Here is a 57,671-nt window from a genome sequence, read left to right as displayed (position 1 = left end):
TCTTCATCTCCGTGCGGCACCGATAGACGCGCCGTAAAATTAACCGTGTTTACGCTGCGCGAAAATCACACGTGCCAGAATATTTAGCAACAACACACAGAAGGTAATAATCAGTACCCCTGCCCAGGCCAGTTGCTGCCATTCGGCAAACGGGCTCATAGCAAATTTGAAAATCGTCACCGGCAGGTTAGCAATAGGCTGCATCATATCCGTGCTCCAGAACTGATTGGAGAGCGAGGTAAACAGCAGAGGTGCCGTTTCACCTGCGATACGCGCTATCGCTAATAAAACACCGGTGACAATTCCTGACACCGAGGCTTTAAGGGTAATCGCCGAGATCATTTTCCATTTCGGGGTTCCCAGTGCATAGGCTGCTTCTCGCAGGCTATCCGGGACCAGCTTCATCATGTTTTCTGTGGTACGAATAACAATCGGAACTTGCAGTAATGCCAGCGCTATGACCCCGGCCCAGCCAGAGAAATGCCCCATTTTTAGCACCACTACGGTGTAGACAAACAAGCCAACAACAATAGAGGGCGCTGAAAGTAAGATGTCGTTAATAAAACGAATCACTTCAGCCAGCATGGACTTACGGCCATATTCGGCCAGGTAAATACCCGCCATAATCCCTAATGGGGTCCCGATTACTGTCGCCCATAATATTAATAAGCCACTACCGACAATGGCATTAGCCAGACCGCCACCAGGAGTGTTCGGTGGTGGTGTCATTTCGGTAAACAGTGCCAGTGACATGCCATCAATACCGCGGGTAACGGTAGAGAAAAGGATCCAGACTAACCAGAACAGACCAAAAGCCATGGTTGCCATAGACAGCATTAAGGCTATTTTATTGAAAAGACTGCGCCTGGCCTGCATTTTACGGCGGCTCTCGATCAGCAGGGCAATACTTTGTGCATCAGTCTTACTCATGAGCGAGCTCCTTCACTTTTAGCCAGACGCATAATCATGAATTTCGAGATGGCTAACACAATAAAGGTAATAACAAACAGAATCAGACCCAGTTCCATCAGTGCTGCGGTATGTAAGCCCGATTCGGCTTCAGCAAACTCATTAGCAAGGGCAGAGGTGATACTGTTGCCCGGCATATACAGTGAGAGACTGTCCAACTGGTAGGTATTACCGATAACAAAGGTAACTGCCATGGTCTCACCCAAAGCACGCCCCAGCCCCAGCATGACGCCACCAATAACACCGTTTTTGGTGAACGGTAAAACGATACGCCAGATAACTTCCCAGGTAGTACAGCCGATTCCGTAGGCTGACTCTTTCATCATTACTGGAGTCTGTTCAAATACATCGCGCATCACAGAGGCAATGTACGGAATAATCATAATCGCGAGAATAACGCCAGCGGCGAGAATACCGATACCGAATGCAGGACCTGAGAACAGTTCACCGACAATAGGAATCGATGACATCACATTACCAACAGGGATCTGGAAATAAGTCGCAAACAGTGGCGCAAAAATAAATAAACCCCACATACCGTAAACGATACTGGGAATAGCAGCCAGGAGTTCAATTGCGATACCCAGCGGACGTCTTAGCCAGTTTGGTGCCAGTTCCGTCAGGAACAAAGCAATACCAAAACTCACAGGTACGGCAATCAGCAGGGCAATAAATGAGGTAACCAGTGTTCCGTAGATAGGAACCAGAGCGCCATAAATATTGTTAGGTGCATCCCACTCTTTGGTCCACAGGAAAGAAAAACCAAATTTTTGAATGCTTGGCCATGAGGAAATTATCAGGGAGATAATAATCCCGCCCAGCAGAAATAGCACAATCAGCGCAGACAGTTTTACCAGTGCACTGAAGATGATGTCGCCCTGTTTACCAGGCGCTTTGAATGTCGGCTTGGTCACTGCCATAGCGTACTCTTTATCGTGGCTGAATTAACCGGGATAACATACAGTTATCCCGGATTTTTACAATCAGTACAGCGCTTTACCAGAGCTGTCTTTGATGTTTGTTTTCCATGCTGCACGAATTTGCTCAACCACTGACTCCGGGAGAGTTGCGTAGTCAAGAGCATTCGCTTCTTTAGCACCGTCTTTGTAAGCCCAGTCAAAGAATTTCAGTACTTCAGCACCCTGCTCTGGCTTCTTCTGCTCTTTGTGAATCAGAATGAAGGTAGTAGAGGTGATTGGCCATGCATCTGCACCTTTCTGATTCGTCAGGTCCTGGGCAAAAGTTTTGCTCCAGTCAGCGCCTTTAGCTGCATTAGCAAAGTTTTCTTCTGTTGGTCTGATTGCTGAACCATCAGCAGAAACCAGTTTGGTATAAGCGAGATTATTTTGCTTAGCGTAAGCATACTCAACATAACCAATTGAACCAGGCAGACGTTGTACGAAAGCGGCGATGCCGTCGTTACCCTTGCCACCCAGACCTGTCGGCCAGTTTACTGTTGAACCTGCACCAATCTTTTCTTTCCACTCAGGGTTTACTTTCGCCAGGTAGCTGGTGAAAACATATGAAGTACCGGAGCCGTCAGCACGACGAACAACCGCAATATCCTGCTCAGGTAACTTGTAACCCGGGTTTAACTTAGCAATTGCCGGGTCGTTCCACTTCTTGATATTACCAAGATAGATGTCACCCAGAGTTTTACCGTCCAGAACTAACTCACCTGATTTCAGACCCGGTAAGTTAACAGCCATCACCACTCCACCGATAACGGTAGGGAACTGGAACAGGCCATCTTCTTTTAATTTCTCATCTGACAGTGGCGCATCAGAAGCACCAAAATCAACGGTATGAGCAAGAATTTGCTTCACGCCACCAGAAGAACCGATACCCTGGTAGTTTACTTTATTACCAGTCGATTTTTGGTAAGTGTCAGCCCATTTGGCATACACTGGCGCAGGGAATGTTGCACCTGCACCGGTCAGGCTTGCAGCGGCAAATGCTGCGGTAGAGCTCATGGCCAGCGCCGCGGTAACAACCGTTGCGACAGTAGTACGGATAACGTTCATAATGTCTCCTGCCAGATGTTCGTAAGATATTGTTAAGTTGAATACAGGGTAGAAAGTAGGACAATTTAGTGACAACTATATGTACGTTTTATGACAGTTTTATGACTCGGAAATAGAAAAGTAACAATCAACCGCATATCCACAGTAAACAAATGGATTATAAAATAATTTAATCCAATAAATTAATGAGTTAATGAATCAGGATATTTTGAAATGACGTCACAAAAAGATCCGCTGAACCAGGACTGGCTGGATCTGCGACGTAATGATGAAACCGGCATTGAAAGTATTAACGCCCATTTTAGGGGCCATGCTTACGATGCACATGACCATGATGAGTTGCTGGTTGGTGTCACAGTGCAAGGTCTGCAGCGCTTTAATTGCCATCGTTTTTTACACACCAGTACCCCAGGCAGGGCCATACTGATTGAACCCGGTGCAGTACATGACGGTCATGCGATTGATGATAATGGCTTCACCTATATGATGTTGTATCTGCCCCAGGACTGGGTATCAACCATGATGCAGCGCCGTGGTTTAGGCGATATCTCCAGAATAGAGTCCGCTTTCAGCAATACTCTGACTGATGATCCGCTGTTAATCTCAGCTATTCAGCAGGCATTTTGCGCTATTCATCAGCAAGAAGGACGACTGGCACGAGACCAGGGGTTAGATAACCTGATGACTCTGCTGTCCCGCCATATTATTCAAAAACCACAGTCGCTTTTAAGCAATTCACCACGCCAGATAGAAAAGCTAAGAGACTATTTACATGAGAATATCGCTTCCGATATGGGGCTGGATGAACTGTCTCATCAGTTAGGCATTGATCGTTTTAGGTTAAGCCGTCAGTTTAAAAAACATTACGGGCTATCACCCCATGCTTATCTGGTCCGTCTCAGACTCCGTACTGCACGGGTATTACTGGCAAAAGGTATCGAACCTGTACTGGTCGCCGATCGGGTAGGCTTTTCCGATCAAAGCCATATGGGACGCTGGTTCCAGCGCGCATACAGATTAAGTCCGGCGGCCTATCAGCGACGGTGCACAAACATTCTAGACTGAGATACCGGTAATTTCTGATGATGTCGGTCTTAACGGACATAACCAGAGATATCCCATCATGTTTGATACCAAAATAGCCTTTATCGTGCGTAATGATTTAGCCACCTGGCAGCGTTTAAATGTCGTCGCCTTTCTGGCTACAGGGATTGTATCTTCAGTCCCGGAAATTATCGGGCAGCCCTATGTTGATGCTCTGAATCGCCAGTATGGTGCTATTTCTGGTCAGCCGATGCTGGTTTTTGAAGCAAGCCGGGACGAGTTACAGAAAGTACACCGTAAAGGGCTGGAACGAGAGCTATGTGTTATTCCTTATATCTATGCCATGTTTTCTACCGGACACGATGAAGCTAACCGTGAAGTCTTTATGGCTGAGAATGCTGAAAATATGGATTTTGTAGGCATTGCGATTCAGGGACCTAAAAAAGATGTCGATAAAGTCCTGAAGGGATTAGCGCTACATAAATAAGAGATATGCTACAGATCTTGAGTCTGTAGCATCATTTTTGATTGGGATAGAACATATAAGATAAAAGAATAGAATATAACTCACAAAAAAAATAGAGAGCTGTAATAAGAAATAGAGCTTGTCACTAAGTGGATCAGTGCACAATTAAAGAAAAATAAAGAATCTTATTAAATTTCTCTGCTAGAGTGAGGGTGTTGTTATTTTCTTACTTTTCCTATGGAGTATTGATATGACTGACACCTCTGCACCACAACCTATCCGTGGTTCTCACGGCGCTGACGATCCGGGCCCACGTAATATTGCCCTGGATAAAATGAACCCTAATATTCTCCTCCCGCCAGCAACAGATAATGGCGGCATGCCTAATCTGAAATTTCCTTTCTCAATGGCGCATAACCGTTTAGAAGATGGCGGCTGGGCTCGTGAGGTTACGGTTCGTGAATGTCCTGCACTCGAAGAGCTGGCAATTGTGAATATGCGCCTGGGGCCGGGTGTAGTACGTGAACTACACTGGCACAAAGAAGCTGAATGGGCTTATGTTACCCAGGGACGTGTCCGTTTTTATCTGGTTGATGACCAACGTAATACGCTGGTGGAAGATTTAGAAGTCGGGGATCTCTGGTTTGCTCCCGCAGGTTTCCCTCATGCTATTCAGGGGTTAGACGAAGGTACTGAATTTGTTCTGATTTTCAATGACGGTAATTTCTCTGAGAACGAAACATTACTGGTAACTGAGTTATTCGCCCATACACCGAAAGAAGTGTTAGCGAAAAACTTTGGTGTACCTGAAAGTGCCTTTGACAATATCCCAGCAAAAGAAAAGTATATTTTCAGACAGCCTGTTCCTCAAGATATCGAACAAGTAAGAAAAGAACTGGGTGCCGCGTCAATGACCGGGAAATACGTTTTCCGCGGTAAAGATATCCCGGCAACCCAATGGCCAGGCGGAGCAACTAAAGTTATTGATGTAAAAAACTTTGATGTCACCAGTATGGCCATGCTGATGATTGAAATTAAGCCAGGCGGCATGCGTGAGATTCACTGGCACCCTGATGCTGATGAAATTCAGTATTACCTCACCGGGCAAGCCCGTATGACGGTATTCAACTCAGTGGCTAACGCCAGAACCTTCGATTATACCGCCGGTGATGTGGGCTATGTCCCTAAAAACCTTGCTCACTATATCGAAAATACCGGAACCGAAACGGTTCATGTCCTGAATGTTTTCAATCGCGCTGACTACCGTGATATTTCATTGAACCAATGGCTGGCATTAACGCCACCAGCATTAGTTCAGGGACATCTTGATGTTGATGACAGATTGATGAATTCGTTACGTGCAGCACGCTGTCCGGTCGTAAAATAATTATTATCTCTCTATATCGCCACCTCTGGTGGCGATAACTAACTCAGCAAATCTTACTTTTATTATCATGAATTCACGCGACTTCTATGTGTCCATAGATAAAGGATTCACGAATGGAACAATTCATCTCAAAGATGCTCGTCTCAGATCTTATTCCAATAATTGTTATTATGTTAATTGGTTATATTTCTGGAAGAACCAATGAATTTAAGTCGGATCAGGCGAGAATATTCAATAAACTGGTTTTAAATTTTGCCTTACCTGCCGCGTTATTTATCTCAATTGTGCGCGCAGATCGTGAAATGTTAGCCCAGAACGCGACTCTGGGAGTCATCAGTTTTGTCGGGTTAGTAGGATTATTTATGGTTTCCTATTTTACCCTTCAGTGGTTTTTTAAAAGAACCAAAGCAGAGGCAGCTGTTTGTGCCCTGATTGCCGGTTCACCAACAATAGGCTTTTTAGGTTTCGCTATCCTGGACCCACTTTATGGCACCGGAGTTGAAACCGGTTTAGTTATCGCTATCGTCGCCATCGTGGTTAACGCGATTACTATTCCAATAGGGTTATATTTACTGAATGCGGGTAATAAAACAAAATCCCCGGATGCCGCATCGACTAGCAGCACACTCCTTTCCGTTATCAAAGAGCCTGTAGTCTGGGCGCCTGTCCTTGCGGTTATTTTAGTTTTGATCGGTATAAAAGTCCCCCCTGAGGTTGACCCGACTTTTGTATTACTGGCAAAAGCAAACTCAAGCGTTGCCGTTTTTGCCGCAGGCTTAACCTTGTCAGCCTATAAGATAGAGCTGGATGCTGAGGTTGCCTACAATACCTTCTTCAAACTGATCCTGATGCCTGGCATATTTCTTCTTGCCGGGTGGGCATGTGGTCTCGACTCACATATCCTGCAAATGTTGGTCCTGAGCGTAGCCTTACCTCCGGCATTCTCAGGCATTATCATCTCAAGTAGTTACCAGGTTTATACTCGAACCGGTACTTCATCCTTAGCCGTTTCGGTGATCGGTTTTATTATTGCTGCACCGATATGGGTTTATCTGGCGAGAGTTATCAGCACTTAAATTTTTTGCCATAACTAAATAAACCAGAAGAGACCGCAATCTAAAATTGCGGTCTCTTAAACGCTAAAGATAAGAAATCAGGCAATACCCGTCGTCACCCTAAAGGTCCGTGTTTGCTGAGGTTCTAGCTCGAGCAAAGTACCGTTACGTTCTGCAGCAAGATATCCTTCCGGGCGACAAGTGGCAGGCAAGGCAAAGGCCGCGACTTGCTGGTCGCCGTTATAGAGGATCCAGCGCGTTACATAGTTCAGTTCTTCACTCGAGAATCGAGTAACAAAGGTCGTGCCATCGGGCGCAACCATACTGAACTCTGGCTTATCGGTCCAGGTATCTAGCTTGTCAGCAAAAAAGACTATCTCCGGGTCGTAAAACTCAGGCTGATTCAAGGTATCTGCGTGAGCTTCTCCCTGTAGAATTCGCTGATTAAATGCCAGCCACTGCTCCGTCGGCTTCACGTGGGCCGGAATTGACTCACGGAGTTTCAGCGCCTCGTCAGGAATGTTCTGCTTGAAAGTCGCATCGGCTACATAAGCGTAATTCATATGGCACATATACTGTAGCGGCATGACAACGGATGCCAGATTCTTCACCGTCATCTGAATATCAAACAGGCTACTGGCTTTATGCATCACCACCTCAGGAGATGCCTGATAGTGATGCCCGAATCCCATCACATATTCATAGCTTCCACCGATACTCAACACATCGCCATCAAGTGTAAGCCAGGCTTCATCCATTGTCGCGCAAGCCATTTCACCATGCAGAGGATGGGTATCTTCCGGGGACGGGCAGCCGTTGGCTAACAGACCGGAGTGGAATGCGAAGCAGCCATAGGTTCCTACTACTTCCGAGGTCGGCTTTGGCTGTTTAAACATATTACGCATTGTCAGATCGTGACCGTCAAACTTCGCATCCCAGATCATCTGCCCCATCCAGGGCAGAATCACTAATTCACCGCGGCTATTTTGTATCCTGACCGCCTCAACACCACTGGCATAACAAAATGCAGTGACCTTAAAGTCTTCATTTTCCAGCAAGATGCGGGGGTATTCACTAAAACCAGCCCGCCAAAGAGGAATACGCGTCGTCATCATTATTCTCCTTAGGATTCTGTCGCTTCAACCAGCGTCTGGCTGACTTTACTTTCACGCCAGAAGTAAATGCCGACAAAGACAAAGCATAGCATTGAGACCAGGAATGAAAGCTGCAGTGAGTGGAACATATCTGCGATATAGCCCTGAACTACAGGCACAACCGCTGCACCGACGATGGCCATCACAATCACTGCACCCGCCATCTCAGTATGTTCATTATCTACGGTATTCAGCGTACCCGCATAAATCGTTGCCCAGCAAGGTCCGAACAATACACTGACCAGGACTGCGACATACACCACACTAAAGTTAGGAACCAGGGCAACATACGCAAGGAATATGGCACCGATAACCGAGTAGGCAATCAGAACTTTTTCGGCATTAAAGCGCGTCATCAAAATGTTGGCGATAAACTTACCAATAAAGAAGCAAGCAAAGCTATACACCATAAAGTTAGAGGCATCGCGTTCGTTAATATCACCTAATTCCAGCGCCAGGCGAATGGTGAATGACCAGACAGCAACCTGCATACCCACATATAAGAACTGAGCGATGACTCCACGACGGAAACGAGAGTTGCTTGCCAGGTAGCGCAGAGTATCCATAGCGGATGGGCGTTTGTGGGTCACAGTCTGCTCAACTTTACAGGCCGGGAAGCGGACCAGCAGGAACAGCACCATCACCACCACTAAAACCATGATCATGTACTTATAAGGCTCGAGTGTATTTTCCAGCATCAGCACTTTAAAATCGTGGAGCTGTTCTGCAGTCATTCCTGCCATCTGCTTCTCCAGACTCTCTCCTTCGGAGAAGACCAGATATTTACCCAGCAGGATGCCTGCGATTGCGCCAATCGGATAAAAAGTCTGGCTGATATTCAGACGCAACGTGGAAGTGGCTTTCGGGCCAATCATCGAGCTATAGGTATTGGCGGCTGTTTCCAGGAAGCTCAGGCCTATGGCTATCGCAAAAATAGCGGCAAGGAACATGGTATAGGTTGCCATATGCGATGCCGGGAAAAAGAGGGTACAACCGACGATATACAGCATTAAGCCAATCAATATCGCCGTTTTATAACTGGTTTTCTTAATCACTAAAGAAGCTGGAATAGCAATTAAAAAATAACCGCCATAAAAGGCACTTTGTACCAGAGCAGAGGCAAAGTTACTTAATTCAAATACACTTTTAAATTGTGTAATAAGAATATCATTGAGTGCCGCTGCACATCCCCATAACGGGAATAAACAGGATAACAAAATAAACTGGAACAGTGGGGTATTATTCAGATAGCCATCAGGCATCTGAATGATTTTTTTATTATTCATAGTGCTACCTTTTATAGTGTTATACCCATTCTTTATCAAGCTGCCCGAAGGCAACTTGAATTATTCAGGGTATATAATGTAGGGTGGACAATTAATTACTCGTTTAATGCGAGATATTCATTAAATTGTTCGATACTCGGATAAGAAGATTGCGTGCCTTTACCCATAACGCTGAATGCGGCAAAGAGTACGGCTTTTTTCATCGCGGCTTCAACATCACCGCCCTGAACATAATAATGTACAAAACAACCAATGAAGGCATCGCCAGCACCACTGGTATCAACAGCATTCACTTTGAATGCAGGAACATGCACTTGCTGGTCGCGAGTCAGCCAGAGAGCCCCTTTTTCACCCATAGTGACAATAATATTATTCAGCCCTTTATCAACTAATGAGCGCGCTGCTGCACAAATATTCTCATAAGTATCAACAGGCATACCGGTTAATATTTCCAGTTCAGTTTCGTTCGGAACAAAGAAATCACATTTACAGGCATAGCTCATATCTAATTCACGTAATGCAGGTGCCGGGTTTAATAACACTTTAATACCGTGTTTCTTACCAAATTCTATTGCGTGATAAACAGTTTCCAGCTGAACTTCAAGCTGTAAAACAATTAGCTGGCATTTTTTCAAATCTTCCGCAGCGCGGTCAATATCTTCCGGAGAAAGGAATTTATTCGCACCTTTAATAATCAAAATACTATTATTTGAACTGGCGTTAACGAATATCGGTGCCACACCGCTGCTGGTGCAAGGGACCTTTTCGACATAGGTAGTATTGATACCCCAGGACTCCAGATTACGAATGGTGTTATCGGCAAAAATATCGTCGCCAACTTTGGTCAGCATCAGTACCTTAGAATTAAGCTTTGCAGCAGCAACGGCCTGATTCGCACCTTTTCCGCCGCAGCCGATTTTGAATGCTGGCGCTTCCAGCGTTTCACCTTCTTTAGGCATCTGGTTGATATAGGTAATGAGATCAACCATGTTGGAGCCGATAACCGCGATATCCATTTTACTACCTCTCGAAAACTGCCACACGAAAATGATATTTTAGTAACATTATCATGTTTCAAAAGTATCATTTGTGACTGTGATCGCGACTTCAGAATCATTTTTGTTATTTTGTTGTTAACAAAAAAGTGACTAAAAGAACATATAAAAACCAAGAGAAAACAACACAATCAACTGAAATATAACTAATTATATTAATAATAACGTGAGCGATAGCACTATTAATTTCTGGTATCCCGCAGTATAGTAATGTTCTAAAAAACACAAAATGTAACCCTGGTAACAGGAACAAACAGTATTGCGTAGAGGAAAAGGATGAATGGAGACTAAGAAAAAAGAACGGATCCGGCGTCTGATGGAGCTACTGAAAAAAACCGACCGCATTCATCTCAAAGAAGCAGCCCGGATGCTAGAAGTCTCCGTAATGACGATTCGACGCGATTTCAGCCAGGATGATGAGCCATTACCGCTGACGTTACTTGGCGGCTATATTGTGATGGTCAATAAACCAGCTCCGCTGAATCAGACACCAAATGTTAACCGCAAACTCCATCACCAGAATGATTTACCTATAGCCATTCTTGCCGCTGGGCTGGTCAGTGAAAACGATCTGATCTTTTTTGACAATGGCCCGGAAATGCCGCTGGTTATCAGTATGATCCCGGACGACATTACCTTTACTGGTATTTGCTACTCACACCGGGTCTTTGTCGCGCTAAATGAAAAACCCAACGCAACACCGATTCTCTGCGGCGGAACCTACCGCGCCAAAAGTGACGCTTTCTATGATGCGAATAACCCGTCAGCGTTAGACTCACTTAACCCACGCAAAGTGTTTATCTCCGCCAGCGGTGTTCATAAAAACTTCGGTGTTAGCTGGTTTAACCCCGACGATCTGGCTACCAAACATAAAGCCATGGATCGCGGGTTACGTAAAATTCTGCTGGCACGCCATGCCCTGTTTGACGAAGTCGCCCCCGCCAGTATGGGTCCGTTGTCAAAATTTGACGTACTGATCAGCGACTGCCCGCTGGAAGAAGATTATCTCACCTATTGTCGGAATGGCTCAGTGAAGGTTATTACGCCGGATTCGGAAGAGAATTAACCCGCTAATGAATTTATTCTGGCGAGAGAAAATAGCATCCTGAGATATATTTTTTAGCGTTGGAGGAGCCATCATGATAAGTCACAATGGCTCTAAGAAAGTGCATAACTCATTTAGTTAGAAATTATAATCTATCATCATTTTATACTCTGTTGAGAGTGATTTCCCGTTAGTAGCCCAATTTCCACTTTGCTTCAAATCAGTACCGGTAACTTCTCCTGATAGGGTAAATCGATGGGTAACAGGATAATTAGCTGAAAGTTTTATAAATTTATAACGCGTATTTTGAAATGTTTCTGAGATATTTTGACGGGCGTTGTACTTACTATAATGTCCATACCCACCACTAAACGTAGTCGATAATTTACCCCAGTTGTGCCATACCCCAGCAGAAGTAGTCCACTCCTTATTTTTAATATCCCCCCATTGTTCGCGTTCGAGTCGGCCTGAAGAGAACAAATTTCTGAACCAGACCCCTGTTGAATCATTAATAATATACTGGGCACCAGGCTCAAACTGGAATGAGTTTACATCTCTGTCATTCTGCGAGCCCCCGCTGCGTCTATGGTCTGTTTGCTGATAAGCATAACCAAAAATAGATACACGTTTGGTGATCTGTAAGTCGGCAAATATTTTTGCGCGTGCCTGCCAGCGATCGTCCAGGGAGACACTGCCTCCCATAACATCCCAGCCATAGCGTAATTGCTTATAGAAAGATTCATGCCCGAGGATAACTTGAGTCCATTGATCCTGGCTGATGTACGTCTGGCTTTCCCAGCTACCGTCATAATTTGTTTTTCGACCACTGGTGAAGGCCAGATACCAGTCAGGCAAGGCGTCAGAACGCATGACACCCTGAACAAAGGTAAACGTATCGCTGCCATCATGCTGATGACTGTGACGCCAGTTATTATCTTTAATCGCATATTTAACTTTCAAAACACCATGCACCTTACCCCCATTTGGATTAGAGGAACGCGCAGAAGTCCACATCACACTCTCATCAATATATGACCAAGGATCGACCGCAACCACATGACCTGCATTATCTTTAATAATGCTCATACTCGCTGCTGCCATGCCAGGAGAAAGTAATAAAGTCATAAAAGCAGAAGTAATATACTTTTTCATAACACTCTCCTGTTAAGGCATTTTTTTAAGGGTGAAGGATGACTGAATACTATCTCCGGCCGGTAAACTAACGCTCCAGGGTTTGCCTGGCATATTGTACATTCTGGTCGTGAAGGCTTTACGATTATCGATATAAAAGACTGCGATAGAGTTTTCATAAATAACTTTAAGGTCTACTTTGTCACCCAACGGGATATCTATCCAGGACTCTGCCTTGGACTTATTGATTCCATTTAATTCTGTATTAAAGAAATAGATTTTATTTTTTTTCTTATTAAAGACCAGATTAGGATAAGCAAGACCAGGGTTTCCAGCATTAACACCAAAACTGATTATCATTCCGTCAGAAGGAAGCGCGACGGTCCCCGTTATAACCCCCTTGTCTGGTAATGGTGCATAAATATCAGACTTTAATTGACCAAAACTGAAGTCGCTCTCGACGGTCTTAATGCTTTTTAACGTCTGGATATCACTCTGACTCTCAGCAATTTTCGCCTCTATTTCCTGAGGAATAACGCTTTTTAATTGGCCATTTTTTTCAGCGATCAATTCATGAACAACTAAATTTCCAGCCCAGTCAATATTACCTTTATCACTATTTCCAGATTTTGTCGGCACCCAGCCAAACATGAACAGTCGATCATCTTTTAAGGTCATTTTCCCAGCATAGAAACCTGCGCTATCAACAGCAAAATCATCCAGTTTATGCCATGGGCCTTCTGGTTTATCCGCCACGCGGTACTGAGTTAAACGCAGAGGCCACTGATCGCTAAAGGTCAGATACCAGCGTCCATTGAAATAGACTAATGTAGGACATTCTAAATTTGAGTCAGGGGCTATGGTATCGTTATCGAAAAATATCCCTTGGTCCTGCCAGTGCTTAAGATCTTTAGAACTATAACGCGCAATAATGCCCCGCCCATTGCTACGGGTCGTTATCAGCATCCAGTACTCCTGACGCTCCGGGATCCAGACAACGTGAGGATCCCGAAAATCATTACCTCGGTAATTTTTACCCGGCAAGAGGGTATCTTCAGGATGCTTAGTCCAGCTAAGTTTATCTTTACTGGTGGCATGCATAACAGATTCTACCGGGAAAACGTTTTGGTTATGTGCGGTATACCATGCATGCCAGGTGTCCCCCACCTTAATGATGGAACCTGTACCAATTAAAAGCTCAGGATCATCAACGTCATTAATATAAGGAATGACTTCTGAATGATTTTTATAATCATATAAATCATTGCTTGATAATAGATGAATAGCATGAACGCCTAAATCACCTCCACCTCGAATATCATTCAGGTAAAAAACATTAAATTCACCCTCATCATAATTTGGCATGGGATCGCCAATAAAAGAGCCATCAACCCTAGGGAAAAAGCTTTTAATCGCGGTTATTTTTTTATTTTCTAACGTTTCTTTGCCCATCTGGGCATAGGAAGCGTGGGTTAATATACATGAGCTTAATGCTACTAACAGAATATGAGAAAGTATCTTTTTCATATTATTTCCTTAATTTAGAAATTATAGACGACGCCGATAATAGTAAATGGACTCCAGAAAGAACCTTTTTGCGCCCAATCACCATCCTCTTTACCGAAAGTAGCCTTAAACTCACCATATAATCTTAAATCGTCAATAATAGGATAACTTAGTGTCCCACCTATATATTTATAACGACTATTATAAAAGAGAATACTTGCATCACTCGCATTGGTTGTTTTTTTCTGACCGATACCTAAATAGACAGATGATAACAGTGGATACCAGTTACGCCACATACCCATGCTCGCTTTCCATTCCTGCTCCACAATATCGCCCCAATTCTCCCTTCCCTGACGTTTGTAAGAATAGAAAGGACGGAGGTAGATCCCCGTATCTGGATTAACCCGATATTGTAGAACAGGCTCTGTCTCAAGAATCTGCTGGGATAAATCATTATTTCCTGGCTGGCTATTTTGCGGTTGGTCTTCGCCAAATATATACCCTGCCACACTCCACTTACTCGATATCCGTAAATCCTGCCAGAGTTTAAGGCGATATTTCCAGCGTTTCGTTCCGGTCTCAGAACCGCCCATCAGTTCGGTACCGATATTTCCACGCCAGGTTTCAAATATATGACCAACAAATATTTCGTTAATGGTATTCGAACCACTATAGTCTTGGTTCGTGTACATTCCTTTATAATTATCTTCTCGGGCATTATAAAACCCAAAATACCAGTTAGGTAATTCATCATGCCTGAGAAAGGCTTGTATCGTAGCTAGCTTGAACTTACCACTATTTTTAGCATTATCACTGCGCCGATTATCCTCAATTTCTATTTGAGATCCTATATTGCCATGGAGGCCACCGGCATCCATATTATTACCAATGTTATCCCAGTGTACCGGAAGCTCATTCTGCCTGAGACGCAGCACACTCACTTGATTCTCAGGTTTTTCCTTTTGCACAGTGACTGCTGTTGCAGCAGGAGCACTTATCACATCATCGACTTTATCCTCGGGCAATGCCGGCTTCATGGTAACGGGCTGCTGCTGGCTCACTACCGCGACATCAGGATTAGTTTTAGCCTGAGGTACGCTGACGTTAGCATTATTATCAAAATAACTTTGATAATGTCTGGTATAGACCGAATTATCACTGTATGCAAAGGAAGAAAAAACCGAAAGAATAAGTAGCATTTTTTTATTCTTATGCTTACTTACCCTCTGTGATTTTAAATATAAAAAACTAGAATAACTCGCTATTCTATTCATTTTATAGTTCTCATCAAAGGTGCGCGATCGCACCTGTTAATTTATAAATTAATTGATATAAAGTTAACTAAACTTGAGCTATTCCTTTATAGTCCAACACTCTAAATTAGTTAATAAAGCCTGACCATGATGAGCAAACAAAGTAATGTCAGTTTGTTTTTCATCAGGGTAAATTCGACTACTCAAACAATACTCACCATTATTAACAAATACTTCTACCGATGAACGATCGATAAATATTTGTAGCGATAACAACTCTGAATCTAAGAGTGGAATACTTCTCGTACCTTCAATTTTAAATTTCGGATAGCTACGTTCAATGAATAAGCGGTTGGACTGACTATCAACATAAATACTCAAACCGTTTGCCAGTGAAATACCGTATTTTTCAGCTCCGGATGCAACAAGATCCCATGATAATTGTAATTCGAAAGCATCACTCTGAAGTGCCATGCTTTGTTTCTCACTGTTCAGTACGGTCTTGCCTTGAATACGGTGATCGGTACGCAAAGATGCCAGTTCTGATATCGGTTTACTCAACAGACGATTATTTTTATCAAGAACAAGTTCACGAGGCACAGAAAGTAACCCAGACCAACCATCCTGCTGCTCTGGCATGGCTGATTCCCACATATTAAGCCAGCCAATAACGATACGCCTACCATCAGGCGCTTGAAGGCTCTGCGGAGCATAAAAATCATGCCCGTGGTCTATTTCTTTAAAATCATTATCGTGAATAAAGGGCTGGCCAGGGGCCCAGTCACCAATCAAGTATCCGCTTTGGAATAAGTTACGGTTGTTATAGCCATCAGCAGCAATACCCTGAGGCGAAAACATAAGAACGTATTTATCACCTAGTTTAAAGAAGTCAGGACATTCCCACATATAGCCCATACCGGGCTCGGACTGTGCCAAAATCCCTTCATCTTGCCACTGATACAGGTCTGATGAACGATAGAGACGTACTTGGCCACAGTCACCTACACGAGCACCGACGACCATATACCAGCTATCATCCTCTCGCCATACTTTAGGATCACGGAAATGATGCAGACCCTGTGGCGTATCAATGATTATCCCTTGTCGCTCAAAGATAATACCGTCTGTACTTCTGGCCATGCACTGAACCTGCAACAGTGCATCATCCTCTCTGGAATCACCTTCAAACTTATGTCCGGTATAGATAAGAGCAAGGGTATTACCGTCAACAACAGCAGAGCCAGAAAAACAGCCGTCTTTATCCTCCGGACCTTCTGGTGCCAGCGCAACCGGTAGCGTCTCCCAGTGAACTAAGTCTTTACTACGGACATGCCCCCAGTGCATAGGCCCCCAGTGGGTAGAATAGGGATGGAACTGATAAAAGACATGGTACCACCCATCAAACCAGACTAAACCGTTGGGGTCATTTATCCAGCCAGCCGGAGCCGCAATATGAAAGACCGGATACCATCTTTTATCGACGTTATGTTTATTTTTCTCTACGGCCGCTTCTGCCTGCTGCAATAATGAAGTCATAAAATAGTCCTGGTAAATTTATACGGGTTTAGCTTGCGTGACAGACTGCTCAGGGGAAGCTTGAGCTGAACGCAAAAGAAAGATTGAAATAAATGTCGTAGTGAACACCATCGAGCCCATAATCAAATAGGACTGAGCAAAACCGAATGTCTCATAGCTCCACCCTGCAATAGGCGATAGCAAGGTACCAATAATTGAACTGGTACAGGCAAAACCGACTAAATAAAGCGTTGAAGATAATCGTTTATCAAAATTCAAATTGTTGTATTTGAAAATAGAGATAAGAAGAACAGGCAGTTCAACAGCATGTAATAGCTTAGTTATCGAAATGAGTAATGGACCTTCGACTAGTCCAGAAGAAATAATGCGTATTGCCATGACCATACCAGCAAAAATTAATCCATTTTTAGCCCCAATACGGTTAACAAACCATGGAGCGCAGAACATACCCGCGGCTTCTAAAAAAACCTGAAATGAATTCAGGTAGCCAAACATCGCATTACCTTCTTTCAGGGTAGGAAACTGTGAAGAAAAATAGACAGGAAACTGTTGGTCGTAAACACCATATATACAGGTTCCGACAAAGAAAAAAACTAAGGCCCAAAAACGAGGAAGCGTTAATAGAGAGAAAGCATCTTCGATTGAAATTTTACTGTGTTGAGTATTTAAAGATGCAGCATCAGTAGAATACTTCACGTTCAGTTTTGTCAGTAAAAAGAAAAATATTAATCCGGATACTGAGGCAGCATAAAAATTTAAGCGTGGATCAATATTAAATAATAGTCCGGCAAAAAATGTTGCCGCAGCCCAACCCAGCGACCCCCACATTCTTGCTCGGCCAAATTCAAAATTACTATTTCGTGCTGCCCTGTCGGTATAGGTTTCCAGGACACCGATACCACCGTTAAAGGTAAGGCCAATAAATAACCCGCCAAATATGCTACCTAAGATAATGTTTATTTTAAGTAAATACCCAAAAAACAAATAAGCAGGGCCCGATAATATCAATAGCATTGCGACAAACCAGAGCAGGTTTTTACGCAATCCCAATTTATCCTGAATGAATCCATAAAAAATTTGTGCAAAAAAAGCTGATATCGACAGTACCGAAAAAATAATTCCGGTATCAGTAGGCTTAAGACCTATTTCCTGACTTAACCAAATTGACAGTAAAGAACTTGAGGAGGACCAAGTTACAAAGAAAAAAAACAGAAGTGCACTTAAAAGAAAATAAGCATGCGAAGCACGTTCCTTTTTCATGTCATATACCTGAAGTGTTATTTTTTTCAGAGTTAACGTTAACTTCTTCCGATCGTCATCCTTTTCTTGGTTTTTTTTAGATGTTAATCATAAAAGTTAACGTTAACATGGGTGGATTGTGATCCGCCTCAAATTTTTTCTGAAATTTTTTTTAGCCCCGAAGAAGGGATGTTATTAGGTAGCTATATCAACAATGAGGAGTTATCTGGATGTCGTCTCTGAAAGCTGTTGCTCAGCTTGCTAATGTTTCTCTTATGACCGTTTCTCGTGCCATTAATACACCAGAGAAACTCAATCCTGATACCTTAGTTAAGGTACAGTTAGCAATTAAACAGCTTAATTATGTTCCTAATATCTCTGCATTGAAGATAAGAGGAGCCAGAGCTACGCCGAATTCGATTGGCGTTCTGGCATTAGATACGGTAACCACTCCATTTTCTGTTGATATTACCCTGGCGATTGAAGAGACTGCGCGGGCGCATGGCTGGCACAGTTTTGTTATCAACATGCTGAAGCATGATGACCCAGAGGACATAACCAAGCTGCTTTTATCCCACAGACCCTCAGGAATAATCTATACCACCATGGGATTACGCAAAGTAAAGGTCCCGACGACACTACTAAACTATCCCTGTGTCCTGGCTAACTGTGAAAGTGATAATGTAAAATTAGCCAGCTATATTCCAGATGACAGACAGGGGCAATATGATGCAGTACAAGCCCTTATCAAAGCAGGATACAGAAAACCTCTATGCCTGCATCTTCCCTATGGACTGGTCGCCAGTAACCGTCGCAGAAAAGGGCTTGAACAAGCATTTCGTGAAAATAATATTGATCCCGACACACTGACACATATTTATATAGAAGATGGTGACATCTACTATTTGGATATCCCAAAAAAAATAATATCTAATATTATCGATGGTAAATCATCATTCGACTCTATTATTTGTTGTAATGACCGAATGGCTTTTGTCGTTTATCAAACATTATTATCACATAATATCAAGATCCCTGATGATATTGCTGTCGTTGGCTATGACAACATGGTTGGAGTAGGTAATCTTTTTATTCCTGCATTATCAACCGTTCAACTCCCTCATTATGAAATTGGCCGCATGAGTGCTCTTCATATCATCAACTCTGAACAACATACAGAGACTATAAAAATCAACAGTGATTATTTAGCTCGTGACTCACTGTAATAGCCAATAGGAACAGAAAATATACTCTGATGGCTAGCATCCTCCCGACTGTATACCGTCGGGAGGATGCTAGCCCACCTGGAAATACACAACCAAAATATATCATATACACAAAATCCCTCATTAAAAATAGAAAATACACTAGCGTTTTTTTATAGATATTTTTTATTAGTAGTTAATACTCTATAGCCGTGATCAATGATTCCCACTTAGACTTCGCGGTTAAAAAATGAACTCATAATATAAGTTATATGGCTTTTTTGTCGGACTGACGGTTACTATAATGATAACCTGTGATACGTTAGTTTATAAAGTTTTTGATATCTATCAGTTTAAAATAACGGCTAGCGGAATAATATTTTCTCTCTGTTTTCTTATATCGACCATACTGGCAGAAGTCTATGGTTACCGTATGGCAGCCTTACTATTAACATCCTATCCTATTAGCCTGTCTGGAAAATACAGTTTAAATCAGCTTATCAATATCATATCTACTACTTGGTCATACAAGGTAATAATATCAATAATACTCCTTCCTATTGCTATATGGTTGGTCTCTATTGTAAAAAAAATAGAAAAAACCGATCATTATGACTGGGACGAGTCATACAATCCGATGAAAGTATTTAACAATAAAAAATAAGGTATCTTTTAAATGCGTATTCTTCAGCTTACAGATCTACACTTATCATCAGATAATAACAGCCAGTATGACAATCACTTCACCGCTGCCATCAACTTTATCAAACAACGAAAAACAGAATTAAAGATAGATTTTATTGTCGTTACGGGTGATATCTCGCATGAAGGACAAGCCAGCTCTTATCGGTTCTTTTTTGATGAAATAGATAAGCTGGACCTACCTTATTCGATAATAGGGGGTAATCATGATAATAATGAAACATTACAATCCTGCTCATCAGGTCGTAACAAACTCAAGAATATTGAACATTTTTCCAATAGTGTATGGCGCTTGTACAGCCTTGATACTGTAGTCACAGGTGAAGATTTTGGTGTTATCTTGGATAGTGAGATTTTACGCTTAACCACTGCACTCGCGGCAGTAAAAGATCAGAAAATAGCCTTATTTATGCATCACCATCCGCTCTCAGTAGGCACTCCGCTGGTCGATTCCTGCAAATTACTTAACCCGGAAGCTTTACTCAAACTCTGTCAGGATTATCCCATTCATTTCTTAGGAACCGGACATGCGCATACTCTGAGTCAGCAGAAATTAGGGCATACCCTTATCTCCGTCGCCCCAGCGTTAAGTTCACAGTGGGTAAACGGAACCAGTGAAGTGAAGAACATTATGGCCAGTGGCTTTAATATTATTTCTCTCACTGACAGGGTTTATACGGAAACGCATTTTATTTAATTTAACGGTTACTGCTGATAATCCGGGAATCTGCCACTAGTCTCATGCAACCTCGACCTATTACGACCTGAATACAGTGGCGATTAACCTACCGGTCAGATCTTTTTCTGTCAGTTATCCAGATATATAATTTAAATACAGGATTATAAACAGAATGATATTAATACAAAAAGTCAACTGAATAAATTAGTTTGTGTTTTCGCTCTTACCACATTTAATTTATCGTCGTTTTCTTATAGTTTACAATCAACCATTAATAATACATTACCATTCAAGTAATAAGAATTATTTTCTGTCGAGCTATTTTAACTAAAAAATAATTTATTTAATTATATGATTAACCTCTCAGAATAAAAAATCAATTTGAGGTAACTCAGCCCCCAAAATCATGCTACCTGATACAGAAAATTCTTAATAAAGAGATAGAGTAACTATGTCGTGGGAATATTTTTAATAACGCATTAACTAACCGGTAACTGAGTTAATTGGACTCTGTTTCCATTATTACATTCATTTGAAGCGTTTCAGTTCTTATTTTCATATTAATAAGACAATCTAGTGCAATTAATTGTAACCACACTGTTATTATGGCTTTGTTGATTATCACCACAGAGAGCAAAACGACAAGCTGTCGTGCATTGATCTAAAAGGACATTGTAATGAAAACTGCACTCTTCAAAACGCTTTATTTTCAGGTACTAATAGCGATTACGCTGGGTATTTTGTTAGGCCATTTTTATCCGGATCTCGGCGCTCAAATGAAACCCTTGGGTGATGGATTCGTTAAGTTAATAAAAATGATTATTGCTCCGGTTATTTTCTGTACCGTCGTAACGGGTATTGCGGGTATGGAAAGCATGAAAGCGGTTGGCAGAACGGGCGGTATCGCACTGCTCTATTTTGAAGTGGTCAGTACTATTGCACTCATCATTGGCCTGGTGATAGTGAACGTCGTAAAACCCGGAGCCGGAATGAATATTGACCCGGCAACCCTCGATACTAAAGCGGTGGCCGTTTACGCAGAGCAGGCCTCTCAACAAGGGATTATCCCCTTTATACTCGATATTATTCCCGGTAGCGTCATTGGTGCTTTTGCCAGCGGCAATATTTTACAAGTACTGATGTTTGCCGTCCTGTTTGGTTTCGCCCTGCATCATTTGGGTGAAAAAGGTCAGCTTATCTTCAATGTTATCGAAAGTTTCTCTCGGGTTATCTTCGGTATTATCAATATGATTATGCGCCTGGCACCTATTGGTGCATTTGGTGCCATGGCCTTTACGATAGGTAAATATGGCGTAGGCAGCCTGGTTCAACTGGGCCAGTTGATTATTTGCTTCTATATTACCTGTGTCCTGTTTGTCGTGGTCATTCTTGGTTCTATCGCGAGATATACGGGTTTCAATATATTCAAATTCATTCGTTATATAAAAGAAGAGTTACTTATCGTATTAGGAACATCCTCTTCAGAGTCCGTGTTACCGCGTATGCTAGAAAAGATGGAGAAAGCGGGATGTAATAAGTCTGTAGTCGGGTTGGTTATTCCGACCGGTTACTCATTTAACCTGGACGGGACCTCTATATATCTGACCATGGCAGCGATATTTATCGCACAGGCCACCAATACGCAGATGGATATTATTCATCAGGTCACCTTGCTCGTCGTACTCTTGCTCTCCTCAAAAGGCGCTGCAGGCGTCACTGGCAGCGGCTTTATTGTGCTGGCAGCAAGTATCTCTGCGGTCGGGCATTTACCCTTAGCAGGACTGGCATTGATTCTGGGTATCGACCGTTTTATGTCAGAAGCCCGCGCGTTAACTAACCTGGTGGGGAATGGCGTTGCCACTATTGTGGTCGCAAAATGGTGTAAGCAGTTGGATAACAATCAACTACAAGCAGCGCTATCAAATGAAACGCCCGCTGATGATGAAATTAAAAGCAGCTCATCAATGATGGCTGAACGCAGAAATAAATGATTTATCCTGCCAAAACTTCTGGCAAAGAAACTAAGTAGCAAAATAATTTCATCATAAAAAAACCCAGTATGCTTTTTAAACAGCACCACTGGGTTTTCTTACTTCAGAACGACTCTGTTATGTTTAGCTACGCTAAACCTTACTCAACCGTCACTGATTTCGCCAGGTTACGTGGCTGGTCAACATCGGTGCCTTTGATCAAGGCAACATGGTAGGACAGTAGCTGTAATGGCACGGTATAGAAAATCGGTGCAATGACTTCTTCAACGTGCGGCATCTCGATGATGTGCATATTGTCGCTGCTGGTGAAATTTGCATCACGGTCAGCAAAGACATACAGCTCGCCGCCACGGGCACGGACTTCTTCGATGTTGGATTTCAGTTTTTCCAGCAGATCGTTATTAGGTGCAACGACAATGACTGGCATATCTGCATCAATCAGTGCCAGTGGACCATGTTTCAGTTCACCTGCGGCATAGGCTTCAGCATGAATATAGGAGATCTCTTTCAGCTTCAGAGCCCCTTCCATCGCAATCGGATACTGGTCGCCACGGCCAAGGAACAGCGCATGATGTTTATCAGAGAAGTTTTCTGCAAGAGCTTCAATGCGCTTGTCCTGAGACAGCATCTGCTCAATACGGCTTGGCAGAGCTTGCAGGCCATGAACAATTTCATGCTCAACGGACGCATCAACGCCTCTCAGACGGCCTATCTTCGCCACCAGCATCAGCAATACTGTCAGCTGGGTAGTAAAGGCTTTGGTTGAGGCCACGCCAATTTCAGTACCGGCGTTGGTCATCAATGCCAGGTCTGACTCACGTACCAGAGAAGAACCCGCTACGTTACATACTGCCAGTGAACCAAGGTATCCCAGTTCTTTAGCCAGACGTAAGGCCGCCAGGGTATCTGCTGTTTCGCCAGACTGAGAAAGCGTAATAATCAGGCTGTTACGGCGTACAGCAGACTTGCGATAGCGGAATTCAGAAGCTATCTCAACGTCACAAGGAATACCTGCCAGTGACTCAAACCAGTAACGTGAAACCATACCGGAGTTATAAGAGGTTCCGCAGGCAACAATTTGAATATGTTCAACCTGAGCCAGCAGCTCATTGGCTTTTGGTCCCAGCTCGCTTAAATCAACTTCACCGTGGCTGATACGCCCGGTAAGGGTATTTTTGATGGCGTTAGGCTGCTCGTAAATCTCTTTTTGCATGTAGTGGCGGTAGATACCTTTATCACCCGCGTCATACTGCAAATTAGACTCGATATCCGGACGTTGAACTTCTTCACCCTGGTTATCAAAAATAGTCACATGACGACGGGTGACTTCAGCGATATCGCCTTCTTCAAGGAAGATAAAGCGACGGGTCACCGGCAGTAATGCCAGCTGATCGGAAGCAATAAAGTTTTCACCAACGCCAAGGCCGATAACCATCGGGCTACCTGAACGTGCCGCTAACAGTACATGAGGATCACGTGAGTCGAGGATAACTGTACCGTAAGCACCACGTAATTGTGGAATGGTACGGAGTACCGCTTCACGCAAAGTACCGCCCTGCTCAAGCTCCCAATGAACTAAGTGAGCAATCACTTCGGTATCAGTTTCTGAGGCAAAGATATAGCCACGCTCTTTCAGAAGCTCGCGTAACGGCTCATAGTTTTCAATGATACCGTTATGAACTACCGCAATCGGGCCTGAAACATGTGGGTGAGCATTCGCTTCGGAAGGTTCACCATGGGTTGCCCAGCGAGTATGTGCAATACCAATTCCGCCGTTCAGCGCAGTTTCTGCTGCCGCTTCTGCCAGATTATGTACTTTACCCAGACGACGTAAACGCGTCATCTTTCCTGCATCATCGACTACGGCAAGACCTGCTGAGTCATATCCACGGTATTCCAGACGACGAAGACCTTCGATCAAAATTTCTGAGATATCACGCTGCGCTACTGCGCCAACAATTCCACACATAAGTTGTAAGTCCTGATAATGACGTTTCCGTCATAGGTTGTTGTCGCTTGACCTGCATATTCCGGTATTCCCGGACCCCGAGCCTTGTAGAGAGTGGGGTTATTATTTTTACTGCTGGCGGAACGGGCCATTTTCGAGAACAGCCTTCATTCCTGACTCCTGCCTGAACAGCAGGAGAATATAAAAAACCTATTTCTTTTTGACCGGACGCCGCCAGTCACGATTCTGACTTTGTGTTACCCGACTGATAACCAGTCCAGGTTCATAAACATCACGGGTAACCGTGGTACCGGCAGCAATAGTCACACCATCAGCCACACTGACTGGCGCAACCAGCTGAGTATCAGAGCCGACAAAGACGTCATTACCAATCACGGTTTTATGCTTATTCGCACCATCGTAGTTACAGGTGATAGTTCCGGCACCGATATTAACGTTATCGCCAATTTCAGCATCACCGAGATAGCTCAGGTGACCTGCTTTAGATCCTTTACCCAGGCGCGCTTTTTTCATTTCGACAAAGTTACCAACATGGGCACCTTCAGCCAGCTCAGCACCCGGGCGCAGACGCGCAAATGGGCCGATAGTACAGGAGGCTTCAAGTCGAGCATCTTCAACCACGCTGTACGGGCTGATTTCACAGTCGTCGCCAATCACTGCATTTTTTATCACGCAGCCAGTGCCAATTTTCACACGATTACCCAGCACAACTTTGCCTTCGATAATCACGTTAGTATCGATATCAACATCAAGTCCGTGAGTCAGTTCGCCGCGTAAATCAAAACGTGCCGGGTCGCGTAACATCACCCCAGCCAGCAGCAGTTTTTCTGCTTGCTCAGTCTGATAAACACGTTCCAGTCTTGCCAGTTGCAGACGATTATTCACCCCTTCCATTTCACTCAGTCGCTGTGGATGAACGGTGGTGATTTCATGTCCTTCCTGATGAGCGAGAGCGATAATATCGGTGATATAGAATTCACCCTGGGCGTTATTGTTATCAAGATTTGCTAACCAACGCTTCAGATCTGCGCCATTGGCAACCAGAATACCGGTATTAATCTCGGTAATTTTGCGCTGCTCTTCGCTGGCATCTTTTTGTTCGACAATACCAACAACTTTGCCATTTTCACGGGCAATACGGCCATAACCGGTTGGATCATCAAGCACTGCGGTCAGCAGTCCAATACCACCCGCAGGTTTGACTTCACGCAGACGTTCGAGCGTTTCCACAGCAATGAGCGGAACGTCACCGTAGAGCATCAGAATATCTTCGTCATCAGCAAAATAAGGAGCAGCCATTTGCATTGCATGGCCGGTACCAAGCTGTTCGGCCTGTAATACCCAATTCAGTGACTCATTATTCAGAGTTTGCTTTAACAGGTATCCACCATGGCCATAGACCAGGTTCACATGCTGCGCCCCTAGTTTTTTTGCCGCATCAATAACATGCTGCACCATTGGTTTCCCTGCCAAGGTATGAAGTACTTTGGGAAGGTCGGAATACATGCGGGTTCCTTTGCCTGCGGCAAGAATAACCACGCTCATTGCACTGTTTGCCATACGTATCCTGAATCTGTTTAGTGAAGGAAGTTAAGCTATTTAGCGTTGAAAAATCTACATATTTTGCACTGAAAAATGTATAACCAGAAAAATCTGTGATAGAGGAATATTTTACCCCATTATTACCGCATTTATCATGACATACGGAGTAACAGACACAAAATAAGCTAATGATCTCACAAGAAAGAACACTATCCATATGATTTATATATTATTTAACATTGTAAATAAAGATATTAACTCCCCAAAGAAAGCTTAAATCACATCCTCCTTCATATCAAATTGTATATTTTATCATTCATCCCTGCATTTTCAGCAATCGACTTCAATTAAATACTATGGCTAATATAAAGCGTAGCGACAACATCGCTATTTAGAAAAATCGTGATTTACGGATAATAATTTATTATCAGTTAAATATTTCTAACATAGATATTAATGACTTGGAAAATACGTTTATATCGCCAGTACTGAGAATATCGAGCATCGAATATATCTGCTATTTTTCAAAAATGCATACCCTTGGAAATATAACATTAAATCTGTATCACGTCTAAAAATACTACAGTAAAAACAGGAGAGTAAATATGTCATTACAATCCCCATTTTTACCACAGGTACAAGATGGAGCGGTTCAGCAAGCTGAGGTGGAAAATGGTTTAATTGTTCAAATACCTCGATATGATAATACAAAGACAGATGATATGGTTTTTATTATGCTGAATAATTCTCCAGTCGGAATAGTATCCGTTACTGATATATCCGAATTTCCATTAGAGTATACCATCAACAGAAAATTTACGATAAATAATAAGAATTCTGTTTATTACGTTATTCATGATGAATTATCTCCATCAGCAGAGTTTACCGTCATAGATTTCACTATAAGTATAACAGCCACATCAGGCGCTGCTGCAGATGGTGTCAGTACAAACCAGGTTGAAGTATCAATTGATACTAATGGCAATCCTGGCAGTGGAAACAGTATATTGCTGACAATTGTTGGGTCATCCGCTCTCAAGAAAAAACCAGCCATTTTCGATAATGAATCACCCATTTTCAGTAATGGAAAAAATACAATTTTAGTTACAACTGATGAATCCGATAAAGCAACAGCAGACTTTTCAAGTTTGATACCAGGAAATGTCATTATTGTGGCAACCTTTCAACAAAAAATGGTAGGAACGATATCATCATTTGTCAGTACTAATGCTATTGATTATCCAAAGTTACTCGGTACTCACGATGTTCTTTGTAAAGGCTATGTGCCTATAACTGATTTTTTATTGAATACTTACTTAACCGTGGGGCATGAATATAAACTTATTCTTTCTAGCCCAATTCAAAATAATCTTGCATGTACTAATCTCTATAGCTTTAATCCTTTAGGATATTGCGATTCAGATTTAATCAATAACTTCGAATTTTATGGTAAAGGATTAGAGCACTTTAGCGTGCTGACTTCAGGTTCAGCAGCAAAATTTAGTGCTTATCGTTACGGCTCATTTAATCCTGGTGTAGAAATAAACATTACCGTTGAAATATGGGATTATGGAGATAAAAAATCCTGATTATATTTAATTAATATCGTGTTTTCTTTGACTAGTTCCGGTATAGGTTGACACTCGTTTGTCTTAAAACGCCCGATGAACTTCATCGGGTATTTTGATAACAATCATATCCATCTGTCATCAAACAGGTCACTCCATGACGTTGATGCAGCTCCTGATATTCTGCTGCACAGTACTGAAGACCACGATATGAGTGATGTATCAGCTGAGATGTCCCCTCTCTACCCGACAGAGCCATCCTGAAGGCTTTTGCTACATTGCTCGTATGTAAGCTCTCATGCACATGATATCCCACTGATTCAAATGAATATGCATTCAAAAACTCCCGGCGAAATGAACCAGTAAGTCAGTAAAAGATATCCATTCCCAAAACACCGCTTAAATCAGTCTCTTTTTTGGGATCAACTTCATTATAAACAAAGTGTTACTTTCTCATTTATTAGGGTTAAATCACATACGCTTTCATATCAAATTGTATATTTTGTCATTCATCACTGCATTTTCAGCAATCGACACCAATTAAATACTATGGCTAATATAAAGCGTCGCGACAACATAGCTATTTAAAACAGCTGTGATTTTCGGATAATAATTAATTATTAGTTAAACATCTCTGACACAGGTATTAATGATTTGAAAAATACGTTTATATCGCCAGTGATGAAAATATCGTGCACCGAAGATATCCGCTATTTTTCAAGAATTAACATACCTGGAAATACAACATTAAATCTGTATCACATCTATAAATATCACAGTAAAAACAGGAGAGTAAAAATGTCATTACAAGCCCCGATTTTACCACAGGTACAAGATGGCAACGTTCATAAAGCTGAGGTGGAAAATGGCTTAATTATTCAAATACCTCAATATGATAATGCAAAGACAGATGACATGGCTTTTATTATGCTGAATGATTCTCCAGTTGGAGCAGTATCCGTTACTGATGTAGCTGCATTCCCATTAGAGTATACCATCAACAGGGAATTTACGATAAATGAGAAAAATTCTGTTTATTACGTTATTAATGATGAATTATCCCCATCAGCAGAGTTTACCGTTATAGGTTTCACTATAAGTATAACAGCCACATCAGGCGCTGCTGCAAATGGTGTCAGTACAAACCAGGTAGAAGTATCAATTGATAATAATGATAATCCTGGCAGTGAAGATAGTGTATTACTGACAATTGTTGGGTCATCCGCCCTCAAGAGAAAACCAGCCATTTTCGATAATGAATCACCCATTTTCAGTAATAGAAAAAATTCAATTTTGGTTACAACTGATAAATCTGGTAAAGCAACAGCTGTATTTACAAGTTTGACACCAGGAAATGTTATTATCGTGGCAACCTTTCAACAAAAAATAGTAGGAACGATATCATCATTTGTTGATGCTACTGATTCTTACCCTAAATTATTGGGCGTTACAGAGGCCGTGGCTACCCCATTCATATCAATTGCTGATTTTTTACCTAAAATTTACTTAACCGCAGGACATGAATATAAAGCTGTATTCTCTCCGCCAATTCCACATTTATTTGAATGCAATAAAAAGATGGTTTATTCACATATTGATAGAATATGCACTTTAGATCATCCCGATAGTTTCCATTTTTATGACGAAGGAATGGATCACTTTACAGTACTCGAATCAGATTTTGGTGATAATCTATATACTTCTCGTTACGGATTTACTGGTGATCTTGGAAGTATAACAATAAAAGCTGAAATCTGGGACTATGGCGAAAGCGAACATTAATATTTAAAATATCTATGATTCAAGGAGGATATAATTTAATTACATCTTTCTTGAGTCATCCTTTGTTAACACAAACAAATGATGATTCATATGGTCTTCATCGTTAATGAGATGAAGGATATCACTTGGTAATAAAAGATGATTAGTCGAAGATGGCTCACTACTGAGAACATCAAGACCAACATCCACCAGTCGCCTATTTTTCTGTGTATCGGCTAATACCCGACTCATCAGGTAATCCCCCTTTAGTACCAAAAGCCACATTAATGAAATCCGAATAACCGCACCACTGACGGCGATGGTGACATGTTCTTTACCCGGTTCAGTACTGAGGGCATCCCATGCTCCTAAGACACGCTGGTGATAGCTGCGTTGCGGCCTGTCGGGCGCTGAAAATACTCGCTGATAAAGTGACAGAAAAAACAGCCCAGGACTGGGAAAAGATTAGCAAGTTTTCACACCAGCATTTTGAAGAGATGAAACAGCTCATGATTGCTAACGATGCTTCAGTACTCGACTAACTATCGCAAGTAAATATAGAGCTAAAAAAAATGCCAGCCGATTAGGCTGGCATTTATCTTTCAAGCAAATCGTTACATCAGCTTTTTGGTTAACTCGATAACTCGCAGTTTTGCGATCGCTTTAGCCAGTTCAGCAGAAGCCTGAGCGTAGTCAACGTCACCGTGAGAGCCATGGATGTTTTCTTCCGCTTGACGTTTCGCTTCCAGGGCCCGAGCTTCGTCGAGATCCTGTCCGCGAATTGCGGTATCAGCCAGAACAATAACGTTATTTGGCTGAACTTCTAACACACCACCGGACAAATAGATGAACTCTTCTTGTCCGTTCTCTTTCACAATGCGGATCATACCAGGCTTAATGGCGGTGAGCAGCGGCGTATGACCAGGGAAAATACCCAGCTCACCTTCGCTACCTGTTACCTGGATCTTTTCGACTGCGCCGGAGAACAAGCGTTGCTCCGCGCTGACGACATCCAGGTGATAAGTCGTTGCCATATCACCCTCCGATTAAGGCGTTAAAGTTTCTTAGCTTTCTCAACGACTTCGTCGATGGAGCCAACCATATAGAACGCCTGCTCTGGCAGATGGTCGTATTCACCGTCCATAATGCCTTTAAAGCCACGGATGGTATCTTTCAGAGAAACATACTTGCCCGGAGAACCCGTAAAGACTTCTGCTACGAAGAATGGCTGAGACAGGAAGCGCTGAATCTTACGCGCACGTGCTACAACCAGTTTGTCTTCTTCTGAAAGCTCGTCCATCCCGAGGATAGCGATGATGTCTTTCAGTTCCTGGTAACGTTGCAGAATAGACTGCACGCCACGCGCGACGTCGTAGTGTTCCTGGCCCACAACCAGTGGATCCAGCTGACGGCTGGTTGAGTCCAGCGGGTCTACTGCCGGGTAGATACCCAGAGAAGCAATCTGACGGCTCAGTACCACTGTTGCATCAAGGTGAGCAAAGGTGGTGGCTGGTGATGGGTCAGTCAAGTCATCCGCAGGTACGTATACCGCTTGAACAGAAGTGATTGAGCCAGTCTTGGTGGAGGTAATACGCTCCTGCAAGACACCCATCTCTTCTGCCAGAGTTGGCTGATAACCTACCGCTGAAGGCATACGACCCAGCAGAGCTGATACTTCAGTACCGGCCAGGGTATAACGATAGATGTTATCGACGAACAGCAGAACGTCACGGCCTTCATCACGGAACTTCTCCGCCATGGTCAGACCGGTCAGCGCAACGCGCAGACGGTTACCTGGTGGCTCGTTCATCTGACCGTATACCAGAGATACTTTATCCAGTACGTTCGAGTCATTCATTTCGTGGTAGAAGTCGTTACCTTCACGAGTACGCTCACCAACACCGGCAAATACAGAATAACCAGAGTGTTCGATTGCGATGTTACGGATAAGCTCCATCATGTTAACGGTCTTACCAACACCCGCACCACCGAACAGACCAACTTTACCGCCTTTAGCAAACGGACACATCAGGTCGATAACTTTGATACCGGTTTCCAGCAAGTCCTGAGAACTAGCCAGTTCTTCATAGCTTGGTGCCGGACGGTGAATAGCCCAACGCTCTTCTTCACCGATGTCGCCTTTCATATCGATAGGCTCACCCAGAACGTTCATGATACGTCCCAGAGTCGCTTTACCAACAGGTACTTCAATCGGGTGTTGCAGGTTAGTCACGACCAGGCTGCGACGCAGGCCATCGGAAGAACCCATTGCGATGGTACGAACGACACCGCCACCAAGCTGTTGCTGAACTTCCAGCACCAGACGCTCATTACCATTTGTCACCTCAAGGGCGTCGTACACTTTAGGTACGGCATCCTGAGGAAACTCGACGTCCACTACGGCGCCGATTACCTGGATAATCTTTCCAGTAGCCATCTTGTTGAATCCTCTACGTAATTCGTAAACCTGGTTATACCGCGGACGCGCCACCGACGATTTCGGTGAGTTCCTGAGTAATGCTGGCCTGACGTGCTTTGTTGTAAACCAACTGCAGCTCTTTAATCAGGCTGCCGCCGTTATCGGTAGCGGCTTTCATCGCCACCATTCGTGCGGCTTGCTCGCTGGCCAGGTTTTCTACAACGCCCTGATAAACCTGAGATTCCACATAACGACGCAGCAGGGTATCCAACAGCGCTTTAGGATCAGGTTCATACAGATAATCCCAGGTTTTCTTCTCCAGCTCACCTTCGCCTTCTGCCGGTGGTAATGGCAGTAGCTGAGTAATAGTTGGAGTCTGAGACATCGTGTTAATAAATTTGTTGTTGACAATATACAGCTTGTCCAGACGGCCTTCATCGTAGGCCTGCAACATCACTTTCACCGGGCCAATCAACTCGGACAGTGATGGCTTATCGCCCATACCTGTCACCTGAGCAACAATATTGCCGCCCACAGAGTTGAAGAAAGAGACGCCTTTAGAGCCGATCAGGGACATGTCACACTGAACGCCTTTGTCAGACCACTCTTTCATGTCAGACAGCAGCTTTTTGAACAGGTTAATGTTCAAGCCACCACACAGACCACGGTCAGTGGACACCACCAGGTAGCCCACGCGTTTAACTTCGCGTTCATCCAGGTATGGGTGTTTGTATTCAAGATTACCCAGAGCAAGATGACCAATCACTTTACGCATAGTGTCTGCGTAAGGACGGCTGGCTGCCATTCTTTCCTGCGATTTACGCATTTTAGAAGCGGCGACCATTTCCATTGCTTTGGTGATCTTCTGCGTGTTCTGGACGCTTGCGATCTTACTACGTATCTCTTTTGCGCCGGCCATGACCTTCTCCTCAATGCCTTGCGGCTTGCCCTAAGACAAGCCGCAAGATTTTACCAGGTCTGAGTTGCTTTGAAGGAATCGAGGATGCCTTTCAGCTTGCCTTCGATTTCGTCATTATAGCCACCAGTTTGGTTGATTTCTTGCATCAATGGAGCATGGTCACGGTCAACGTAAGCCATCAGAGCAGCTTCGAAGTCACCAATTTTTACCAGCTCGATATCTTCGAGATAACCACGTTCAGCGGCGAACAGAACCAGAGACTGCTGCGCAACAGACATTGGCGCATACTGCTTCTGCTTCAGAAGCTCGGTCACTTTCTGACCGTGGTTCAGCTGCTTACGAGTTACATCGTCAAGATCTGATGCAAACTGGGAGAACGCTGCCAGTTCACGATACTGTGCCAGAGCAGTACGAATACCACCGGACAGTTTTTTCATGATCTTAGTCTGAGCGGCACCACCAACACGGGATACAGAGATACCCGGGTTAACAGCAGGACGAATACCGGCGTTAAACAGGTTAGATTCCAGGAAGATCTGACCATCTGTAATCGAGATTACGTTGGTCGGAACGAACGCTGAAACGTCACCCGCTTGCGTTTCGATGATCGGTAATGCAGTCAGAGAGCCCGTTTTACCTTTAACTTCACCCTTAGTGAAAGCTTCAACGTACTCGGCGTTAACACGCGCAGCACGTTCCAGCAAACGAGAGTGGAGATAGAAAACGTCGCCAGGGAATGCTTCACGACCTGGTGGACGGCGAAGCAACAGAGAAATCTGGCGGTAAGCAACAGCCTGCTTGGACAGGTCATCATAAACAATCAGTGCATCTTCGCCGCGGTCGCGGAAGTATTCACCCATTGCACAACCGGCATATGGCGCCAGGTATTGGAGTGCAGCAGATTCAGACGCCGTCGCAACAACTACGATGGTGTTAGCCAGTGCGCCATGTTCTTCCAGCTTACGTACCACGTTTGAGATGGTAGAAGCTTTCTGACCGATAGCAACATAGATACATTTGATACCAGAGTCGCGCTGATTGATGATGGCATCGATTGCCAGAGCTGTTTTACCAGTCTGACGGTCACCGATAACCAGCTCACGCTGACCACGGCCGATTGGAATCATCGCATCGACAGACTTATAACCAGTCTGTACAGGCTGATCGACTGATTGACGCTCGATAACACCAGGTGCGATAGCTTCAACAGCGGCGAAGCCGTCGTGATCTAAAGCGCCTTTGCCATCGATAGGTGCACCCAGGGTGTTCACCACGCGGCCTAACAGACCACGGCCAACCGGTACTTCAAGAATACGGCCAGTACACTTCACTTTCATGCCTTCGGCAAGATCGGTATACGGGCCCATAACTACTGCACCAACCGAGTCGCGCTCAAGGTTAAGTGCAATAGCGTAACGGTTGCCTGGCAGGGCGATCATCTCGCCCAGCATTACATCGGCCAGACCGTGTACACGGATAATACCGTCACTTACAGAAACGATAGTACCTTCGTTATGAGCTTCACTCACAACATTGAACTGAGCGATACGCTGCTTGATCAGTTCGCTGATTTCGGTGGAATTCAGTTGCATATGCTCCAGTTTCCTTAAGACTGCAAGACGTCTGCCAGGCGATCAAGACGGCCGCGTACGCTACCATCAATGACCATATCACCCGCACGGATGACAACACCTGCCATTACAGACTTATCAATTTTGCAATTCAGCTTAACTTTGCGTGACAGACGTTTTTCCATCGCGGCGCTGATTTTCGAAAGCTGAGTATCACTCAACGTACTGGCCGAAGTCACTTCGACTTCAACCGTGGCCTCAAGAGCCTCACGTAGTTGAACAAACTGCTTAAGAACGTCAGGAAGCACCTTCAAACGACCATTTTCAGCCATAACCCGAATCAGGTTCTGACCATTGGCGTCCAGTTGCTCACCACAGATAGAGATAAACGACTTTGAGAGCGTTTCTGGTGCTAAAGCACCAGACAAGAGCTCTGTCATATGTTCATTTTCGGCAACTTCAGCAGCAAAAGCCAGCATATGCTGCCAGGCTTCTACGCTGTTGTGCTCGACGGCAAAGTCAAAAGCTGCTTTGGCGTAGGGGCGAGCTACAGTAACAAATTCAGACATCAGCCCCTCCCTCCTTACAGTTCAGCGACCAGTTTATCGACGATGTCGCTGTTAGCAGCTTCATCAACGGAACGTTCGATTATCTTCTCGGCGCCGGCTAAAGCCAGCAGAGCCACTTGCTTACGCAGTTCTTCGCGAACGCGTGAACGTTCTGCATCGATTTCTGCCTGAGCCTGTGCAACGATTTTAGCCCGTTCCTGCTCTGCTTCAGTTTTCGCTTCATCAAGGATTTGAGCACGGCGTTTGTTCGCCTGATCAATAATCACCTGAGCATCAACTTTTGCTTGTTTCAGCTGGTCGGTCGCGCTGGCCTGTGCAAGGTCAAGGTCCTTTTTAGCTCGTTCTGCAGAAGAAAGACCGTCAGCAATTTCTTTTTGACGTTTTTCAATGGCAGCGATTAACGGCGGCCATACGTACTTCATGCAGAACAGAACAAACAGGACAAACGCGATAGCCTGGCCGAGGATTGTTGCGTTAAGATTCACAGCACAATGCCTCTTTCATTAGTTAACGTTTGATATTGCTTTAATTTAATTAAAAGCAACGTTCACTACGCGACAGCAAACATCACGTACAGTCCCAGACCTACAGCGATCATAGGGATAGCATCCACCAGACCCATTACGATAAAGAACTGAGTACGCAGAAGTGGAATCAAGTCCGGCTGGCGAGCTGCGCCTTCCAGGAATTTTCCTCCGAGGATGCCGATACCGATTGCAGCACCGATTGCCGCTAATCCCATCATAATAGCGGCAGCCATGTACAGCAGATCCATATTCAGGTTTTCCATGACAGTCTCCAATTTATTTCAGTTAAAACGAACGTAGTGTGGATAAAATTAATGCTCTTCAGACGCCATCGACAGATAGACTATCGTCAGAACCATGAAAATGAAGGCTTGCAATGTAATGATCAGGATGTGGAAAATGGCCCACGGCACATTCAGAAGCCACTGTGACCACCACGGCAACAAGCCAGCAATCAGAATGAAAATCAACTCACCGGCATACATGTTACCGAACAGTCGCAAACCTAGTGAAATAGGTTTAGACAACAGGCTTACCCCTTCAAGGATTAAGTTGACAGGAATTAATGCCCAGTGGTTGAACGGCTGCAGCGTCAGCTCTTTCGTGAAGCCGCCAATGCCTTTCATTTTGATGCTGTAGAATAGAATCAGGATAAACACGCCCAATGCCATGGAGAGTGTGACGTTCACATCCGCAGAAGGAACAACACGCAATGCAGGCAATCCGAAGACGTGCTCACCAAGCATTGGCAGCAAGTCGACCGGGATAAGGTCCATCAAGTTCATCAGGAAGACCCAAACGAAAATCGTCAGAGCCAGGGGAGCGATAACTTTGCTTTTGCCATGGTACATGTCTTTGACATTACCATTAACAAAGCCAATCACCAGCTCGATTGCCGTTTGGAATTTGCCCGGAACACCGCTGGTTGCTGTTTTAGCAACTTTACGGAATATCATCAGGAACAACAGACCCAGAACAACAGAGAAAAACATGGAGTCTAAATTGAGTGTCCAGAATGTGGCCGGGGCGTTATGCGGATCCACCAGCGAAAAAGTACGCAGGTCCAACTGAAGATGCGTCAGGTGGTGACCTATATACTCCTGCGGTGTAGAGATTTCTCCTGCAGACATTACTCTTACCCTTTGTTGTTAATTACAGCTGGTGCGAGTATCTGCACAACCAGCACCGAAACCCAAGTGACTATTAGCGGCAATAAGACCGCTTTAAAGTATGCCAGCGCCAAAACCAGAATGGCAAAGGTCACTAACATCTTAACGACTTCACCCAGAGCGAATGACCAGGCTATACGTCCCTTACTGGGTGTATGCACCTGATGACGCCAGGCAAAAAAAGCAAATAATGCATTTGGCAACCAGACTGCCATACCCCCACCAACTGCTGAGGCGCCCCAAGCTGGGTCTTTAAAGTAAAACAGCAATCCTAAAACCATCATTACTACAAACTGCAGGGATAGAAGCTTACGAGCAACATTTCCACTGTAAAGCGACGCTGACATGAGTTTCTCTACTCCTGTTTCCGTTGAGGAAGGTCGCGGGCTGTAATAAGACTGTCTTTGCGACCGAGAGTCAAGCCTCAAAAAGCGAGCAAATTATACGGTGCGGCCCAGTGATTTCAAACAATAAGTAGCGAAAAGATGAACAAATATTTAAATAATTATCTACACGCTGTTTTTATAACTTTTAATAAACCGTTCAAGGTACCTGACGCAGGTCAAATAACTGAAAATCGCTTGCAACAAAACGTGCATCCGATCACAAATCCCGTATTTTACTGAGATCGCTTTTTTCATCGACACTGAAAGCTAAAAACATAACATAATGATTAATATAAACTAATTAAAGCAACCTTATTAAAACAACCCAGATACACAAAAAAACCTTTATTTGACATTCTCGTTAAAGTTTTAACATCTCCGCAATCTGTGATTTTGCTTATCTTTAGGTTGGTTATATTTAAAATGATAATTATAACCCATGAAACTAATTGCCTGATGTTATTATTTATCGATCGCAAAGTTAATTATTTGTTAAATGGCAGAGCATCTGTCAATATCACCCTGCCATTCTGTTAACTTTTTAAAATCGCTATCAATCACTCAATTTTTTGATAAGGATTAATATTTAACGCACTTAATGCGAACTAAATGACGCTCACCTTCCAAATTTTTCACCGTCAGTCTGACAATATCTTCGACAGCAAACTGCTCAGGCAAGGCGGCAATTTCATCATCAGGGCGAATTCCTTTTAGCGCATAGAAGCGACCAGACTCACCGGGCAGGTGCTGGCACCAGTTCACCATATCGGTGAGTGAGGCAAAAGCCCGACTGATGACACCATCAAAAGGAGGTTCTGCCGGGAAATCTTCGACGCGACTCTGGACGGGCGTGACATTATCCAGTTTGAGTTCATGTTTCACTTGATGCAAAAAGCGAATTCGTTTTCCCAGGCTGTCCAGTAAAGTAAAGTGCGCATCAGGACGTACGATTGCAAGTGGGATCCCCGGTAATCCCGGGCCGGTTCCGACATCGATAAAACGCCTCCCTTCCAGGTACGGCTCAACCACGATACTGTCGAGAATATGGCGTACCAGCATATCTTCCGGATTACGTACAGACGTGAGGTTGTAGGCCTTATTCCACTTATGCAGCAAAGCCACATAACCGACCAGTTGCCGTTGTTGGTTTTCAGGAAGCGTAATGCCTGCATCGTTGAGCAGACGAGATAATTTAGTCAGCACTTTTAAACCTATTAAAAAAGGCCAGGATGTCCTGGCCTGATATCAGTTCTGTTTACGCACTACGGCGTAGCAGCCCTTGCTTTTTTAGCCAGATAAGCAAAATCGAGATAGCTGCTGGTGTAATACCAGAGATCCTCGATGCCTGACCAATGGAGACTGGCTTATGATCGTTCAGCTTAGCTATCACTTCGTTGGATAACCCATTAACCTGCCGGTAGTCGAGAGTTTCAGGTAACAAGGTATTCTCATTACGCTGTTGTTTATTGATCTCGTCTTGCTGGCGAGCAATATAGCCTTCGTATTTTATCTGAATTTCTACTTGCTCAGCAGCCTGAATATCATCAAGTCCTGGTGCGAACGCAGATAGCGTAACCATCGACTGATAAGTCATTTCCGGACGACGCAGTAAATCTTCACCGTTAGCTTCGCGGGAAAGTGGTGCACTGAGCTGAGTATTCACTTCAGCAATACTTTCAGATTGCGGATGCAGCCAGATATCTTTCAGACGCTGACGTTCACGCTCGATCATTTCCAGCTTGTCGTTAAAGCGAGCCCAGCGAGCATCGTCCACCAGCCCTAATTCACGACCTGCTTCAGTCAAACGCAGATCCGCGTTGTCTTCACGCAGCATCAGTCGATATTCAGCGCGTGAGGTAAACATACGGTAAGGTTCTTTGGTTCCCAGAGTACAAAGATCGTCAACCAGTACGCCTAAGTAGGCCTGATCGCGGCGTGGCGACCAGCCTTCTTTTTCAGCGGAAGAACGCGCTGCGTTGAGACCTGCAAGCAAGCCCTGCGCACCGGCTTCTTCATAACCGGTGGTGCCGTTGATCTGTCCGGCAAAGAACAGTCCCTGGATATATTTACTTTCAAGCGTTGGCTTCAGATCGCGGGGATCGAAGAAGTCATACTCAATAGCATAGCCCGGACGAACGATCTTCGCATTTTCCATGCCATTCATCGATCGAACGATCTGCATCTGAACATCAAATGGCAAGCTGGTGGAGATACCATTTGGATAAATTTCGTTGCTGGTCAGGCCTTCTGGTTCAAGGAAAATCTGGTGTGCGTTACGATCGGCAAAACGCATCACTTTGTCTTCGATTGAAGGACAGTAACGTGGACCAATACCTTCGATTACGCCAGCATACATTGGGCTGCGATCGAGGTTATTACGGATAACTTCGTGCGTTCTTTCGTTGGTATGAGTGATATAGCAAGGTATTTGCGCCGGGTGCTGGCTCACATTGCCCATGAATGAAAATACCGGTAATTGCTCATCGCCGTGCTGCTTGTCCAGTACACTGAAATCAATGGTACGGGCATCAATACGTGGCGGGGTACCGGTTTTTAACCGACCCACACGGAGTGGCAGTTCACGTAAGCGACGTGATAGCGGGATCGAAGGCGGATCGCCTGCACGACCGCCGCTGTAGTTATCCATACCAATATGGATTTTACCGTCCAGGAAAGTCCCGACGGTAAGTACTACGGCTTTAGCACGGAACTTCAAACCCATTTGTGTGACGACACCGGTCACTTTGTCGTTCTCAACGATCAGATCTTCAACCGCTTGCTGGAAGATCATCAAATTAGGCTGGTTCTCAAGTGCGGTACGTACAGCCTGACGGTAGAGCACACGGTCAGCCTGAGCACGGGTCGCACGTACTGCCGGACCTTTACTGGCGTTTAGTATCCTAAACTGGATACCTGCACGGTCAATAGCCTGTGCCATTAAGCCACCCAATGCATCCACTTCTTTGACCAAGTGTCCTTTGCCAATACCACCAATAGCCGGATTGCAGGACATCTGCCCCAGTGTGTCGATATTGTGTGTCAGAAGCAGGGTCTGCTGACCCATACGAGCGGCAGCCATTGCCGCTTCTGTGCCTGCATGACCCCCGCCGATGATGATGACGTCAAAAGGATCTTGATAAAACATGGTAACTGCCTCGCGGTTTTGCGATGAGGGTTGTAACTGCCCGGGCTGAGGATTCTACTCAACTTTAGCCCCTGGAGGAAGTGGTGGGTGAGCCACTAATTAAAAGAAGATCTTTTTTATTTAAAGATCTCTTATTATGATCTCTTATTAGGATCGAGCACTTCTGTGGATAAGCCATTTTACTGCTTTCAGATCAACTGGATGAGAAGGATCATTAGCTGTTAATGATCGGTGATCCTGGACAGTATAAGCTGGGATCAAACTGCACACTTATGCACAGGGCAGAAAGTGAACAAGAGTTATACGTTGGATAACTACTGGTTATTACGAGGTTTCAAGCATAGTTATCCACATTCAAATGCGCGATCTTTACACAAAAGGGAGTAAATTTTTCCAGGAATCGAGCCAAATCTCGGCCGGATCTTCAGGAATGTCATGATCGAGGACGTTTATCTTCTCTATTTCACCGATCCGGACTGCACCACTTTCTGTTAAAAGGCGATCGATCTTCTCAATCGCTTCACAAAAAGTGTCATATTCTTTACTACCGATACCCATAGCCCCGTACTGAATACCACTCAGATCCGGTTTCTGCTCCTGGATTGCCTTATATAAAGGCAATAAGTTATCAGGAAGATCCCCGGCTCCATGAGTTGAAGAGACCACCAGCCAGAAACCTTCGGTCTGAAGATCTTCCAGCTGCGGACCATGCAGGGTGGTGGTGCTATGCCCCGCTTCTTCCAGCTTCTCAGCCAGATGTTCTGCTACATATTCTGCACTGCCAAGCGTACTGCCACTAATCAGAGTAATATCAGCCATGGTATCTCACCTTTTTCAATCGTCGGGCATTGTACGCTGTGAATGAGCAGGGATCTACCTGTGGATAATATGGGTATTAAAGATAATTGCTATGGCCGTATGGTGCGCATAATGGGGTTCTGCAGGGAGATCAAGGTTTCAGTGGACTGAATTTCATCAATTGTTTGGATCTTGTTGATAAGTACCTGTTGCAGGGCATCAATCGATCGGCACATCACTTTAATAAAAATACTGTAATGCCCGGTGGTGTAATAGGCTTCTGTCACTTCATCAAGGCTCTCAAGTCTGGCCAGAGCTGAAGGGTAGTCTTTAGCACTCTTCAGTATGATGCCGATAAAGCAGCAGACGTCATACCCAAGCTGCTTAGGACTGATATCAATACGGGCTCCGGTAATAATTCCAGCCTGTTTCATTTTCTCGACACGTACATGAATGGTACCGGGGCTTACTTCGAACTGTTTCGCTAATTCAGCATAAGCCGTTCGGGCATTTTCCATTAAAGCTTCAAGTATCCCGCGATCGAGATTATCGATTTGATAATTATTCATCGTTTTTTCCTATGATAAATACGGATTTGTCATTTTTTATACCCTTAAATTATCGAATTAAAAAGCCTTTGGCCTTTTTTATTGTTGATTATTGAATTTGTCATCACTTTTATTGCTTAATAGTCGACAGAGACAACACAATAAAGAGAAACACCATGAAAACTGCCTACATTGCCAGACAACGCCAGATTAGTTTTGTGAAAGCCTATTTTTCTCGTCAGTTGGAAGAGAAACTCGGTCTGATCGAAGTTCAGGCTCCGATTCTCAGCCGCCTCGGCGATGGCACACAAGACAATCTGTCTGGTAGCGAAAAGGCCGTTCAGGTGAGAGTAAAAGCGATTCCTGAAGCACAATTTGAAGTCGTACACTCACTGGCGAAATGGAAAAGAAAAACCTTGGGTCTGCATGACTTCAGCGCTGGCGAAGGGCTTTACACGCACATGAAAGCCCTGCGCCCTGATGAAGACCGCCTGTCACCTATTCACTCTGTCTATGTGGATCAGTGGGACTGGGAACGCGTTATGGGTGATGGTGAACGCCACCTTGGTACGCTGCATAAAACCGTTGAAAGTATTTGGGCGGCAATTAAAGCCACCGAAGCTGCTGTCACTGAGCAGACCGGATTGACACCATTCTTACCTGAGAACATTCATTTTGTTCACAGCGAAACCTTGCAGCAGCGTTATCCGGATCTCGATGCTAAAGGCCGTGAACGTGCGATAGCGAAAGAACTGGGCGCGGTATTCCTGATTGGTATCGGCGGTGCGCTGGGTGATGGTAAACGTCATGATGTACGTGCTCCGGATTATGATGACTGGTCAACACGCACTGAGAGCGGTTTTGCCGGGCTGAACGGTGATATCCTGGTGTGGAACCCGGTTCTGGAAGATGCTTTTGAACTCTCTTCGATGGGGATCCGCGTTGATGCCGAAGCGCTTAAACGCCAGTTAGCCCTGACGAGTGATGAAGATCGTCTGAAGCTGGAATGGCACCAGTCGCTGCTGAAAGGTGAAATGCCACAAACTATCGGTGGTGGTATCGGCCAGTCTCGTCTGACTATGTTGCTGTTACAGCTGCCGCATATCGGTCAGGTTCAGTGTGGCGTATGGCCTGCTGATATTCAGGCCGCAGTGAGCGACCTGCTGTAAAACTTAACGCTTCGCAATAAGCCTCTTTTAGTCCGGTATCAAAGCGCAGAGATGCGCATGATACTGGGCTTCTTATGTCTCTGTGTTATCTGACAGAAGCACTTCAAAGTAATCCTCATCGTCGCCGTGCATTTTATCTGCATTATTATTCCTTCTTTTTATTTGGAACTAAACTCTCACTTAGTTATTTATTATTACTGAAATATATTCAACCTTCCTGATTAAATAATAGAGGCGTTTTTTTATGTATTATTCCATCGTATTGGATTACGATGTGATTTTATATTAGACACGATCTTTTTTTATTTATTAAGGTTTTTATAAATGGATAGGTTGAATTCAAGCTCGACTAATACTTATGATGTTACTAATAGCTATTTATTTAATAATGAAGTGACAACTATTCAGGGCGAAATAGAAGAAAGACATAATGCATATGTGACTGAGTTAAATGCTAATCACCATCCGGATTATGAGCAAAATAAACATATAAATAATATGATATATAAACTTAAGCATACTGATAGTATCAGTGAAAGTAAAAGGTTAATTGTTGATATAAAAAAATGCATGGAATACATGCAGAATGAACTCTATCATCTCAGAGAGAGAACTTTTATCGTGAAAAATAAATGTACTCATGAGGTTTATGGCGTTCTGGCGAAAGGCTTCACCTCTAATGATCGTGATGTCTATATTAAAAATTTATCAAATTACTATGATGTCATTCTTCGGTTAAGCGAGGGGGTTGATAATGATAATGTCTATAACAATAGTCATAGACATAATCCATTTTATAATTTTAGTTGCAAGCAGAGTTTAGCTATAACGAGATTTGGCGACTGGGATAGTCATTATCCTATAGCTATTCGCGGTAGCTCCTCTTTATTTGGTGATTTATCGGCAATGAGTAATTTACATAACGGTATATCTGCAAAGGTTCCTGATTTAACTTATAACTGCGGGAAAGATCAATTTGATTAAGACGGGTAATCATCAAGTAGATGGTTTTTTTATTAACCATTACCATGAATTAATCGAGGGTTATTGTTATTTTCTGTTAATGAACCATGTATAAATAAATGCATGCGCACATTTATTGATGTAACTATCTTTAGTTGAAGCGTTAATAGTGATATATCTTTTACTATTAACGCTTCCAGCGTCGCAGTAAACGCCCCTTAAGTCCGGTATCAAAGCGCCAGATATGGTCGAAAATACGCATGATACCGGGCTTACCGTGTCCTGACATGGCTACTGCATGAAAACGGTGCTGATGTTCCCGCTGCAGTACTTTTACGGTATTCACCACATCATCCGGTAAACGCTGGGCGATAAAATCAGAAATTATCACCGCATCAGCATCATAACCTTCCGGTCCTTTCATCCGTTCTATCACCGAACGAAAACAGCTCGCCAGGTCGGTGCCGCCCTGAAAACGCTGACTTAGAAAGCGGATCGCTTGTTCAATACCATCACTTCCGCTGATCTCATAGCGGATAACGTCATGTGAAAACATCTCGATAAAGCAGCGCCGGTTATCGGCCAGAGCAATACGCATTAAGGCGAGACAGAAGGCTTTGGCACATTGTTCATTAAACCCCCCCATTGAACCCGAAGTATCAACGCAGACAATAAACGGGCCGCGCGGCTGTTCAGCAAAATCCTGGTGAGCAACCGGGCGTTCGATGACCTTTTCCCGCCATGAGTCACCGTGAAGGCGATAACTGAGCAGCTGTTTTTCCACCAGCCGACGATAGAACTCATATTCAAGTTCAGTGATACCTAAAGTTGCCAGTTCTGTAGGCAGTAAACGCAGAATATCATCCCCGAGCTTTAAGCCATCGACCTGTTCCGGAACGCTGGAAGGTTCGCGAACCAGGGTGCGCCAAAGCTCGGTGGGCGCATTTTCTCGCGGGACTGACTTTGCTTCCCTGGAACGCCCAAGCTGTTCCGCCAGCTTCATCAGTTCAGGCTGGCTTTCAAGAAAATCACCGTACTGTACGATCAGTTGATAATCCGCGTAGCGTAGTCCGCCGCCGCGACTCATATCCCACAGTTTGCCTGCTGCGGTGTCATTTTCTGCGAGGGTGGCATCCAGCTGGCCGCTTAGGGCCATACGAGCCTGAATTTCGGCTAATAACTTATCGCGTTCATCTTCGAGGATCTGCTGGCTGAGTGAGGTTGCCTGCAGGACCAGGCTGAGGCGCCAGCGCTGTAAAAATAGGGTATGCAGCGCCGGTGTCATCGTTGAAGCTGGCGTCACTAAGCTTTTCGCTTCCAGCTTAAAAGGCGAGTTTACATTTTCCAGTAATAGCGTAATTTCCGGTATTTTGAGCGCCAGCTGGGCAGTACTTAGGGTCTGACTTTGCTGATAACACAGTACCTCTTGAGCCAGTGCTTCAGGAACCTGTCCTTCTTTCAGCCGGTTTTTTAGCTGCTCCCGCCATCGAGGTAAGTCTTCACTGACCGCTTTTTTCAGACGTGGGTATTTTTCAAAAAAAACGGCCAGTGTAGGAGAAGCCAGCAAAGCAACAATAATTCCTTCTATCAACTCACCTTCGGCGATAGTTAAGATAATATCCAGCGCTTCAATACTTAACATTGACGAGCCTGTTGAAGTTGTACTGCCACTTCTTGCAGGCTGGCCTCAATTTTGGCTAACCAGTCATTTTCGATAAACAGGCACTTCTGCTGATGGTTAAAACGTTCATGTTGTTGATGCAACTGCGCATCCAGGGCGTCCAGCTGCTGTTTGATTTCGTCCGGAACTCCTTGCTGCTGATGTCCCGGTAACGTCAGACGCGTGGCCTGCAGGCTGATATCGCGTAGCGTCAGATGCTGACTATTATCGACACTCATATCCAGGGTCTGAGCAAAACCGATCCCGTTCAATTTTCCGCGGATCTCGCCACCTTTACTCAGCCATTGTGTCAGGGCGTCGTGGGTGAGAGTAATATGAATCACTTCGATATCGTGCAGGCGTAATGGTTTTTGCAGCAATAAGGTTAAGGTTTCGCCGGTTAAATTCTCAGGGAGCTGATACTGAGGTTTACGGCTGAACATGCCGGTCTGCTTATTCACCGTCAGCGCTTCTTTGTCATTACTTTGCTGCTGTAATTGCAGGCGACGCTGAGTGATATTGGTCAGTTTAGTTAGCATCGATTGTTGCTGCCAGCCATGACCGGTCATCAATACTTCGAGCTGTTGCTGCATCATCGCCATCGCAGCGGTGTCATGCCACAGACAATCTTTGAGCAGGATAAGGTCAATCGGCTGTACCATATCACGCCCATTAAAGAAGGCACTCGCTTGTAATAGGCGCATCGCCTTTTTCCAGCGCCTGTCTGAAACGTAAGGAGCGCCTGGTGTGACATCCAGTTGCTGACGTAACAGGAAAACAAGGTCGAACACATCATCAGGCAAGCGGACATTACTGATATCTTGTTGCCAGCTGAAATACTCGTCATCGGTAATTTGCAGATTTTCGGGGACAGGATTTTGGTTTTCATCCTGAGTACTCACTAACAATGCCCGAAAGTTATTTTTGTCCTGTACCTTATCCAGCCACAGGCGGATCAGCATGCGGTCATACAGGGCTTCCAGACTACTATCAGCCTCGGGTAATTCGTTAGAAGCGGCAACGAGAAGGCGCATCGGGATCTTTTCTTCCCCGGCACCGTTACGAAAACGTCGCTCATTAATTGCGGTCAGTAAGGTATTAAGAATGGCCGGGCCTGCTTTCCAAATTTCATCCAGAAAGACGATTTCTGCTTCGGGTAGATAACCCGCAGTTAAGCGCTCATAACGGCCTTCATCTTTGAGGGCCTGAATAGAGAGTGGGCCGAACACCTCTTCTGGTGTTGAGAAGCGGGTCATCAGGTATTCAAAGGCGCGGGCATTGCGAAAAGCAAACTTTAACCGGCGCGCAATCAGGCTTTTGGCAATACCTGGCGGGCCGAGTAAAAAAACACTTTCTCCGCTTAATGCGGCGAGTAAACACAAGCGAATAGCATGCTGGCGTTCAAACAGACCTTTCTCTAAAGCCTGGCTGAGACGTGCGATTCTTTCTGCGAGTAAATGTGATTGAGCCATAATTAATTTTGCATCCTTACAGAGAAGGCTCAAGATAGCGCAAGAAGACGGTTATCGTCATCAAGAGCATACTTAGCGAGCCTTCAGGTCCAGGTATACTTGTTCAGGATCACAAAAAAGAACGCTTATGAACACAAAGAGTAAGCAATCGTTGCCAGCCGTCACCCTGGCCGCGATTGGTGTTGTTTATGGTGATATAGGTACCAGCCCGCTCTATACCTTACGTGAGTGTCTGTCCGGGCAATTTGGTATTGGGGTTGAGAGAGAGGCGATATTTGGCTTCTTATCGCTGATTTTCTGGCTACTGATTGTAGTCGTTTCCATTAAATACCTGCTGTTCGTGATGCGGGCTGATAACGCTGGTGAAGGGGGAACCCTGACACTGATGTCGCTTGCCGGGCGTCATACTTCCGCTCGTAGCACCGCTTTGCTGATTATTATGGGATTGATAGGGGGGAGCTTCTTCTACGGTGAAGTGGTGATCACCCCGGCAATATCGGTGATGTCCGCGATTGAAGGGCTGGAGATAGTGGCTCCGTCACTGGATACCTATATTGTACCGCTCTCTATTGCCGTTCTGACCTTGCTGTTTGTGATTCAAAAGCACGGTACAGGTACGGTCGGAAAACTCTTCGCCCCGGTCATGCTGTTATGGTTTTTGACACTGGCAGTGCTGGGCGGGCGGGCGGTAATAGCGAATCCGGAAGTGCTACAAGCCCTGAACCCCTACTGGGCGTTTAACTTTTTTGTGCAATATAAAGCAGTCTCTTTCTTTGCTCTCGGCGCGGTAGTTCTGGCGATAACCGGGGTCGAAGCGCTGTATGCGGATATGGGCCATTTTGGTAAATTACCTATCCGTATTGCGTGGTTTATCGCGGTATTACCAGCCCTGGTTCTGAACTATTTTGGCCAGGGAGCGTTACTGCTGCAAAATCCAGAAGCGATTAAAAACCCCTTCTTTTTATTAGCCCCTGACTGGGCGCTGATTCCGTTACTGGTTCTGGCTACTCTGGCGACCGTTATCGCGTCTCAGGCAGTGATTTCTGGCGTTTTTTCCCTGACTCGTCAGGCGGTTAGGCTGGGATACTTATCTCCGATGCGTATCATCCATACCTCGGAAAAAGAGTCCGGACAAATCTATATCCCGGTGGTGAACTGGATCCTCTATATCGCGGTAGTGCTGGTGATTATTGGCTTCGAGCATTCAAGTAATTTAGCTGCGGCCTACGGTATTGCAGTCACCGGAACCATGATACTGACCAGCTTGCTTGCCTGTACCGTCGCGCGTAAAAACTGGCACTGGAATAAGATTATCGTCGCCTTCGCTGGGCTAGTTTTCTTATCTATTGATATTCCGCTGTTCTCTGCCAACCTGGTGAAAATCTATTCCGGCGGCTGGTTACCTCTCAGTTTAGGGTTTGTCATGTTTATGATCATGATTACCTGGAAAAGCGAGCGGTTTCGTTTATTACGCAAAATGAATGAGCACGGCAACTCACTGACCGCGATGGTCGCTTCACTGGAAAAAAACCCGCCGATACGGGTTCCCGGAACCGCGGTGTATATGTCCCGCGGCATCAACGTGATCCCGTTTGCCCTGCTTCATAATCTCAAACATAACAAAGTGTTGCATGAGAGGGTGCTATTACTGACGTTTCGCACTGAAGATGTCCCTTATGTGCATAATCTACAGCGCGTGACGATTGAACAGCTTTCGCCGACCTTCTGGCGAGTTATTGCGAGATATGGCTGGCGCGAGACGCCGAATGTGGAAGAGGTCTTCTATCGTTGCCGAATGGAAGGTCTGAGCTGCGAAATGATGGAAAGCTCGTTCTTTATCTCCCATGAGTCACTGATTATAGGTAAACGGCCCTGGTATTTACGTCTGCGTGGCAGGTTGTTTATGACCTTACAAAGAAATGCCCTGCGCGCCCCGGATCAGTTTGAGATCCCACCCAACAGGGTAATTGAACTGGGAACCCAGGTCGAAATCTAGCCAAGAGAGCCTCTCATCGCAGAGGCTTTTTTTATTCTCAGGCAAAAACAAAGCCTCAGTACTCTTCAAAAAAACAATCTTGCGAAACGTTTCGATGGCGATCACATTTTTGCTACATGGTGATTGTGAAACCGGCCCGGTATTACCTACACTGATGGCGAGCGAAACGTTTCGCTCGTGAGGTGAGAAGATGAAAAAAGGCAAAGTACTTAACGCAGATATCTCGGCTGTTATCTCCCGTCTGGGACATACAGACATGCTGACCATCGCTGATGCAGGGTTACCTATAGCGCCTCAAACAGCGCGCATCGATTTGGCATTAACCCAGGGTGTGCCCGGTTTTATGCAGGTCGTAGAGGTCGTGACTCAGGAAATGCAGGTTGAAGCTGCAATCCTTGCTCAGGAAATTAAACAGCATAATCCTGAGCTTCATGAACAGTTGTTAGCGCACATAGAGCAGCTGCAACAGCAGCAGGGTAATACCATCTCCATTCGCTACGTCAGCCATGAAGCCTTTAAACAATGTACGACAGACAGCCGGGCTGTTATTCGTAGTGGAGAATGCTCTCCATTTGCGAACATCATTCTCTGTGCTGGCGTAACCTTCTGAGGTCAGTATGGAACCTTTACTGCAGCTTAAGGGTATTGAGAAGTCATTTCCGGGAGTGAAAGCCCTGTCCGGCGCCTCCCTGAATGTTTATCCGGGTCGAGTGATGGCGCTGGTGGGTGAAAACGGTGCTGGCAAATCGACAATGATGAAAGTCCTGACCGGTATCTACACCAAAGATGCGGGTTCACTAGTATGGCTGGGTAAAGAGACCAGCTTTAAAGGACCAAAATATTCCGAACAAGCAGGTATCGGCATCATTCATCAGGAACTCAACCTGATACCCCAGCTGAGTATTGCGGAAAACATTTTCCTCGGATGTGAGTTTGTTGGTCGTTTCGGCAATATTGACTGGAAGGCGATGTATCGCGAAGCAGATAAGCTTCTGGCCAGGCTCAATCTGCGCTTTACCAGTGAACTGCTGGTGGGTGATTTATCGATTGGCGACCAGCAGATGGTCGAAATAGCCAAAGTACTGAGCTATCAGTCCAAGGTCATCATCATGGATGAGCCAACGGATGCCTTAACCGATACGGAAACCGAATCACTGTTTCGCGTTATCCGTGAGCTGAGAAACCAGGGCTGCGGCATTGTTTATATCTCTCACCGTATGAAAGAGATTTTTGAGATTTGCGACGACGTTACCGTACTGCGTGACGGACAGTTTGTTGCTGAACGTGAAGTGTCTTCTCTCAGTGAAGACTCACTGATTGAAATGATGGTCGGTCGTAAACTTGAAGAGCAGTATCCGCATATTGATAAACAGCCAGGCAAAGTCAGGTTGCAGGTAGAAAAACTGTCAGGCCCCGGAGTCAAAGAAGTCTCTTTTACTCTGCGTGAAGGCGAGATCCTGGGCGTATCAGGTTTGATGGGTGCGGGTCGTACTGAATTAATGAAAGTGCTTTATGGCGCACTGCCAAAAACAGCGGGTCGTATTGTACTGGGTGGTAAAGAGATTACCGCTCGCTCTCCTCAAGAGGGCCTGGAGTACGGAATTGTTTATATCTCCGAAGACCGTAAGCGTGATGGCCTGATCCTCGGTATGTCGGTGAAAGAGAATATGTCACTGACTGCGTTACGTTATTTTAGTAATGCTTCAGGCAGCCTGAAACATAAAGAAGAAGAGCTTGCCGTTGGTGATTTTATTGAGCTGTTTAAGGTTAAAACCCCATCAATGGAACAGCCAATAGGCCTGCTATCTGGTGGTAACCAGCAGAAAATAGCCATTGCACGTGGTTTGATGACCCGACCGAACGTCCTGATCCTCGACGAACCGACTCGTGGCGTTGATGTAGGTGCAAAAAAAGAAATTTATCAGCTGATTAACCAGTTTAAGGCTGATGGTTTAAGCATCATTCTGGTGTCGTCAGAAATGCCAGAAGTTCTGGGAATGAGCGACCGCATTATGGTGATGCATGAAGGTAAAGCGAGTGCCACCTTTACCCGGGATGAGGCAACCCAGGAACAACTAATGGCGGCAGCTGTTGGCAAATTTAATCCGGATAGTCAGGAGTGGAAAAAATGAGTGTACAAACCGTGTCTGGCCGTCGCTGGTTCACTAAAGCATGGCTGATGGAGCAAAAATCACTGATAGCCTTATTAGTGCTGATTGCCATTGTATCCAGCCTGAGCCCAAACTTTTTTACCGTTAATAATCTGTTCAATATCCTGCAACAGACCTCAGTAAACGCCATTATGGCGGTGGGTATGACGCTGGTTATCCTGACCTCCGGTATTGACCTTTCGGTTGGTTCGTTGCTGGCATTAACGGGTGCGGTAGCGGCATCGGTTATCGGGTTTGAAGTTAATGCCTTAGTTGCGGTTGCTGCGGCCCTGGCATTAGGTGCGGCGATTGGTGCTGTTACCGGGGTGATTGTTGCTAAAGGGCGAGTTCAGGCCTTTATTGCTACGCTTGTTATGATGTTACTGCTGCGTGGTGTGACTCTGGTCTATACCAACGGCAGTCCGGTGAACACCGGCTTCTCTGAGAATGCTGACCTCTTTGGCTGGTTTGGTATAGGTCGTCCTTTAGGTATCCCGACCCCAATATGGATCATGGCGATTGTCTTTATTGCTGCCTGGTACATGCTGCACCATACCCGTTTAGGGCGCTATATTTATGCTTTGGGCGGGAACGAAGCTGCAACGCGCCTTTCTGGCATCAGCGTTGATAAAGTTAAAATTATTGTTTACTCGTTGTGTGGCTTACTGGCTTCACTGGCCGGGATTATTGAAGTTGCCCGTCTTTCTTCTGCACAGCCTACTGCGGGAATGGGGTATGAACTCGATGCTATCGCGGCGGTAGTTCTGGGTGGAACCAGTCTTGCGGGTGGCAAGGGTCGGATTGTTGGTACCCTGATCGGGGCATTGATTCTCGGATTCCTTAACAACGGTTTAAATTTATTAGGTGTTTCCTCTTACTATCAGATGATCGTTAAAGCGCTTGTTATTCTGCTGGCGGTACTGGTAGATAACAAAAAACAGTAACACGTAACCCTACAGGAATACGCATATGAACATGAAAAAACTGGCTACTTTAGTTTCTGCGGTTGCACTGAGTGCCACACTTAGCGCTAACGCCATGGCAAAAGATACTATCGCTCTGGTTGTGTCTACGTTGAATAACCCATTCTTTGTTTCACTGAAAGATGGCGCACAGAAAGAGGCCGATAAGCTGGGTTATACCTTGGTGGTTCTGGACTCGCAGAATAACCCGGCCAAAGAGCTGGCAAACGTTCAAGACTTAACGGTTCGTGGAACTAAATTACTGCTGATTAACCCAACCGATTCAGATGCAGTGGGTAACGCTGTGAAGATGGCTAACCAGGCGAATATCCCGGTTATTACTCTGGACCGTGTAGCAAACCAGGGCACTGTTGTCAGCCATATCGCTTCTGATAACGTTGCTGGCGGTAAAATGGCGGGTGACTTTATTGCTGAGAAACTGGGTAATGGTGCCAAAGTTATCGAGCTCCAGGGTATTGCTGGTGCATCTGCTGCCCGTGAACGCGGTGAAGGTTTCAAACAGGCGGTTGCTGCGCATAAATTCAATGTTCTGGCCAGCCAGCCAGCTGACTTTGACCGTACTAAGGGCTTGAACGTCATGCAGAACCTGCTGACCGCTCATCCTGATGTTCAGGCAGTATTTGCACAAAACGATGAAATGGCGTTAGGCGCATTGCGTGCTCTGCAAGTTGCAGGTAAAAACGATGTGCTGGTGGTTGGTTTTGACGGTACTGATGACGGCGTGAAAGCGGTTGAAGGCGGCAAATTAGGCGCCACCGTGGCACAGATGGCCGATCAAATCGGCGTCATCGGTGTAGTCACCGCAGATAAAGCGTTAAAAGGTGAAACTGTTCCGGCGCAAATCCCGATTGATTTGAAACTGGTTAAGAAGTAATACCCTAAAAATACCGAGCAAGGACATTGCGCCACCAGGCTTTTAGGTGGCGCAATTAACTGGATATAAAAAAAATGAAAAATACAGCAAAACTCGTTGTTCTTGGTAGTATCAATGCCGACCATATTCTGAATCTTAATAATAATTTCCCAACACCAGGGGAAACCGTAACCGGGCAAGGCTATCAGGTTGCTTTTGGCGGTAAAGGCGCTAATCAGGCGGTTGCCGCAGGGCGCAGTGGCGCAGATATCACCTTTATTGCCTGTGTGGGTGATGACGATACCGGTAAGAAAGTCTGCCAGCAGTTAGCCAGCGACAACATCGATATTTCAGCCATCAGCACTATTCCTGATGCGACCACTGGCGTGGCACTCATCTTTGTTAACAGTGCCGGCGAGAATGTGATTGGTATTCATGCCGGAGCGAATGCGGCCTTAACGCCTGCTCTGGTAAATGAGCAACAACAAAAAATCAGTGAAGCATCTGTCCTGTTAATGCAACTGGAGTCCCCGCTGGAAAGCGTACTGGCTGCGGCAAAAATAGCGCATCAGCATCAAACTAAAGTTATCCTCAATCCAGCACCGGCTTATCCGTTATCTGATGAGTTACTGGCGCTGCTGTATATGATAACGCCGAATGAAACCGAAGCTGAAAAGCTGACCGGTGTACGTGTTGAAAATGATGAAGATGCGGCAAAAGCTGCCGGTGTTTTACATGACAAAGGTATCGAGATTGTCATTATTACCCTGGGTAGTCGTGGCGTATGGTTAAGTGAAAAAGGTGTAGGTCAGCTGGTTCCAGGCTTCCGGGTCAAAGCTATCGACACTATTGCTGCCGGAGATACCTTTAATGGTGCTCTGGTAACCGCATTACTGGAAGATAAACCGATGAATGAAGCTGTTCGCTTTGCTCATGCTGCTGCCGCGATCGCGGTAACACGTAAGGGTGCACAGCCTTCAGTTCCATGGCGTCATGAAATTGATGAGTTTTTAGAACAACAGGGGTAAGTAAACAGTGGCCACCATGAAGGATGTCGCTCGCTTAGCGAGTGTTTCTACCTCAACCGTCTCGCATGTGATTAACAACGATCGCTTTGTGAGTGAGGCCACGCGTAAGAAAGTTGATGATGCGATTAAAACGCTGAATTATGCCCCTTCAGCGTTGGCTCGCAGTCTTAAACTGAATCAAACCCATACTATTGGCATGTTGATTACTGCCAGTAGTAACCCCTTCTATTCCGAGCTGGTGCGCGGCGTGGAACGAAGCTGCTTTGAACGCGGTTATAGCCTGGTGCTATGCAATACCGAAGGCGATGAGCAGCGTATGAACAGTAACCTGGAAACGCTGCTGCAAAAACGCGTGGACGGGTTACTGCTACTCAGTACTGAATCCCATCACCCTTCCATTGAAATCATGAATCGTTATCCCGGCGTACCCACCGTGATGATGGACTGGTCACCTTTCGACGGCGGCGATGTGATTCAAGATAATTCATTGCTGGGGGGGGAAATTGCCACTCAGTATCTGATTGATAAAGGCTATACCCGCATTGCCTGTATCGGTGGTCCGGTGGATAAAAGCCCTTCCTGTATGCGTCTTGATGGCTACCGGAAAGCAATGCAAAACGCCGGACTCCCTATTCTTCCCGGATATGAAGTTATCGGTGATTTTGAATTTCATGGTGGATATGAAGCCATGCTGAAATTGCTCTCACTGGAAACACCACCAGAAGCGGTATTTTCCAGTAATGATGCCATGGCAGTCGGTATCTATCAGGCGTTATATCAGTCATCTCTGACGGTTCCGAAGGATATGGCGGTGGTGGGTTATGATGATATTGAACTGGCGCGCTATATGACGCCACCTCTGACTACCATTCACCAGCCTAAAGATGAATTAGGTGAGCTGGCGGTTGATGTCTTGATTAAGCGAATGGCGCAACCAGATTTAGCCCAGCAGTGTTTACAGCTAACGCCAAAACTGATTGCGCGTGGGTCGGTTTAAGGCTTGTGCCTGTCCTTAATTAAATGACGACCATCTTTCGGGCGCAGAGCCAGGAATACCAGAGAAGAGAGCAGTGTCACTCCCCCCATACTGAGGAAGGTGTAGTGGAATTGCTCTACGGTATTCAGGCTTTCATTACCTTTATAAGCCAGCAGTACGGCGGCGCTGACGGCAACACCAAAGCTAATTGACAGCTGTTGCGTCACGGCCAGCACGCTATTACCGCTGCTGGCATGTTCATCACTCAGATCGGCAAGCGTAATGGTGTTCATTGCGGTGAACTGCGTCGACATCGCCATACCCAGTACAAATAGCGGCAGTACCAATAACCACAGCGCATTGCCAGGTGATTGCAGAGAGAACTGAGCAATCATAATGCCGAGTAACACCGTAATACTGAACAATGTTTTCCGATAGCCAAACTGACGCAGTACTCTCGTGACGGTCGATTTTGCCACCAGAGCGCCTAATGCTGTCGGCACCATCATACAGCCTGCAATTAAGGCACTATAACCAAACCCTACCTGCAACATGAGAGGCATTAAGAAGGGAACGCAGCCTGTACCCAGACGTGATGTCACATTACCCACTATACCCACCGAAAAAGTCCGTGTTTTAAATAGCGGCAGTGGGATCAGGGGAGATGTAGCATGGCGGGCATGATAGACATAACCCAGTATCAGTAAAATACCGCCGATCATGACTAGCACGCCAATGTAAGACTCGATGACATGTTCCCCGAATAATTCCAGGCCACAGGAAATCAGTACCAGGCCAATACCAAACAGTAAGAAACCACGCATATCAAACTTCTTAATTGGCGTAGTGAAGTTCGGCATGTACTTACGGGCGTAAATTAAGCCAAAAATACCAATCGGAATATTAATTAAGAAAATCCAGTGCCAGCTTGCCCATGTCACCAGAATTCCACCTAACAGAGGCCCGACGACCGGACCTACAAGTCCCGGGATAGTGACAAAGTTAAGTATCGGTAGCAGTTCACTGCGCGGATAGGCACGGAGTAAAGCCAGGCGGGCGACGGGCATCATCATGGCGCCACCAACACCCTGGATGATACGAAAGATAACCAGCTGGTTTAACGATCCCGAAAGCGCACAGGCAAGCGATCCGAAAGTGAAGAGTGATACGGCAATAATAAAGATACGCCGGGTACCAAATCTGTCGGCCAGCCAGCCACTAACGGGAATAAGCATAGCGACGGTCAGGGTATAGCTAATAATCGCTGACTGCATTGCCAGCGGGGAGCGGTTCAGGCTGCGGGCGATATCCGGAAGTGCGGTATTAAGGATAGTGGCGTCCAGTGCTTGCATAAAGAAGGCCATTGCCGCTATCCAGGGGAGTCCGGCCATACTGCGCGTGCTTTTAGTCATTATTTTCCTGATAGTTAAATGAGCCTGTATTGCTAATGAGACGTGGGTTCATTTAATAGTGCCACACAGGCAGCAAATGCTGCCCCGCTATCTCGCTGGCAGATGGCATCAACAATTGCCTGATGCAATTCAAGCTTAACCACTTTGTTATCGGTGATGGCTGTGAAGTAGTTGTGGTAGACAGGGCGGAATAAATTCGCAAAAGAGGTCATGAAGACGTTACCGCTCATCTCATAGACCAGCTCATGATAAGCCATATCTATTTCTATCCAGTAATCTTTGTCGAAGGTATCCTGCAGGGAAACCATTTCTTTCATTATAGAGAGCAGTTTTTGCTGCTGTATCTCGTCACTATGGATGGCTGCTAATGCACAAGCTTGTGGTTCGATGCTATGACGCATAATAATGAAGTCATCAACAATAAAGTCTAAGTTATCCTTTGTCATCCACCAGGCGAGTAACTCTTTATCCAGGAAGTTCCATTGTGCCCGCGGCATAACCCGAGTACCGATCCTTGGGCGGGGCAATAGCATTCCTTTTGCCGTTAAGGTTTTCACTGCTTCACGTACAGCAGTGCGGCTGACGTTGAATAAAGCGCCTAGCTCCATTTCACCAGGCAGAATGCTGCCAACCGGGTATTCGCCCTTCAATATACGCTGTGCGAGTTTCTCTGCCAGAATATAAGAAAGGTTTTTCTGGGCAGCGAGCTGCTGTGTAGATAAAGACATAAACACATCCTTTGGCAAATTTTCACTAACCAGTATGACATTGCCTGTCAATCTTGGGTGATTTTTACCCCAAATCCGGTGGGATTGATTGATATTCCCGCACATTGCTAAAAAATAACGCAGTCAGCAAATTAATTGAAATTAGGGGTTGTCAGGCCCGAAGAAATCCCTATAATGCGCATCCACTGACACGGAACAACGGTTACAAACCACCGAGTCAGTCGAAGGAAAGCGAAAATAAGCGCTTGACTTTGAAAGAGGAAAGCGTAGTATACGCCTCCTCGAGTTAGCAAGCTAAGGCAAGCAACTCACTGCTCTTTAACAATTTATCAGACAATCTGTGTGGGCACTCGCAAGATTGATATCTAAAGCACCTTCGGGTGCAGAACCTTCGGGTTCACAAAAAATATCAAGTCTTGAAGAGTGAACACTAGTTTTATAAACAGTATGAATTCTTTGAGCATCAAACACTTTTAAATTGAAGAGTTTGATCATGGCTCAGATTGAACGCTGGCGGCAGGCCTAACACATGCAAGTCGAGCGGTAGCACAGGGAGCTTGCTCCTGGGTGACGAGCGGCGGACGGGTGAGTAATGTCTGGGAAACTGCCTGATGGAGGGGGATAACTACTGGAAACGGTAGCTAATACCGCATAACGTCG

The 57,671-nt window shown here is 45.0% G+C and carries 50 protein-coding genes, 1 rRNA gene and 1 pseudogene; 21 read left to right on the top strand and 31 right to left on the bottom strand.

From position 1 onward, the window contains the following. Positions 1-39: 39 nt before the first annotated feature. The 3 genes from pstA to pstS all read right to left on the bottom strand — a co-directional run bounded on the left by pstA (position 40) and on the right by pstS (position 2,993). Positions 40-930 carry a phosphate ABC transporter permease PstA gene (gene pstA, locus M2387_RS15535; RefSeq protein WP_259050693.1) on the bottom strand — a complete coding sequence of 297 codons (891 nt, stop codon included), beginning with the start codon at positions 928-930 and terminating at the stop codon, positions 40-42. Further along, the gene (pstC, locus tag M2387_RS15530; protein WP_259050691.1) at positions 927-1,889 is read right to left on the bottom strand and encodes a phosphate ABC transporter permease PstC; all 963 of its coding nucleotides are present in this window, start codon (positions 1,887-1,889) and stop codon (positions 927-929) included. Before pstC ends, pstA begins: the two co-directional genes overlap by 4 nt. A 63-nt stretch (positions 1,890-1,952) precedes the next feature. Further along, the gene (gene pstS / locus M2387_RS15525) at positions 1,953-2,993 is read right to left on the bottom strand and encodes a phosphate ABC transporter substrate-binding protein PstS (RefSeq protein ID WP_259050688.1); all 1,041 of its coding nucleotides are present in this window, start codon (positions 2,991-2,993) and stop codon (positions 1,953-1,955) included. Between the two features lie 213 nt (positions 2,994-3,206). Here pstS and M2387_RS15520 point away from each other — a divergent pair, with 213 nt between their 5' ends. The 4 genes from M2387_RS15520 to yfdV all read left to right on the top strand — a co-directional run bounded on the left by M2387_RS15520 (position 3,207) and on the right by yfdV (position 6,966). After that, the gene (locus M2387_RS15520) at positions 3,207-4,058 is read left to right on the top strand and encodes an AraC family transcriptional regulator (protein WP_259050686.1); all 852 of its coding nucleotides are present in this window, start codon (positions 3,207-3,209) and stop codon (positions 4,056-4,058) included. 58 nt (positions 4,059-4,116) lie between these two features. After that, entirely contained in the window at positions 4,117-4,524 is a 408-nt protein-coding gene (locus tag M2387_RS15515) for a DUF2000 domain-containing protein (protein WP_259050684.1), read from the top strand. 229 nt (positions 4,525-4,753) lie between these two features. After that, entirely contained in the window at positions 4,754-5,890 is a 1,137-nt protein-coding gene (locus tag M2387_RS15510) for a cupin domain-containing protein (protein WP_259050683.1), read from the top strand. Positions 5,891-6,015: 125 nt separating this feature from the next. Then, positions 6,016-6,966, top strand: a complete 951-nt coding sequence (gene yfdV / locus M2387_RS15505) for a transporter YfdV (RefSeq protein ID WP_409040076.1) — start codon at positions 6,016-6,018, stop codon at positions 6,964-6,966. A 77-nt stretch (positions 6,967-7,043) separates the two neighbouring features. Here yfdV and M2387_RS15500 read toward each other — a convergent pair whose 3' ends face one another. The 3 genes from M2387_RS15500 to rbsK (M2387_RS15490) all read right to left on the bottom strand — a co-directional run bounded on the left by M2387_RS15500 (position 7,044) and on the right by rbsK (M2387_RS15490) (position 10,401). Continuing rightward, positions 7,044-8,057, bottom strand: a complete 1,014-nt coding sequence (locus tag M2387_RS15500; RefSeq protein ID WP_259051143.1) for an aldose 1-epimerase family protein — start codon at positions 8,055-8,057, stop codon at positions 7,044-7,046. An 11-nt stretch (positions 8,058-8,068) separates the two neighbouring features. Then, positions 8,069-9,385, bottom strand: a complete 1,317-nt coding sequence (gene fucP, locus M2387_RS15495; RefSeq protein ID WP_259050675.1) for an L-fucose:H+ symporter permease — start codon at positions 9,383-9,385, stop codon at positions 8,069-8,071. A gap of 95 nt (positions 9,386-9,480) precedes the next feature. Further along, the gene (gene rbsK, locus M2387_RS15490) at positions 9,481-10,401 is read right to left on the bottom strand and encodes a ribokinase (RefSeq protein ID WP_259050673.1); all 921 of its coding nucleotides are present in this window, start codon (positions 10,399-10,401) and stop codon (positions 9,481-9,483) included. Between the two features lie 319 nt (positions 10,402-10,720). Here rbsK (M2387_RS15490) and M2387_RS15485 point away from each other — a divergent pair, with 319 nt between their 5' ends. Beyond that, the gene (locus tag M2387_RS15485; RefSeq protein WP_259050671.1) at positions 10,721-11,506 is read left to right on the top strand and encodes a DeoR family transcriptional regulator; all 786 of its coding nucleotides are present in this window, start codon (positions 10,721-10,723) and stop codon (positions 11,504-11,506) included. Positions 11,507-11,623: 117 nt separating this feature from the next. On the opposite strand, the gene M2387_RS15480 is transcribed toward M2387_RS15485, so the two are convergent. The 5 genes from M2387_RS15480 to M2387_RS15460 all read right to left on the bottom strand — a co-directional run bounded on the left by M2387_RS15480 (position 11,624) and on the right by M2387_RS15460 (position 18,174). After that, positions 11,624-12,637 carry an OmpG porin family protein gene (locus M2387_RS15480; RefSeq protein ID WP_259050669.1) on the bottom strand — a complete coding sequence of 338 codons (1,014 nt, stop codon included), beginning with the start codon at positions 12,635-12,637 and terminating at the stop codon, positions 11,624-11,626. A gap of 12 nt (positions 12,638-12,649) precedes the next feature. After that, on the bottom strand, positions 12,650-14,143 hold the full coding sequence (locus M2387_RS15475; protein WP_259050667.1) for a glycoside hydrolase family 32 protein: 1,494 nt from the start codon (positions 14,141-14,143) through the stop codon (positions 12,650-12,652). Between the two features lie 14 nt (positions 14,144-14,157). Continuing rightward, positions 14,158-15,399: an OmpG porin family protein gene (locus tag M2387_RS15470; RefSeq protein ID WP_259050665.1), complete on the bottom strand. Its 1,242-nt coding sequence runs from the start codon at positions 15,397-15,399 to the stop codon at positions 14,158-14,160. Between the two features lie 78 nt (positions 15,400-15,477). After that, positions 15,478-16,914: a glycoside hydrolase family 32 protein gene (locus M2387_RS15465; protein ID WP_259050663.1), complete on the bottom strand. Its 1,437-nt coding sequence runs from the start codon at positions 16,912-16,914 to the stop codon at positions 15,478-15,480. An 18-nt stretch (positions 16,915-16,932) separates the two neighbouring features. Further along, on the bottom strand, positions 16,933-18,174 hold the full coding sequence (locus M2387_RS15460; protein WP_259050661.1) for an oligosaccharide MFS transporter: 1,242 nt from the start codon (positions 18,172-18,174) through the stop codon (positions 16,933-16,935). A 209-nt stretch (positions 18,175-18,383) separates the two neighbouring features. Between M2387_RS15460 and M2387_RS15455 the strand changes: the two genes are divergently transcribed. From M2387_RS15455 to M2387_RS15445, 3 genes are all read left to right on the top strand, one after another. Then, positions 18,384-19,379: a LacI family DNA-binding transcriptional regulator gene (locus M2387_RS15455; protein WP_259050658.1), complete on the top strand. Its 996-nt coding sequence runs from the start codon at positions 18,384-18,386 to the stop codon at positions 19,377-19,379. A 655-nt stretch (positions 19,380-20,034) separates the two neighbouring features. Next, positions 20,035-20,757, top strand: a complete 723-nt coding sequence (locus M2387_RS15450; RefSeq protein WP_259050656.1) for a metallophosphoesterase family protein — start codon at positions 20,035-20,037, stop codon at positions 20,755-20,757. Positions 20,758-21,416: 659 nt separating this feature from the next. Then, the gene (locus M2387_RS15445; protein ID WP_259050655.1) at positions 21,417-22,730 is read left to right on the top strand and encodes a dicarboxylate/amino acid:cation symporter; all 1,314 of its coding nucleotides are present in this window, start codon (positions 21,417-21,419) and stop codon (positions 22,728-22,730) included. Between the two features lie 139 nt (positions 22,731-22,869). Here M2387_RS15445 and glmS read toward each other — a convergent pair whose 3' ends face one another. Next, on the bottom strand, positions 22,870-24,699 hold the full coding sequence (gene glmS / locus M2387_RS15440) for a glutamine--fructose-6-phosphate transaminase (isomerizing) (protein WP_259050654.1): 1,830 nt from the start codon (positions 24,697-24,699) through the stop codon (positions 22,870-22,872). 189 nt (positions 24,700-24,888) lie between these two features. Then, positions 24,889-26,259, bottom strand: a complete 1,371-nt coding sequence (gene glmU, locus M2387_RS15435; RefSeq protein WP_259050651.1) for a bifunctional UDP-N-acetylglucosamine diphosphorylase/glucosamine-1-phosphate N-acetyltransferase GlmU — start codon at positions 26,257-26,259, stop codon at positions 24,889-24,891. 587 nt (positions 26,260-26,846) lie between these two features. On the opposite strand from glmU, the gene M2387_RS15430 reads away from it, so the two are divergent. Beyond that, a complete protein-coding gene (locus tag M2387_RS15430; protein WP_259050649.1) occupies positions 26,847-27,830 on the top strand; it encodes an Ig-like domain-containing protein in 984 nt (327 codons plus the stop codon). A gap of 91 nt (positions 27,831-27,921) precedes the next feature. Here the strand turns inward: M2387_RS15430 and M2387_RS15425 are convergent. After that, positions 27,922-28,146, bottom strand: a pseudogene (locus M2387_RS15425) (IS3 family transposase); the annotation flags it as partial. 461 nt (positions 28,147-28,607) lie between these two features. On the opposite strand from M2387_RS15425, the gene M2387_RS15420 reads away from it, so the two are divergent. Next, positions 28,608-29,591: an Ig-like domain-containing protein gene (locus M2387_RS15420; protein ID WP_259050648.1), complete on the top strand. Its 984-nt coding sequence runs from the start codon at positions 28,608-28,610 to the stop codon at positions 29,589-29,591. Between the two features lie 341 nt (positions 29,592-29,932). After that, positions 29,933-30,112 carry a hypothetical protein gene (locus tag M2387_RS15415; RefSeq protein ID WP_259051160.1) on the top strand — a complete coding sequence of 60 codons (180 nt, stop codon included), beginning with the start codon at positions 29,933-29,935 and terminating at the stop codon, positions 30,110-30,112. A 72-nt stretch (positions 30,113-30,184) separates the two neighbouring features. Here the strand turns inward: M2387_RS15415 and M2387_RS15410 are convergent, their stop codons facing one another. The 13 genes from M2387_RS15410 to asnC all read right to left on the bottom strand — a co-directional run bounded on the left by M2387_RS15410 (position 30,185) and on the right by asnC (position 41,642). Then, positions 30,185-30,604, bottom strand: a complete 420-nt coding sequence (locus M2387_RS15410; protein ID WP_259050647.1) for a F0F1 ATP synthase subunit epsilon — start codon at positions 30,602-30,604, stop codon at positions 30,185-30,187. 20 nt (positions 30,605-30,624) lie between these two features. After that, a complete protein-coding gene (atpD, locus tag M2387_RS15405) occupies positions 30,625-32,007 on the bottom strand; it encodes a F0F1 ATP synthase subunit beta (RefSeq protein ID WP_259050645.1) in 1,383 nt (460 codons plus the stop codon). A 34-nt stretch (positions 32,008-32,041) separates the two neighbouring features. Then, a complete protein-coding gene (gene atpG, locus M2387_RS15400) occupies positions 32,042-32,908 on the bottom strand; it encodes a F0F1 ATP synthase subunit gamma (protein ID WP_259050643.1) in 867 nt (288 codons plus the stop codon). A 50-nt stretch (positions 32,909-32,958) separates the two neighbouring features. Beyond that, positions 32,959-34,500 (bottom strand): F0F1 ATP synthase subunit alpha, encoded by a 1,542-nt coding sequence (gene atpA, locus M2387_RS15395; RefSeq protein WP_259050640.1) that lies wholly within the window; start codon positions 34,498-34,500, stop codon positions 32,959-32,961. A gap of 14 nt (positions 34,501-34,514) precedes the next feature. Beyond that, complete coding sequence (gene atpH / locus M2387_RS15390) at positions 34,515-35,048, bottom strand: F0F1 ATP synthase subunit delta (protein ID WP_259050639.1); 534 nt, start codon at positions 35,046-35,048, stop codon at positions 34,515-34,517. Between the two features lie 14 nt (positions 35,049-35,062). Continuing rightward, positions 35,063-35,533: a F0F1 ATP synthase subunit B gene (atpF, locus tag M2387_RS15385; protein WP_259050637.1), complete on the bottom strand. Its 471-nt coding sequence runs from the start codon at positions 35,531-35,533 to the stop codon at positions 35,063-35,065. Positions 35,534-35,598: 65 nt separating this feature from the next. Beyond that, the gene (gene atpE, locus M2387_RS15380) at positions 35,599-35,838 is read right to left on the bottom strand and encodes a F0F1 ATP synthase subunit C (RefSeq protein WP_004393045.1); all 240 of its coding nucleotides are present in this window, start codon (positions 35,836-35,838) and stop codon (positions 35,599-35,601) included. A gap of 48 nt (positions 35,839-35,886) precedes the next feature. Beyond that, positions 35,887-36,705, bottom strand: coding sequence for a F0F1 ATP synthase subunit A (atpB, locus tag M2387_RS15375; protein WP_259050635.1), 819 nt, complete (start codon positions 36,703-36,705; stop codon positions 35,887-35,889). A gap of 5 nt (positions 36,706-36,710) precedes the next feature. Beyond that, on the bottom strand, positions 36,711-37,091 hold the full coding sequence (gene atpI, locus M2387_RS15370) for a F0F1 ATP synthase subunit I (protein WP_259050633.1): 381 nt from the start codon (positions 37,089-37,091) through the stop codon (positions 36,711-36,713). Positions 37,092-37,709: 618 nt separating this feature from the next. Further along, positions 37,710-38,333 (bottom strand): 16S rRNA (guanine(527)-N(7))-methyltransferase RsmG, encoded by a 624-nt coding sequence (gene rsmG / locus M2387_RS15365; RefSeq protein WP_259050631.1) that lies wholly within the window; start codon positions 38,331-38,333, stop codon positions 37,710-37,712. A 52-nt stretch (positions 38,334-38,385) separates the two neighbouring features. Then, a complete protein-coding gene (gene mnmG / locus M2387_RS15360; protein ID WP_259050625.1) occupies positions 38,386-40,275 on the bottom strand; it encodes a tRNA uridine-5-carboxymethylaminomethyl(34) synthesis enzyme MnmG in 1,890 nt (629 codons plus the stop codon). Between the two features lie 369 nt (positions 40,276-40,644). Beyond that, positions 40,645-41,094, bottom strand: a complete 450-nt coding sequence (gene mioC, locus M2387_RS15355; protein WP_259050623.1) for an FMN-binding protein MioC — start codon at positions 41,092-41,094, stop codon at positions 40,645-40,647. Positions 41,095-41,183: 89 nt separating this feature from the next. Next, a complete protein-coding gene (gene asnC / locus M2387_RS15350; RefSeq protein ID WP_259050621.1) occupies positions 41,184-41,642 on the bottom strand; it encodes a transcriptional regulator AsnC in 459 nt (152 codons plus the stop codon). Positions 41,643-41,797: 155 nt separating this feature from the next. On the opposite strand from asnC, the gene asnA reads away from it, so the two are divergent. Then, the gene (gene asnA, locus M2387_RS15345) at positions 41,798-42,790 is read left to right on the top strand and encodes an aspartate--ammonia ligase (RefSeq protein WP_259050619.1); all 993 of its coding nucleotides are present in this window, start codon (positions 41,798-41,800) and stop codon (positions 42,788-42,790) included. Between the two features lie 324 nt (positions 42,791-43,114). Continuing rightward, positions 43,115-43,774 (top strand): NleF caspase inhibitor, encoded by a 660-nt coding sequence (locus M2387_RS15340; protein WP_259050618.1) that lies wholly within the window; start codon positions 43,115-43,117, stop codon positions 43,772-43,774. A 166-nt stretch (positions 43,775-43,940) separates the two neighbouring features. On the opposite strand, the gene viaA is transcribed toward M2387_RS15340, so the two are convergent. Then, on the bottom strand, positions 43,941-45,395 hold the full coding sequence (gene viaA / locus M2387_RS15335; protein ID WP_259050617.1) for an ATPase RavA stimulator ViaA: 1,455 nt from the start codon (positions 45,393-45,395) through the stop codon (positions 43,941-43,943). Next, positions 45,389-46,885, bottom strand: a complete 1,497-nt coding sequence (gene ravA, locus M2387_RS15330) for an ATPase RavA (protein ID WP_259050615.1) — start codon at positions 46,883-46,885, stop codon at positions 45,389-45,391. Before ravA ends, viaA begins: the two co-directional genes overlap by 7 nt. 127 nt (positions 46,886-47,012) lie before the next feature. Between ravA and kup the strand changes: the two genes are divergently transcribed. From kup to rbsR, 7 genes are all read left to right on the top strand, one after another. Next, complete coding sequence (gene kup, locus M2387_RS15325) at positions 47,013-48,881, top strand: low affinity potassium transporter Kup (RefSeq protein WP_259050611.1); 1,869 nt, start codon at positions 47,013-47,015, stop codon at positions 48,879-48,881. Positions 48,882-49,071: 190 nt separating this feature from the next. After that, complete coding sequence (gene rbsD / locus M2387_RS15320) at positions 49,072-49,491, top strand: D-ribose pyranase (RefSeq protein WP_259050610.1); 420 nt, start codon at positions 49,072-49,074, stop codon at positions 49,489-49,491. A gap of 7 nt (positions 49,492-49,498) precedes the next feature. Next, on the top strand, positions 49,499-51,013 hold the full coding sequence (rbsA, locus tag M2387_RS15315) for a ribose ABC transporter ATP-binding protein RbsA (RefSeq protein ID WP_259050609.1): 1,515 nt from the start codon (positions 49,499-49,501) through the stop codon (positions 51,011-51,013). Next, positions 51,010-51,975, top strand: a complete 966-nt coding sequence (gene rbsC / locus M2387_RS15310; protein ID WP_259050608.1) for a ribose ABC transporter permease — start codon at positions 51,010-51,012, stop codon at positions 51,973-51,975. Before rbsA ends, rbsC begins: the two co-directional genes overlap by 4 nt. 25 nt (positions 51,976-52,000) lie before the next feature. Next, complete coding sequence (rbsB, locus tag M2387_RS15305; protein WP_259050607.1) at positions 52,001-52,888, top strand: ribose ABC transporter substrate-binding protein RbsB; 888 nt, start codon at positions 52,001-52,003, stop codon at positions 52,886-52,888. A gap of 74 nt (positions 52,889-52,962) precedes the next feature. Then, complete coding sequence (rbsK, locus tag M2387_RS15300) at positions 52,963-53,895, top strand: ribokinase (RefSeq protein WP_259050606.1); 933 nt, start codon at positions 52,963-52,965, stop codon at positions 53,893-53,895. Positions 53,896-53,902: 7 nt separating this feature from the next. Beyond that, positions 53,903-54,892 (top strand): ribose operon transcriptional repressor RbsR, encoded by a 990-nt coding sequence (gene rbsR / locus M2387_RS15295; protein ID WP_259050605.1) that lies wholly within the window; start codon positions 53,903-53,905, stop codon positions 54,890-54,892. Here the strand turns inward: rbsR and mdtD are convergent. Together mdtD and M2387_RS15285 are read right to left on the bottom strand one after the other, a co-directional pair. Then, entirely contained in the window at positions 54,889-56,283 is a 1,395-nt protein-coding gene (gene mdtD / locus M2387_RS15290) for a multidrug transporter subunit MdtD (protein WP_259050603.1), read from the bottom strand. The genes rbsR and mdtD overlap by 4 nt on opposite strands. Positions 56,284-56,315: 32 nt before the next feature. After that, positions 56,316-57,011 (bottom strand): FadR/GntR family transcriptional regulator, encoded by a 696-nt coding sequence (locus tag M2387_RS15285; protein WP_259050602.1) that lies wholly within the window; start codon positions 57,009-57,011, stop codon positions 56,316-56,318. 475 nt (positions 57,012-57,486) lie between these two features. Here M2387_RS15285 and M2387_RS15280 point away from each other — a divergent pair. Next, positions 57,487-57,671: ribosomal RNA gene (locus M2387_RS15280) — 16S ribosomal RNA — on the top strand; the annotation flags it as partial.

The organism is Klebsiella sp. BIGb0407, from assembly GCF_024807845.1.
In the GTDB taxonomy this organism is placed as follows: domain Bacteria; phylum Pseudomonadota; class Gammaproteobacteria; order Enterobacterales; family Enterobacteriaceae; genus JGM124.
This window is presented reverse-complemented; position numbering and strand designations above follow the sequence as displayed.

Excerpts from the sequence above, each read along its gene's own strand:
- pstA (WP_259050693.1), bottom strand. The coding sequence starts at position 930 with ATGAGTAAGACTGATGCACAAAGTATTGCCCTGCTGATCGAGAGCCGC.
- pstC (WP_259050691.1), bottom strand. The coding sequence starts at position 1,889 with ATGGCAGTGACCAAGCCGACATTCAAAGCGCCTGGTAAACAGGGCGAC.
- pstS (WP_259050688.1), bottom strand. The coding sequence starts at position 2,993 with ATGAACGTTATCCGTACTACTGTCGCAACGGTTGTTACCGCGGCGCTG.
- M2387_RS15520 (WP_259050686.1), top strand. The coding sequence starts at position 3,207 with ATGACGTCACAAAAAGATCCGCTGAACCAGGACTGGCTGGATCTGCGA.
- M2387_RS15515 (WP_259050684.1), top strand. The coding sequence starts at position 4,117 with ATGTTTGATACCAAAATAGCCTTTATCGTGCGTAATGATTTAGCCACC.
- M2387_RS15510 (WP_259050683.1), top strand. The coding sequence starts at position 4,754 with ATGACTGACACCTCTGCACCACAACCTATCCGTGGTTCTCACGGCGCT.
- M2387_RS15500 (WP_259051143.1), bottom strand. The coding sequence starts at position 8,057 with ATGACGACGCGTATTCCTCTTTGGCGGGCTGGTTTTAGTGAATACCCC.
- fucP (WP_259050675.1), bottom strand. The coding sequence starts at position 9,385 with ATGAATAATAAAAAAATCATTCAGATGCCTGATGGCTATCTGAATAAT.
- rbsK (WP_259050673.1), bottom strand. The coding sequence starts at position 10,401 with ATGGATATCGCGGTTATCGGCTCCAACATGGTTGATCTCATTACCTAT.
- M2387_RS15485 (WP_259050671.1), top strand. The coding sequence starts at position 10,721 with ATGGAGACTAAGAAAAAAGAACGGATCCGGCGTCTGATGGAGCTACTG.
- M2387_RS15480 (WP_259050669.1), bottom strand. The coding sequence starts at position 12,637 with ATGAAAAAGTATATTACTTCTGCTTTTATGACTTTATTACTTTCTCCT.
- M2387_RS15475 (WP_259050667.1), bottom strand. The coding sequence starts at position 14,143 with ATGAAAAAGATACTTTCTCATATTCTGTTAGTAGCATTAAGCTCATGT.
- M2387_RS15470 (WP_259050665.1), bottom strand. The coding sequence starts at position 15,399 with ATGAATAGAATAGCGAGTTATTCTAGTTTTTTATATTTAAAATCACAG.
- M2387_RS15465 (WP_259050663.1), bottom strand. The coding sequence starts at position 16,914 with ATGACTTCATTATTGCAGCAGGCAGAAGCGGCCGTAGAGAAAAATAAA.
- M2387_RS15460 (WP_259050661.1), bottom strand. The coding sequence starts at position 18,174 with ATGAAAAAGGAACGTGCTTCGCATGCTTATTTTCTTTTAAGTGCACTT.
- M2387_RS15455 (WP_259050658.1), top strand. The coding sequence starts at position 18,384 with ATGTCGTCTCTGAAAGCTGTTGCTCAGCTTGCTAATGTTTCTCTTATG.
- M2387_RS15450 (WP_259050656.1), top strand. The coding sequence starts at position 20,035 with ATGCGTATTCTTCAGCTTACAGATCTACACTTATCATCAGATAATAAC.
- M2387_RS15445 (WP_259050655.1), top strand. The coding sequence starts at position 21,417 with ATGAAAACTGCACTCTTCAAAACGCTTTATTTTCAGGTACTAATAGCG.
- glmS (WP_259050654.1), bottom strand. The coding sequence starts at position 24,699 with ATGTGTGGAATTGTTGGCGCAGTAGCGCAGCGTGATATCTCAGAAATT.
- glmU (WP_259050651.1), bottom strand. The coding sequence starts at position 26,259 with ATGGCAAACAGTGCAATGAGCGTGGTTATTCTTGCCGCAGGCAAAGGA.
- M2387_RS15430 (WP_259050649.1), top strand. The coding sequence starts at position 26,847 with ATGTCATTACAATCCCCATTTTTACCACAGGTACAAGATGGAGCGGTT.
- M2387_RS15420 (WP_259050648.1), top strand. The coding sequence starts at position 28,608 with ATGTCATTACAAGCCCCGATTTTACCACAGGTACAAGATGGCAACGTT.
- M2387_RS15415 (WP_259051160.1), top strand. The coding sequence starts at position 29,933 with ATGCTCCTAAGACACGCTGGTGATAGCTGCGTTGCGGCCTGTCGGGCG.
- M2387_RS15410 (WP_259050647.1), bottom strand. The coding sequence starts at position 30,604 with ATGGCAACGACTTATCACCTGGATGTCGTCAGCGCGGAGCAACGCTTG.
- atpD (WP_259050645.1), bottom strand. The coding sequence starts at position 32,007 with ATGGCTACTGGAAAGATTATCCAGGTAATCGGCGCCGTAGTGGACGTC.
- atpG (WP_259050643.1), bottom strand. The coding sequence starts at position 32,908 with ATGGCCGGCGCAAAAGAGATACGTAGTAAGATCGCAAGCGTCCAGAAC.
- atpA (WP_259050640.1), bottom strand. The coding sequence starts at position 34,500 with ATGCAACTGAATTCCACCGAAATCAGCGAACTGATCAAGCAGCGTATC.
- atpH (WP_259050639.1), bottom strand. The coding sequence starts at position 35,048 with ATGTCTGAATTTGTTACTGTAGCTCGCCCCTACGCCAAAGCAGCTTTT.
- atpE (WP_004393045.1), bottom strand. The coding sequence starts at position 35,838 with ATGGAAAACCTGAATATGGATCTGCTGTACATGGCTGCCGCTATTATG.
- atpB (WP_259050635.1), bottom strand. The coding sequence starts at position 36,705 with ATGTCTGCAGGAGAAATCTCTACACCGCAGGAGTATATAGGTCACCAC.
- atpI (WP_259050633.1), bottom strand. The coding sequence starts at position 37,091 with ATGTCAGCGTCGCTTTACAGTGGAAATGTTGCTCGTAAGCTTCTATCC.
- mnmG (WP_259050625.1), bottom strand. The coding sequence starts at position 40,275 with ATGTTTTATCAAGATCCTTTTGACGTCATCATCATCGGCGGGGGTCAT.
- mioC (WP_259050623.1), bottom strand. The coding sequence starts at position 41,094 with ATGGCTGATATTACTCTGATTAGTGGCAGTACGCTTGGCAGTGCAGAA.
- asnC (WP_259050621.1), bottom strand. The coding sequence starts at position 41,642 with ATGAATAATTATCAAATCGATAATCTCGATCGCGGGATACTTGAAGCT.
- asnA (WP_259050619.1), top strand. The coding sequence starts at position 41,798 with ATGAAAACTGCCTACATTGCCAGACAACGCCAGATTAGTTTTGTGAAA.
- M2387_RS15340 (WP_259050618.1), top strand. The coding sequence starts at position 43,115 with ATGGATAGGTTGAATTCAAGCTCGACTAATACTTATGATGTTACTAAT.
- viaA (WP_259050617.1), bottom strand. The coding sequence starts at position 45,395 with ATGTTAAGTATTGAAGCGCTGGATATTATCTTAACTATCGCCGAAGGT.
- ravA (WP_259050615.1), bottom strand. The coding sequence starts at position 46,885 with ATGGCTCAATCACATTTACTCGCAGAAAGAATCGCACGTCTCAGCCAG.
- kup (WP_259050611.1), top strand. The coding sequence starts at position 47,013 with ATGAACACAAAGAGTAAGCAATCGTTGCCAGCCGTCACCCTGGCCGCG.
- rbsD (WP_259050610.1), top strand. The coding sequence starts at position 49,072 with ATGAAAAAAGGCAAAGTACTTAACGCAGATATCTCGGCTGTTATCTCC.
- rbsA (WP_259050609.1), top strand. The coding sequence starts at position 49,499 with ATGGAACCTTTACTGCAGCTTAAGGGTATTGAGAAGTCATTTCCGGGA.
- rbsC (WP_259050608.1), top strand. The coding sequence starts at position 51,010 with ATGAGTGTACAAACCGTGTCTGGCCGTCGCTGGTTCACTAAAGCATGG.
- rbsB (WP_259050607.1), top strand. The coding sequence starts at position 52,001 with ATGAACATGAAAAAACTGGCTACTTTAGTTTCTGCGGTTGCACTGAGT.
- rbsK (WP_259050606.1), top strand. The coding sequence starts at position 52,963 with ATGAAAAATACAGCAAAACTCGTTGTTCTTGGTAGTATCAATGCCGAC.
- mdtD (WP_259050603.1), bottom strand. The coding sequence starts at position 56,283 with ATGACTAAAAGCACGCGCAGTATGGCCGGACTCCCCTGGATAGCGGCA.
- M2387_RS15285 (WP_259050602.1), bottom strand. The coding sequence starts at position 57,011 with ATGTCTTTATCTACACAGCAGCTCGCTGCCCAGAAAAACCTTTCTTAT.